We start from the raw sequence: 46,330 nt of genomic DNA, 5'->3' as shown, positions 1-46,330 counted from the left end.
CCCGCCCGGCGCGAAGGCCCGCCGCCGGCCCGCAAGCGCTCCTCGCGCGCCCGCATGGCGGACATGACGCCGGCGGGCTGGCCCGAGCTGGCCGCGCGCCTGCCGGTCACCGGCCTGGCCGCGGAACTGGCGCGCCAAAGCGAATGGGCCGGCGTGCAGGGCGATGCGATCGTCCTGCGCGTGGCCGTCAAGACGCTGGCCGAAAGCGAAAGCCGCGTCCGCCTCCAGACCGTGCTGTGCGAGCATTTCGGCCAGGGCATACGATTGGACGTGGAAGTCGGCGTGACCGGCGACGCCACGGCGCACGCCGTGGCCCAGGCCGAACGCGCCGCCCGCCAGCAGGCGGCCGAAGACGCGGTCGCCGTCGATCCCTTCGTGCAGGCGCTGGTGGCCGATTTCGGCGGACAGGTCGTCCCGGGCTCCATCCGCCACGTCGATCCCCCGGCCGCCGCCTGAGGCGGCGGCAATCTCTCATTCCCCTCGTTCAAGGAAGCACCGATCATGATGAAAGGACAACTGGCCGGCCTGATGCGCCAGGCGCAGCAGATGCAGGAAAACATGAAGAAGGCGCAGGACGCGCTGGCCGAGATCCAGGTCGAAGGCGCCTCGGGCGGCGGCCTGGTCAAGGTCACCATGACCTGCCGCCACGACGTCAAGCGCGTCGCGATCGACCCGTCCCTGCTGGGCGACGACAAGGACATGCTGGAAGACCTGGTCGCCGCCGCGTTCAACGACGCGCTGCGCAAGGCCGAGGCCACCTCCCAGGAAAAGATGGCGTCCGTCACCGCCGGCATGCCGCTGCCCCCGGGCATGAAACTGCCGTTCTGAAGCCGGCCGCATCCACAGGCTCTGGCCCGCAATGGATCCCTTACTGCCCGAACCCGAACCGCTGGTATCGCTGATCGAGGCGCTGCGGCGCCTGCCCGGCGTGGGCGTGCGTTCCGCGAGGCGCATGGCCTATCACCTGTTGCAGCATGATCCGCAAGGCGCGGACATGCTGGGGCGGGCGCTGGCGGGCGCGGTGCGGGACCTGAAGCATTGCGCGCGCTGCAACAGCTTTTCGGAAGAAGAGGTCTGCGGCACGTGCAGCAATCCCAAGCGCGACCGCTCGCTGCTGTGCATCGTCGAAACCCCGGCCGACCAGAACATGATCGAGTCCAGCCACGGCTACCGCGGCCTGTACTACGTGCTGATGGGACGGGTGGCGCCGCTGGAGGGCATCGGCCCGCGCGAGCTGGATTTCGACCGCGTGATCAAGCGCGCCACGGACGGCGAGGTGCAGGAGGTCATCCTGGCCACCAACTTCACCGCGGAAGGCGAGACCACCGCGCATTTCCTGGGCGAGGCCCTGGGAGAACGCGGCCTGCGCGTCACGCGGCTGGCGCGCGGCGTGCCCGCCGGCAGCGAGCTTGAATACGTGGACGCCGGCACCATCGCCTGGGCGCTGATGGAACGCAAGACAACCTAAAGGAAAAAGCCACCTCCTGCCCGCTGGCGCGGGCAGCGAGGCGCCAATACCAAATCGTGAGCCTTCGGCAACGCATCGAAGGCCGCCAGAAAAAACCGCGAGGAGACAAACGATGTCAGCGCTGACCGGCCTGAAGGTCCTGGAACTCGGCACGCTAATCGCCGGCCCGTTCGCCGCGCGCATCTTCGGCGAATTCGGCGCCGACGTCATCAAGGTGGAGACGCCCCACGGGCCGGACGGCACGGGCGGCGGCGATCCCATCCGCAGTTGGCGCCATCTGCACGAAGGCAATTCCCTGTGGTGGACCGTGCAGGCGCGCAACAAGCGCTCCATCGCGCTCAACCTGAAAGACCCCCGCGCGCGGGAGATCGCCCGCCAGTTGGCGCTGGACGCCGACGTGGTGGTCGAGAACTACCGGCCCGGCGTGCTGGAGAAATGGGGGCTGGGCTACGAACAACTGCGCGCCGTCAATCCGGCGCTCATCATGGTGCGCCTGTCCGGCTACGGGCAGACGGGCCCCATGAAGGACCAGCCGGGCTTCGGCGCGATCGGCGAATCCATGGGCGGCCTGCGCTACGTGTCGGGCCATCCGGACCGGCCGCCGCTGCGGGTCGGCATCTCCATCGGCGATTCGATCGCCGCGCTGCACGGCGTCATCGGCGCCATGATGGCCCTGCGCCACCGCGACGCCACGGGCGGGCGCTGGAACGGCAAGCAGGGCGCCGATTGCCGGGCGGGGCAGGGGCAGATGGTGGACGTGGCCCTGTACGAGGCTGTGTTCAACATGATGGAGAGCCTGGTGCCCGAATACGACGTGGCCGGCGTCGTGCGCGAGCGCACGGGCGGCGCGCTGCCCGGCATCGTGCCGTCGAACACCTACACCACCCGCGACGGCCAGAACATCGTCATCGCCGGCAACGGCGACGCGATCTTCAACCGGCTGATGCGGGCGATCGGCCGGGACGACCTGGCCTCGGATCCCGGGCTGGCGCGCAACGACGGCCGCGCCCGGCGCGTCGATGAGATCGACGGCGCGATCCAGCAATGGTGCGGCGGGCGCGGCATCGAAGAGGCGCTGGGCATCCTCAAGGGCGCGGACGTGCCCGTCGGCAAGATCTACAGCGTGGCCGACATGTTCGGCGATCCGCAGTTCCTGGCGCGCCGCATGATCGAACAGCACCGCTTCGCCGACGGCAGTCCGGTCAAGCTGCCGGCGGTCGTGCCCAAACTGTCCGAAACCCCGGGAGAGACGCGCTGGGTGGGCCCGGTATTAGGGGAACATACCGAGGAAGTCCTGAAATCGCTGGGGTATGATTCAGCGGCTATCGACGAACTGGCGAAGACCGGCGCTATCGGTAGACCCGACAACTAGGAGACAACCACATGTCAGTCACTCGCCGTGATCTGCTCAAGATGGCCGGCGCCGCCGGCGTCATGGGCATGGCGCCCGCCATCGTGCGCGCCCAGAAACTGGAAAAGACCAAGGTCCAGATCGCAGTCGGCGGCAAACCGCTGATCTACTATCTCCCCCTGTCCATCGCGGAAGCCCGCGGCTATTTCAAGGACGAAGGGCTGGACGTCAGCATCGCGGACTTCGCGGGCGGCTCCAAGGCCTTGCAGGCCGTGGTGGGCGGCAGCGCCGACATCGTCTCCGGCGCGTTCGAACACACGCTGTCCATGCAGTCCAAGGGGCAGGCCTACCGCGCCTTCGTGCTGCAGGGCCGCGCGCCGATGATCGGCGTGGGCGTCTCCAAGAAGAACCTGCCCAACTACAAGGGCGCGGCCGACCTGAAGGGCAAGAAGATCGGCGTGACCGCGCCGGGCTCGTCCACCAACATGGTGGTCAGCTTCTTCCTGGCCAAGCACGGCCTGAAGGCCTCGGACGTGTCCATCATCGGCGTGGGCGCCGGCGCCGGCGCGGTGACGGCCCTGCGCAGCGGCCAGATCGACGCCATCTCCAACACCGACCCCGTGGTGTCGATGCTGGAGATGCCGGGCGACATCCAGATCATCGTGGATACGCGCACCCTCAAGGACACCCAGGAAATCTTCGGCGGCAACATGCCGGCGGGCTGCCTGTACGCGCCCCAGGCCTTCCTCGACGCCAATCCCAATACCGCCCAGGCGCTGGCCAACGCGCTGGTGCGCGCCGACAAATGGATCCAGAAGGCCGGCCCGGACGAGATCGCCAAGGTCGTGCCCGAGACCTACCTGCTGGGCGACCCGGCGGTCTACAAGGCCGCCATCGGCAAGAGCCTGGAAGGCCTGTCGCCCGACGGCCTGATCCCCGAGGACGGCGCCGCCACCGCGCTCAAGGCGCTGGCCGCCTACCAGGCGGACTTCGACGGTTCGAAGATCGACCCGTCCAAGGTCTGGACCAACGATTTCGCGCGCCGCGCCAACGAGAAATACCCCAATGGCTGAAGCCGCGCTTTCGCTGGAAAACATCAGTTGCACCTTTGTCTCGCGTGATGACCGTAGTCAGCGGTACACCGCGGTAACCGACACTTCCCTGGCCATCGCGCCGGGGGAGTTCGTGTCGGTGGTGGGGCCCACGGGCTGCGGCAAGTCCACGCTGCTCAACGTCAGCGCCGGCCTGCTGGCGCCATCGTCGGGCCAGGTGAAAGTGTTCGGCCAGCCCTTGGCCGGCATCAACTCGCGGGCGGGCTACATGTTCCAGGGCGAGGCGCTGCTTCCCTGGCGCAGCGCGCTGGACAACGTGGTGGCGGGCCTGGATTTCGCGGGCGTGCCGCGGCCCGAGGCGCAGGAGCGCGGCCGCGAATGGATGCGCCGGGTCGGCCTGGGCGGCTTCGAAGGCCGCTATCCCCACCAGATGTCGGGCGGCATGCGCAAGCGCGCCATGCTTGCGCAGACCCTGATCCGCGATCCCGACATCATCCTGATGGACGAACCGTTCTCCGCGCTGGACATCCAGACGCGCCAGCTCATGGAGAATGAGGTCCTGGACCTGTGGATGGCCAAGCGCAAGGCCGTGCTCTTCATCACGCACGACCTGGACGAAGCCATCGCCATGAGCGACCGCGTGGTGGTGCTGTCGGCGGGGCCGGGCACGCACCCCATCGGCGAATTCGCGATCGACCTGCCGCGTCCGCGCGACGTGGCCGAAGTGCGCGCCGATCCGCGGTTCGTCGAACTGCACGCCGCCATCTGGGGCGTGCTGCGCGAAGAAGTCCTGAAGGGCTATGCCCAACAAAAGCGAGCCTGAGCCATGCCCAAACTGATCAAACCCGGTTCGGCCAGCCTGCGCTTCTGGCAGTTGCTGCTGCTCGTCGTCATTCTCCTGGTGTGGCATTTCGCGTCGCGCGATCCGAAGGTGGCGTTCTTCTTCGGCGAGCCGCTGAAGGTGTGGGGCCGAATCTGGGCCTGGTTCGTCACCAACGCGGACATCTACACCCACCTGGGCGTGACCCTGACCGAAACCGTGCTGGCCTTTTTCATCGGCACCATCGCCGGCCTCGCCTTCGGCCTGTGGTTGGGGCTCTCGCGGAACGCCAGCGCCATCCTGGATCCCTACATCACTGCCGCCAACTCCATGCCCCGCGTCATCCTGGCGCCCATCTTCGGCATGTGGTTCGGCCTGGGCATCTGGTCCAAGGTGGCGCTGGCGGTGACGCTGGTGTTCTTCATCGTCTTCTTCAACGTCTACCAGGGCGTGCGCGAAGTCAGCCCGACCCTGCTGGACAACGCCAGGATGCTGGGCGCGCGGCAGCGCCAACTGCTGCGGCACGTGTACCTGCCGTCGGCGACCAGTTGGGTGTTCTCCAGCCTGCACACCTCCGTGGGCCTGGCCTTCGTGGGCGCGGTGGTGGGCGAGTACCTGGGGTCGGCGAGCGGCGTGGGCTACCTGATCCTCCAGGCCGAAGGCACGTTCGACGTGAACACCGTGTTCGCGGGCATCATCGTGCTGACGGCCTTCGCGCTGGTCCTGGACGCCATCGTCGGTGCGGGCGAAAAACGCCTGATGAAATGGCAGCCTCGGTCCGGCGAAACCGAAAAGCTCTAGCAAGCCCCCATCACCCCTACGGAGTTTCCATGGCCCGCCTGCCTTATGCCGACCTGACCCATCCGGAAGCACAGCCTCTGGTCGACCGCATCGTCGCCGAGCGCGGCAGCGTTCTGCACCTCTACCAGATGCTGCTGCACAGCCCCGCCGTCGCGGGCGGCTGGCTCAACTACCTGACGTCGATCCGCCAGCTCAGCACCTTGCCCGGCGACCTGCGCGAATTGGTGATCATGCGCGTGGCCGTCATCAACGGCGCGCCCTACGAGGCCGACCAGCACGCCCCGATCGCCCTCAAGGAAGGCGTGTCGCAGGCGCAACTGGACGCGCTGGCCGACTGGGAAAGCTCAAGCCTCTTCGGCGAACGCGACAAGGCGGTGCTGGCCTACACCGACGCCATGACGCGCCACGTGCAGGTGCCGGAACCGGTGTTCCAGGCGGCCCGGGCCGCGATGGGCTCGGACAAGCTGATGGTCGAGCTGACCGCGACGGTCGCGGCCTACAACATGGTGTCGCGCTTCCTCGAAGCGCTGCAGGTGCATTCGCACGACCACCGGTAGGCCCGCTTTCGCGGGCATCCGGCGGCCGGCGCACGGCCCGTTTCCGCGTCAGGCGCGCTGCGCCTCGATCAGCGAATCCAGCTTGACCGCGTCCGCCACGAACAGGCGGATGCCCTCCGACAGCTTTTCGCTGGCCATCGCATCGTCGTTGAGCAGGGTGCGGAAGGTGACTTCGTCCGCGCCGATGCGGGCGATCCCGGCCGGAACGTCGCCGGCGCGCAATTGCGCCGGGGCGTCGCCCGGGGTGCCGGCCAGCTTGGTCAGCAGGTCCGGGCTGATCGTCAGCAGGTCGCAGCCGGACAGCGCCAGGATCTGGCCCACGTTGCGGAAGCTCGCGCCCATGATCTCGGTCGCGATGCCGAAATGCTTGTAATAGTGGTAGATCCGGGTGACGGACTGCACGCCGGGATCCTGGGCGCCCGAGCGCTCTTCCTCCACCCACGACGCGCCGGCGGATTTCTTGTGCCAGTCGTAGATGCGGCCGACGAAAGGCGAGATGAGCTGCACGTGCGCGTCCGCGCAGGCCACGGCCTGGGGCAGGGAGAACAGCAGGGTCAGGTTGCAGCGCACCCCTTCGGACTGGAGCGCGCGGGCGGCCTGGATCCCTTCCCAGGTCGAGGCGATCTTGATCAGCACGCGCTCGCGCGGCACGCCGGCGGCCTCGTACAGGGCGATCAGGCTGCGCGCCCGTTCGATGGTGGCGCGCGTGTCGAACGAGAGGCGGGCGTCGACCTCGGTGGAAACGCGGCCGGGCACGATGTCCAGGATGGCGCGGCCGAAGGCGACCAGCAGGCGGTCCATCAGTTCGGGCGTCGAGGCCCCGCGGTGGTCGCGGGCGGTTTTTTCCAGCAGCGGGCGGTACGCGTCCTGCTGGACCGCCTTGAGAATAAGGGACGGATTGGTGGTGGCGTCGGTGGGACGCAACGCCTTCATGGCTTCGAAATCCCCCGTGTCGGCGACGACGGTGGTGTGGTTGCGCAAGGCGTCAAGTTGACTGGACATGGACGATACGGCTCGCAGCTAGCTAAGGTTGAAGGTGCCCTAAGCGTATCACCGACCCCGGACGCGCAAAACAGGCCAAAATGCCGATTCCGGCCTTATTTGGCGCGGTTCCGGGGGAAAAACGGCCGCTCAAGGTATAATCCGAAGGTTTGATTATCGATTCTAAAACCGGGGTTTACTGTGCTGCCGCAACTTTTTCCCGAGGGGATCAACCGCTTCCCTCCTGCAATTCTGGCTCTGGCGGACGGTACCATTTTTCGAGGCGTGTCGATCGGTGCGCCTGGGCATACCGTTGCCGAAGTGGTGTTCAACACCGCGATGACCGGGTACCAGGAAATTCTCACCGATCCCAGCTACAGCGGCCAGATCGTCACGTTGACCTATCCGCACATCGGCAATACCGGCGTGAACGCCGAGGACGTGGAAGCCAACCGCGTCTATGCCGCCGGCCTGGTGGTCCGCGACTGTCCCGCCCGCGTGTCGAACTTCCGTTCCACGCAATCGTTGCCTGAGTACCTCTCCGAGCAGGGCATCGTCGCCATTTCCGGCATCGACACCCGCAAGCTCACCCGCATCCTGCGCGAGAAAGGCGCCCAGGGCGCCTGCATCTTCGTCGGCGCCGACGCCGAACGCGCCGTCGAACTGGCCCAGGGCTTCGCCGGCATGGCCGGCCAGGACCTGGCCCGCGTGGTGTCGGTCAAGGCCAGCGCCGAATGGACCGAAGGCACCTGGCAACTGGGCGAAGGCTTTTCCAAGCCGGACCAGTCCAGGTTCCACGTCGTCGCCTACGACTTCGGCACCAAGACCAACATCCTGCGCCTGCTGGCCGACCGCGGCTGCCGCGTCACCCTGGTGCCGGCCCAGACCAGCGCCGAGGAAGTGTTCAAGCTGAATCCGGACGGCGTGTTCCTGTCCAACGGCCCCGGCGACCCCGAGCCCTGCGACTACGCCATCGACGCCACGCGCGCCTTCCTGGACAAGAAGCTGCCGGTGTTCGGCATCTGCCTGGGCCACCAGATCATGGGCCTGGCGCTGGGCGGCAAGACGCTCAAGATGAAGACCGGCCACCACGGCGCGAACCACCCCGTGCAGGACCTTCAGTCCAAGCGCGTGTTCATCACCAGCCAGAACCACGGCTTCGCGGTCGACGCGGCCAGCCTGCCGGCCAACACGCGCGTGGCGCACGTTTCGCTGTTCGACGGCACGCTGCAGGGCTTCGAGCTCACCGACCGTCCGGCCTTCTGCTTCCAGGGCCACCCCGAAGCCAGCCCCGGTCCGCACGACATCCTGGAGCTGTTCGACAAGTTCATCAGCCTGATGTCCGGCCAAAAGTAAAGATTGCATCATGCCCAAGCGTACAGACCTAAAAAGCATACTCATCATCGGCGCCGGCCCCATCATCATCGGGCAGGCCTGCGAATTCGACTATTCCGGCGCGCAGGCGTGCAAGGCGCTCAAGGCCGAGGGCTACCGCACCATCCTGGTGAACAGCAATCCGGCGACGATCATGACGGACCCGGAAACGGCCGACGTCACCTACATCGAACCCATCACCTGGCAAGCCGTCGAAAAGATCATCGAGCGTGAAAAGCCCGATGCGCTGCTGCCCACCATGGGCGGCCAGACCGCGCTGAACTGCGCGCTGGACCTGGCGCACCACGGCGTGCTGAAGAAGCACAACGTGGAACTGATCGGCGCCAACGAGCACGCCATCGAAAAGGCCGAAGACCGCCAGAAGTTCAAGCAGGCCATGACCGACATCGGCCTGGAATCGGCCAAGTCGGGCGTCGCCCACAGCATGGACGAAGCCTGGGAAGTGCAGCGCCGCATCGCGGCCGAAGTCGGCACCTCCGGCTTCCCCGCCGTGATCCGCCCCAGCTTCACCATGGGCGGCTCGGGCGGCGGCATCGCCTACAACCCCGAAGAATTCGAAACCATCTGCCGCCGCGGCCTGGAAGCCTCGCCCACCAGCGAACTCCTGATCGAGGAGTCGCTGCTGGGCTGGAAGGAATTCGAGATGGAAGTGGTCCGCGACAAGGCGGACAACTGCATCATCGTCTGCTCCATCGAGAACCTGGACCCGATGGGCGTGCACACGGGCGACTCGATCACCGTGGCGCCGGCCCAGACGCTGACCGACAAGGAATACCAGATCATGCGCAACGCATCGATCGCGGTATTGCGCGAGATCGGCGTGGACACGGGCGGCTCGAACGTGCAGTTCGCGGTCAACCCCAAGAACGGCCGCATGATCGTCATCGAGATGAACCCGCGCGTGTCGCGTTCGTCGGCGCTGGCGTCCAAGGCCACCGGCTTTCCCATCGCCAAGGTCGCCGCGCGCCTGGCCGTGGGCTACACGCTGGACGAACTCAAGAACGAAATCACCGGCGGCGCCACGCCGGCCTCGTTCGAACCGTCGATCGACTACGTCGTCACCAAGGTGCCGCGTTTCGCCTTCGAGAAATTCCCCACCGCCGACGCGCGCCTGACCACCCAGATGAAGTCCGTGGGCGAAGTCATGGCGATCGGCCGCACCTTCCAGGAATCGTTCCAGAAGGCGCTGCGCGGCCTGGAAGTCGGCGTCGACGGCCTGAACCAGAAGACCACCGACCGCGAAAAGCTGCAGGTCGAGCTGGGCGAGCCCGGCCCCGAACGCATCTGGTACGTGGGCGACGCCTTCGCGCAGGGTTTCTCGCTGGACGAAGTGCACGACATCACGCACATCGACCCGTGGTTCCTGTCGCAGATCAAGGAAATCGTCGACATCGAACTGGCCCTGGAACAGAAGACGCTGGCCGACCTCGACTACGCCACGCTGTGGGAACTCAAGCGCCGCGGCTTCTCCGACCGCCGCCTGGCCTTCCTGCTGGATTCCTCGGAATCCGAGGTGCGCAAGCTGCGCCACCAGTTGAACGTGCGCCCCGTGTACAAGCGCGTGGACACCTGCGCCGCCGAATTCGCCACCCGCACCGCCTACATGTACTCCACGTACGAGGAAGAGTGCGAAGCCGCGCCCACCGACCGCAAGAAGATCGTGGTGCTGGGCGGCGGTCCGAACCGGATCGGCCAGGGCATCGAATTCGACTACTGCTGCGTGCATGCCGCGCTGGCGCTGCGCGACGACGGGTACGAGACCATCATGGTCAACTGCAACCCGGAAACCGTGTCCACCGACTACGACACCTCCGACCGCCTGTACTTCGAGCCGCTCACGCTCGAAGACGTGCTGGAGATCGTCCACAAGGAAAACCCGGTCGGCATGATCGTCCAGTACGGCGGCCAGACGCCGCTGAAGCTGGCGCGCGCCCTGGAAGCGAACGGCGTGCCCATCATCGGCACCAGCCCCGAATCCATCGACGTGGCCGAAGACCGCGAGCGCTTCCAGAAGCTGCTCAACAAGCTAGGCCTGCGCCAGCCGCCCAACCGCACGGCCCGCACCGAAGCCGAGGCCCTGGCCCACGCCGCCGAAATCGGCTACCCGCTGGTTGTGCGCCCCAGCTACGTGCTGGGCGGCCGCGCCATGGAAATCGTGCACGAACAGCAGGACCTCGAACGCTACATGCGCGAGGCCGTGAAGGTCAGCAATGACTCGCCCGTGCTGCTGGACCGCTTCCTGAACAACGCCACCGAAGTGGACGTGGACTGCCTGGCCGACGGCGAAACCGTCTTCATCGGCGGCGTCATGGAACACATCGAACAGGCCGGCGTGCACTCGGGCGACTCGGCTTGCAGCCTGCCGCCTTACTCGCTGTCGGCGGACGTAATCGCCGAGATCAAGCGCCAGACCACCATGATGGCCAAGGCCCTGAACGTCAGCGGCCTGATGAACGTGCAGTTCGCGATCCAGGGCGGCGACGTCTACGTGCTGGAAGTGAATCCGCGCGCCTCGCGCACGGTGCCCTACGTGTCCAAGGCCACCGGCCTGCAACTGGCCAAGATCGCCGCGCGCGCCATGGCCGGGCGCACGCTCGCCGACCAGGGCATCACGAAGGAAGTCGTGCCGCCTTACTTCTCGGTCAAGGAAGCCGTGTTCCCGTTCGTGAAGTTCCCGGGCGTGGACACCATCCTGGGTCCGGAAATGAAGTCGACCGGCGAAGTGATGGGCGTGGGCATGAGCTTCGGCGAAGCCTTCGTCAAGTCGCAGCTCGGCGCTGGCGTGCGCCTGCCGGAATCCGGCACGGTGTTCATCAGCGTGAAGAACCAGGACAAGCCCCTCGCCGTGGAAGTCGCTCGCGGCCTGCACGTGCTGGGCTTCAAGCTGGTCGCCACGCGCGGCACGGCGGCCGAGATCGAGGCCGCCGGCATTCCCGTGCAACTGGTGAACAAGGTCACCGAAGGCCGTCCGCACATCGTCGACATGGTGAAGAACGGCGAGATCGCGCTGGTCATCAACACCGTCGAAGAGCGCCGCAACGCCATCGCCGACTCGCGCACCATCCGCACCCAGGCGCTGGCCGCCCGCGTGACCTTCTTCACGACGATCGCCGGCGCCCGCGCCGCGGTCGAAGGCATGCAGTACCTGCGCCAAGGGCTGGGCTTGCAGGTTTACCCGCTGCAGGAGCTTCACGCTTCCTTGCACGGATAAGCCGGCAACCAGCATCAGGGTAGGGCACGCGAGAGCGTGCCCTAATTCTTTGCAACGCGAACAAGGGCTTCAGGCATCTATGGACAGAGTATTCATCACAGGGGCGAGCAGCGGGCTGGGCCGCGCGCTGGCGCGGCAGTACGCCGCGTCGGGCGCCACCCTGGGGCTGCTGGGCCGCCGCGAAGACGCGCTGCGCGAACTGGCCGCCAGCCTGCCCGGCGAGCATCGCTGCTACGCCGTGGACGTCCGGGACCGCCAGGCCCTGCATGCCGCCGCCGAGGATTTCATCGCCTTTTGCGGCGGGCGGGTCGACGTTGTCGTCGCCAGCGCCGGCATCAGCGCGGGCACGCTCACGGACCATGGCGAGGACTACGACGTCTTCAAGGCCATCGTGGACACCAACCTGCTGGCGACCGTCGCCACCTTCGAGCCCTTCATCGCGCCCATGCGGGCGGCGGGGGCGGGCCGGCTGGTGGGCATCGCCAGCGTGGCCGGCGTGCGCGGCCTGCCCGGCGCGGGCGCCTACAGCGCGTCCAAGTCCGCCGTGGTGACCTACTGCGAAAGCCTGCGCCTGGAACTGGCGGCGCAAGGCATCCGCGTGGTGACGATCGCGCCCGGCTACATCAAGACCGCCATGACGGCCCACAACCCGTATTCCATGCCTTTCCTGATGGAAGCGGACGCCTTTGCGCAGCGCGCGCGCGCCGCCATCGGCCGCGGCGCGTCCTATGTGGTGATCCCATGGCAGATGGGCGTGGTGGCCAAGCTGATGCGGCTGCTGCCCAACGCCGTCTACGACCGCCTGGCGCGCAACGCGCCGCGCAAACCGCGCCGGGTCTAGTGTCTGACACTCTTACCGCGCCGGACCCAGTGTCTGACACCCACGCGATACCCCGGCGTAGCCAAGGACACTTCCTCGGGTGTCAGACACAAGGCCATCTTCTCGGGCGTGAGACACCTGCTTCAAGGCAGTGTCAGACACCCATACGGGCAGGACGTCAAACTGGGGCTGCCCCACCCGGGTGTCTGACACCCACGAGATACCCCGGCGTAGCCAAGGACACTTCCTCGGGTGTCAGACACAAGGCCGTCTTCTCGGGCGTGGGACACCTGCTTCAAGGCAGTGTCAGACACCCATACGGGCAGGACGTCAAACTGGGGCTGCCCCGCCCGGGTGTCTGACACCCACGAGATACCCCGGCATAGCCAAGGACACTTCCTCGGGTGTCAGACACAAGGCCATCTTCTCGGGCGTGAGACACCTGCTTCAAAGGCAGTGTCAGACACCCATACGGGCAGGACGTCAAACTGGGGCTGCCCCGCCCGGGTGTCTGACACCCACGAAATACCCCGGCGCAGCCAAGGACACTTCCTCGGGTGTCAGACACAAGGCCCTCTTCTTGGGCGTGAGACACCTGCTTCAAGGCAGTGTCAGACACCCATACGGGCAGGACGTCAAACTGGGACTGCCCCGCCCGGGTGTCTGACACCCACGAGATACCCCGGCATAGCCAAGGACACTTCCTCGGGTGTCAGACACAAGGCCATCTTCTCGGGCGTGAGACTCCTGCTTCAAGGCAGTGTCAGACACCCATATGGGCAGGACGTCAAACTGGAGCTGCTCTGCCCGGGTGTCTGACACCCACGAGATACCCCGGCGTAGCCAAGGACACCTCCTCGGGTGTCAGACACCTCGCACCGTCACGGCACCACGTCATCCCCGACTTCATCGGCCACGTGGCCCACGTCGCCCCAGTCCAGCACCTGCCATTTGCGGCCCAGGACGCCGACCCGGTTGATGCTGACGTTCAGCAGCGCCGCGTCGCGCGGGGCGTTCAGCGGCACGCCGGAAGCATGGCGCCAGATAATGTCCAGCACGCCGCCGTGGGTGAACATCAGGATGCGTTCATCATCGTGGCGGCCGGCGATATCGTCCACGGTGGAAATCACCCGGGACTGGAACTGGCCCAGCGTTTCGCCGCCGTCCAGCGGCCGCAGCGGATCGCGGCTTTTCCAGGCGGCCGCGGCTTCGGGCGCCAGCACGTCGATGCGGTCGTGGTCCAGCCCTTCCAGCACGCCGAAACCGCGTTCGCGGATGCCGGGCTCCACGCGCACGCGCAGCCCCAGTTGTTCGGACACGGGCGTGGCGGTGGCGTGGGCGCGCTGCAGGTCGCTGCTGTAGATGGCGTGGATGGGCGTGTGGCGCGCTTCCTCGCGCATGCGCGCCGCCAGCAGGCCGGCCTGGTTGCGGCCGAATTCGTTCAGGGGGATGTCTTGCCAGCCTTGGAGGCGCCGCTGGCGGTTCCAGTCGGTTTCGCCATGGCGGATGAACCAGATTTCAGTCATACGATCGTGATGCGGGGTGGAGGCCTGCCACCGGCAGGCCCTAGAGCTGGGCCGGCGCGATGGGCGCGCGCGGCTTCCAGATGGTTTGAATGATCGAGCTTAACGCGACCAGCGCGGGCTCGCTAGCGCGTTCGTACGGCTGGATGAAAGCCAGCACCGCGTCGACCCGCGCCTGGCCCCAGACGATGAAGTCGTTGGACGCCGCGCCCGCCAGCGCGTTTTCTTCGCGCAGCAGCGCGCAGCCGGCGCCGGCGCGCACCAGCGTGTCCAGGTTGGCCTGGTCGTCGTTCTGCATCACGACGCGCGGCGACAGGCCGTGGCGCTCGAACATATCGCGCAGCAGCAGGTGGGTGTGGCTGCCGGAGGGGCCGTCCAGCCACGGCAACTGCGCCACCTCCTTCCAGCCGCCGCGCTTGAGCACGGCGGCGTGTTCCTTGGGCAGGGCGATGCGGTAGCGCACGCTGCGCAGGGGCTGCCACAGCACGCCGCGAGGCGGGTTGGAGGCGATGGTCAGCGCGGCCGGCAGGCGGCCCGTGCTGACCTGTTCCGCCAGGGTGGCGGCGGGCAGCGTCTGGGTCTTCAATTCGACCAGCGGCAGACGCTGCGTCACCGCCGAGGCCAGCTCGCCCAGGCGCAGGAAATCGGGTTTTTCGCTGGGCACGCCCAGTTCCACCGCGCCGTGCAGGCTGCCTTGCAGTTGCTGGGCCTCGGACTTGAACTGCGCGCCCAGCACCAGCAGCGATTCCGCCGTGGGCAGCAGCACTTCGCCGGCCTTGGCCAGCGCCAGCCGGCCGCCGCTGCGGTCGAACAGCGCCACGCCCAGGCTTTGCTCCAGCGCCTTGATCTGCGCCGTCACGGCGGGCTGGGTCAGGGACAGCGCCTCGGCCGCCTTCGTCAGGTTGCCCAGCCGGGCGACCGTGACGAAGGCGCGGATCTGATAGATTTCCATGGCCCCGAGTTTAGGCCGCGAGCAGCCGCACTTGGGTGGGTTCCAGCCCGATAGACACCGGGGCGCCGACAGGGAAGGGCGACAGGCCGGCAAGATGCGATTGGTCGGCCGTCAGGCGCTGTTCGCCGATCTGCACCTGGTAGCGCGTGAATTCGCCCAGGAATTCACTGCTTTCGACGATGCCCGGCAGCCAGACGTAGCGCGCGTCCCCCAGGCCGTCCGCCATTTCGATCTGCACCGTGTGCGGACGGAAACTGGCCGCCAGCCGCGACGCCGACGGCGCGTCGCCGGACAGGGGCAGGTGCAGGTCGCCCACGCCTTCCACCGCCAGCACCACGCTGCCGCTGGTGCGCTCGCGCACTTCGCCCTCCAGCACGTTCATCGTGCCGACGAAGTTGGCCACGAAGCGGTTCACCGGGTAGTCGAACAGGGTGCTGGGCGCGCCGATCTGCTGCACCACGCCATGGTCCAGCACCGCCATCCGGTCGGCGGTGGTCATGGCCTCTTCCTGGTCGTGCGTGACGAAGATGGTGGTGATGCCCAGCCGGCGCTGCAGGCTGAGCAGGTCCTGGCGCATCTGAACGCGCAGTTTTTTGTCCAGGTTGGACAGGGGTTCGTCCAGCAGCAGCACCTGCGGCTCGATGACGATGGTGCGGGCCAGCGCCACGCGCTGCTGCTGGCCGCCCGAAAGCTGGTTGGGGCGGCGCTTGGCGTACTGGGACAGGCCCACCAGGTCCAGGGCCGCCTCGACCTTGGCGCGGATCTCGGCGCGCGGCAGCCTGCGCTCCACCAGGCCGAAGGCCACGTTGTCCCAGACCGTCATGTGAGGCCACAGCGCGTAGTTCTGGAACACCATGCCGATGTTGCGGTCCCAGGGCGGCGTGCCGCTGATGTCCTTGCCGTCGACCAGCAACTGCCCCGCGCTATGGCGGTTGAAGCCGGCGATCAGGCGCAGCAGCGTGGACTTGCCCGAACCCGAGGGCCCCAGCAGGGCGAAGAACTCGCCCGGCTCGATGTTGATGTTTACGTCCTTCAGCACTTCGGTCTTGCCGTAGGACAGCCGGATATTGCGGCATTCGACGCTGACCTTCTTCATTCCGTTTCCCCTTCGTGGCGCGCCGGCCGCTGGCGCGTCTGGGCGCGTTCCACCAGCAGGTGCGAGATATACGTGCCGATGGCGACCGCGGCCACCGCCAGGACGCCGAGCGCGGCGCCGGGCCCGCGGCCCGCGGCGCTTTGCATGTACAGGTAGATGCCGTAGCTCATGGGCGCCTGGCTGTCCTTCGTGACCAGCATGATCGTGGCCGACAGTTCGACGGCGGCCGTCACGAAGCTCGTGACGAAGCCCGCCAGCATGCCGCCGGCCATCAGCGGCACGACCACGCGGCGTATCGTGCTCATGCGCGTCGCGCCCAGCGACTGCGCGGCTTCTTCCAGCGATATGTTTATCTGCTGCAGCGACGCCACGCAAGAACGCAGGGCGTAGGGCAGCCGGCGGACCGAGTACGCGATCATGATGATGATCCACGAGGAGGTCAGCAGCGTGCCGGTGCCGGGCAGTTCGATGCCGCGGAAGGTGCGCAGGAAGCCGATCGCCAGCACGATGCCCGGTATCGCGAGCGCGGCGGACGCCAGGAAGTCCAGCCACTGGCGCGCCGGCAGCCGGGTGCGCAGCATCAGGTACGCGATGGCGGTGCCCAGGATCACGTCCACGCCCGCGGCCAGGCCGCAATAGAGCAGGGTATTGGCGATCATGCCCTGGGATTCGGAGAACACCGCGGAATAGTGCGCCAGCGTGTATCCGTCGGGCAGCGGCGCGAAGCTCCAGACGCTGGCCAGGGACAGCAGCAGCACGCCCATGTGCGGCGACAGCACCAGCATCAGGACCAGGATGATCCAGCCATAGGCCAGCACGCTTTCCGCGGGGCGCAGCTTGCGCTTGTGGATCGAATTGCCGCCTTTTTGCAGGGTGGAGTAGTCGCGCCCCTTGAGCACGCGCGCCGACAGCCACAGCGCCAGGATCGAGAACGCGACCATGATGACGCTGATAACATAGCCCAGCGGATCTTCCAGGCCCACCTGCGTGATGCGCAGATAGGCCTGCGGGGCCAGCATGTTGGTGGTGCCCAGCACCAGCGGCGTGCCCAGGTCGTCGAAGACCTTGACGAACACCAGCGACGCGCCCGCCACATAGCCGGGCAGCGCCAGCGGGAAAATCACGCGCCGGAACAGGCGGAAGCCGCGCGATCCCAGGTTGAACGCCGCTTCCTCCATCGCGCCGTCGATGTTGCGCAGCGCCACGACCAGGTTCATCAGGATGAACGGAAAATAGTGCAGCGCCTCCACGAAGATCACGCCGTTCAGGCCTTCCATGAAGGGCAGCGTGAAGCCGAACCAATCCTGCAGCAGCAGGTTGACGCTGCCGGAACGGCCGAAGATCAGTTGCATGGCGACCGCGCCGACGAAGGGCGGCATGATCAGCGGCAGCACGCCCAGCGTCTGGATCAGGAGCGCGCCGCGGAAATCGAAGCGCACCGTGAAGTACGCCAGCGGCACCGCGATGAGCGACGCCAGCAGCGCCGACCAGCCCGCCACGTACAGGCTGTTGAAGAACGCCTCCTGCATCAGCGGTTGGTTGAAGAAGGCGCCGAAGTGGCCCATCGTGAAACTGCCGTCGGCGTTCACGAAGGCGGTATAGAACACCGTGCCGACCGGAATGGCCAGGAACAGCAGCAGAAAGCCGAACACCAGGAGCGCCGTCAGCACAGGGCCGGCGGGCAGGCGCGAATGGCCCGAATAATTCATCGAGAATCCCGAAATCGTTGCAAGTCGCGGCGGCGGGCGGATCCGGTCCGCCGCCGCCGTACGCAGGGCTTGCCGTTCAGAGCGCCGCGGCCTGTTTGGCCAGCTTCACGGCTTCTTCATAGTTGGCGCGGGCGCGCCCGTTCCACTCGCCTTCCAGTTGCGTGATCTGCTGGTTCACGGCGGCGTCCTTCTTGTTGCCGGCGAAGATGGCCAGAAAGGCCGGGTCCGCGGCTTTCTTGCCGTCGACCATCGGCGCCCAGGCCAGCTTGCGGGCCTGGTCCAGCAGTTCCGCGGGCTTGCCGCTCCTGGCCTTGTCGCCCAGCTTGGCTTCCGCGTCGTAGATGGCCTTGGTGGCCGCCTGCAGTTCCTTCAGCCGGAACGTGACGGTCTGGTCGTACAGCGACTGCACCACGTAGTAGCGCGTCTGCGAGAGATCCGCATTGAACTGCACCTTGCTGCGCTTGGCGATTTCGGCCGGGTCCGGATAGCCGGGCGGGATCTTGCCGGCAAGCGCGGAGTAGGGCAGCACGGGAAGGCGCGAGATCTTCGGCTCCAGCAGCAGTTCCTGGCCCGCCTGGCTGAGCGTGAAGGCGATGAACTTCTTGCCTTCTTCGGTGTTCTTCGCGCCGTCGATCAGCGCGATGTTGGCGGGCACGATGGCGGTTTCGGACGGGTAGACGAAATCGACCGGGAACTTGGAATACTTGCTGGACAGGCCGAAGAAGTCGATGACGGGGCCGGCCCCGAACTGGCCGTTGTTCACGCCGTCCGGCACGCCGAACGAACGCTCGGTGACGGCGCTGCTGTTGCCCGACATGCGCAGCAGCGTGCGCCAGCCCTCGTCCCAGCCTTCGCCTTGCAGAATGGTCTCGACGGTCAGGTGCATGGTGCCCGAGCGCGACGGCGACGTGATGCCGACGTGGCCGAACCATTGCGGCGCCAGCAGGTCCTTCCATTCGACCGGCGCGGGAAGCTTGTGCGCGGCGATGTAGCGCGTGTTGTAGATGATGCCGTAGCCCGCCAGCGCCTGCCCCAGGTACATGCCGCCCGGATCGTTGATGGGATAGTTGCCGATCTTGTCCGGCACGTCCTTGTTTGCCACGTCGGACGACTTGGCCAGCAGCTTGTCGCGGCCCAGCACTTCGAACGCGTCGGGCGCGCTGGCCCAGAACACTTCGGGTCGCTGGCCGGCGGGCGTTTCGCGCACATAGGCGATGCCCGACACGGTGTTCTTGTTCAGGATTTCCAGCGTGATGCCGGGATTGGCCTTTTCGAACGCGGTCTTGTAGGCCTGGGTCAGGTCCTTGGGGAACGACGTGATCACCGTCACCGTGCCGGCCAGGGCCGGCGCGGCGCAAACGGCCAGCAGCGCCCCTGCGAGGGCTGTGCGCATTGCGTGCATGGTTGTCTCCGTGGTTTTAGATTTGTCCGGAGACAGTAATGTCTGGTCCGCGATGCGTCCAATCAGAAATTTTGATGCGGCCCATCAGCGGGGCCGGCCCCGCGCGCTACGCCGTGGTGGACACGCCGCCCTGCTGCGCCCGGGCCTGCTGCGCCATTACCTGCGCGATCTGCCCCTGGATCTGCGCCGCCTGGGCATTGAGCGCCTGCAACTGCTGGGCCTTCATTTCGGCGGACATGCCGCTGGCCCTGACCTTGGCGATCTGGTCCATGACCCGCTTCAACTGCTTCTGCAATTCCTTGATCTGGCGGGTGAATTCATCGTCGTTGTCGGTTTCTTCGGCCGCCTGCGTGCCGCCGATCTTCATGCCGCCGGGATTGTTGACCCGCAGCCCGCCGTCCTGGGAGGTCACCGACGCTTGCGAGGACTGCGAGCTTTTGGCCTCTTTGTTGGCCTGGATCTTCTCGGCCCACAGGTCGGCCAGGTTGCTGATCCGGGAGGTGCCGCTGAGAGAATCGATCGCCATGGTTGCTCCTGTTTCCTGTAGGAATTTCGGGGTTTCTACCAATACGGCATTCCGGCGGAGAACTTAAATATTGCCGGCCCTTCGCGGCCCCCTTTACACTGGCGCCCGCTCGCAGTCTGAATCCTCCATTCGAATTACTCCCCGGGGAATCCATGTCCAATTCCTATTTTCCGCGCTGGCGCCTGGCTGACGACGCCGAGCCCGGCGTCATCATCGCGCCCGATGAAAGGCTGTCCTGGCCCAAGAACGTGGCCATGGGCGCCCAGCACGTCGTGGCCATGTTCGGGTCCACCGTGCTGGCGCCGCTGCTCATGGGCTTCGATCCCAACGTCGCCATCCTGATGTCGGGCATCGGCACGCTGATCTTCTTCCTGTTCGTCGGGGGGCGGGTCCCCAGCTACCTGGGGTCCAGCTTCGCCTTCATCGGCGGGGTGATCGCGGTGACCGGCTATGCCGGCGGGGGCGCGAACGCCAATATCGGCGTGGCGCTGGGCGCCATCATCGCCTGCGGCCTGGCCTATACGTTGATCGGCGTGGCCGTCTGGTTCGCCAACGCGCGGGCCGGCGGCGGCGCGAACTGGATCGACACGCTCATGCCCCCGGTGGTCACGGGCGCGGTGGTCGCCGTGATCGGCCTGAACCTGGCGCCCATCGCCGCCAAGGGCGCCATGGGGGCATCGGGCTTCGATAGCGCGATGGCGATCGTCACGATCCTCTGCGTGGGCGGCATCGCGGTATTCACCAAGGGCATGGTGCAGCGCCTGCTGATCCTGGTGGGCATGATCCTGGCCTGCGTGGTGTACGGCATCTTCGCCAACGGCCTGGGCCTGGGCAAGCCGATCGACTTCGCCGCCGTGTCCGCGGCGGCCTGGTTCGGCCTGCCGCAGTTCGCCGCGCCGGTGTTCAAGGCCGAGGCCATGGGTCTGATCGTGCCCGTCGCGATCATCCTGGTGGCCGAGAACCTGGGCCACGTGAAGGCGGTCAGCGCCATGACCGGCCAGGACCTGGACCGCTACCTGGGCCGCGCCTTCGTGGGAGACGGCGTCGCCACCATGCTGTCCGGCGCCGTGGGCGGCACCGGCGTCACCACCTACGCCGAGAACATCGGCGTGATGGCCGTCACGCGCATCTACTCCACGCTGGTGTTCGTGGTGGCCGCCGTGATCGCCATCGTCCTGGGCTTCTCGCCCAAGTTCGGCGCCTTGATCCAGACGATACCCGGGCCCGTGCTGGGCGGCATGTCGGTCGTGGTGTTCGGCCTGATCGCCATCGCCGGCGCCCGCATCTGGGTGGTCAACCAGGTGGATTTCAGCGACAACCGCAACCTTATCGTGGCCGCGGTCACGCTGGTGCTGGGGGCGGGCGACTTTACCGTCAGGCTGGGCACCTTCACGCTGGGCGGCATCGGCACCGCCACCTTCGGCGCCATCATCCTGTACGCCTTGCTGCGCCGCAGGAAGTAAGCCACCCGCCCCCAGCGCCAGCGTGACCGCGGCCAACTGGTTGGCCTGGGCGGCGTTTTCCGCGTTCTGTTTGACGGTGACCGCCAGTTCTTCCATGGTGGACGCGGTTTCTTCAAGGGCCGCGGCCTGCTCTTCGGTGCAGACCGGCAGGTTGGCGTAGCCGGCCGCGATCTCCGCCGCGCCGACGTTGATTTCCTCCACGCCGCGGCGCACGGAAGTCACGGTGCGGGTCAGCCCTTCCTGCATGCGCTTGAGCGCGGCTAAGAGGGTGCCGATCTCGTTGTCCGAACGGCTTTCCACGCGGCCGGGCAGATCGCCCGCCGCAATGCGAAAAATGAATGTATTAATTTGTTATTAATTCAACAATTTGTTTTTATACTGGTGCCGGCGATTTTCTCCAGCCGTTTTCGCCTCGTTTCCGGCACTCGCCGAAATAAAGGTTATTCCCGAGTAGTTTTTGCGCAACAAACTGCGGGCGGAAAACTCGCGGCCTGCGCGATTGCCGCCGCATCTTGCGCGAAAGCAAGGACAGTTGGCGAAAATGGCTGGTTTTAGTGGGTTACAGCGGCGAAAACCGCCGAAAACGACGTTTTCTCCGGCGGCTTGCAATTCCCGTGGACTTTGCCCACAATATGACCTTGATTGCCCCGGTTCCGACCCGAGCCGGGGTTTTGTTTTGGTCGTCCGCGCCGCACCGTCATTATTGAAGTATCCGGCGGCATGCGCGCGCGAGCCTAGCGACCTTCACCGAGAACGCTCCGTCGGGGGCGTTTTCTACTTTTGTTTGGGAAACGACATGTCTGCCATTCCTTTGACCGTGCGCGGGGCCGAGCGCTTGCAAGAAGAGCTCCAGCGGCTGAAAACCGTGGAACGTCCCGCCGTGATTAACGCCATCGCCGAGGCGCGCGCGCAGGGCGATCTGTCGGAAAACGCCGAGTACGATGCTGCTCGCGAGCGCCAAGGCTTCATCGAGGGCCGGATTGCTGAGCTTGAAGGCACGCTTTCCAATGCCCACCTGATCGACCCCTCCGCCCTCGAGGCCGAAGGCCGCGCCGTGTTTGGCGCAACCGTCGAGATCGAGGACCTGGATTCGGGCGATCGCGTGACGTACCAGATCGTCGGCGACGTTGAAGCCGACATCAAGTCGAATCTGATTTCCGTGTCGAGCCCGGTGGCCCGCGCGTTGATCGGCAAGAGCGAAGGCGACGTCGTCGAGGTCAAGGCCCCGGCTGGCGTTCGCGAGTATGAAGTTTTGGGCGTGCGTTACATCTGACGCCGAAGTATTAGCTGGAAACTGTCAAAACACCCTAGTCCGAGCCGTGCATTCGCATGGATTCCGCGGTTTAATGCGGACAGCTATGGTGGGCCGGGCGCGTAAAGCGCCCGTTTTTGTGCCTGCGGCTATTTTTTTGCAGACCGGCGGCTGGTGCCGCTGCGGGCTCCGGCCCGCAGGCTGAGCGCGCTGCCGGCGCGGCGAGGGATGCCGTGGTCGCTACCGGAAGCTTTCTTGGTGCTGGGGCGCATGGGCTTGCCGTTCTTGTTGAGCTGGTCCGCGGGCACGAAGCGCGTCTTGGGCTTGGGCTCTTCGGTTTCGCTGCGGCGCGGGCGCTTGGCGAGGGTCTTGCCTTCGGCGGCCAGCTTCTTGGGCGTATGGGGCTCGGAGGCGCGGCGCTTGGCCGGGCGTTCGGGGTCCTGGGCGGCCAGCGAGGCGGGCTTGACGTTGCCGGCCAGCGGGCGGAACAGGATCAGGATCTTGCCCAGGTGGTGTACCGGCGCGCAGGACAGCGAGTCGCAGATGGCCGACAACATGGCCTCGCGGGCTTCGCGGTCGCCGCCGCCGGCGCGCACCTTGATAAGGCCGTGGGACGTCAGCGCGAGGTCGATTTCCTTGAGCACGGCGTCGGTCAGGCCATTGTCGCCGATCAGGACGACGGGGCGCAGAGGGTGAGCGGCGGACCGAAGGTCGCTGCGCTCACGAGAGGTAAGTTCTAATATAGGCATGCGTGGAATTGTACGGTAATGGCCAAGAATAAATTCTCCAAAGACTGGATTCACCAGCACATCAATGATCCCTATGTGAAGCTGGCGCAACAGAAGGGCTACCGGGCCCGCGCCGCCTTCAAGCTGATCGAGATCCTGGAAGCCGAGAAGCTGATGCGCCGGGGCGACCTGGTCGTGGACCTGGGCTCGGCGCCCGGCAGTTGGTCCCAGGTGGCGCGCGAGCGCCTGTCGGGTCCGGGCGGCGTCGTGGACGGCCGCATCATCGCGCTGGACCTGCTGCCCATGGAGCCGGTGGCGGGCGTCGAATTCATCCAGGGCGACTTCCGCGAAGATGAAGTTTTGAAACAATTGGAAGACATGGTCGGATCCCGCGCGGTGGACCTTGTTATTTCGGACATGGCCCCCAACTTGTCAGGCGTGGGTAGCGCCGATTCGGCGCGCATCCAGCATGTGTGCGAACTGGCGATGGAATTCGCCTGCGCCCATTTGAAGCCCAACGGGGCGCTGATCGTCAAGGCCTTCCACGGCAGCGGCTTTTCGCAGATCGTGCAGTCCTACAAGCAGCGCTTCAAGCGGGTGGTCGAACGCAAGCCGAAGGCGTCTCGGGACAAATCCTCCGAAACCTTTTTGGTTGCGCGCGATCTGAAGTAGCCCGGGCCCGCCGGGGCATGCCGCCCCAGGGCCAAGAAGAACCTATCGCCTGCCGAGACAACGACCAGAAAACTTACGTATCAGACGAAACTTAAACGTGCCCAGGGATCCCAGGACGCAATCTGGCCTGACAGGGTAGAATGGGCTATTGACATACTTGTGACTGTGCCATATGCGGGTGCGCGGTTGCCGGTCGGAATCGAAAGCAGGAGATCGACCTTGAACAATTCATTTTCGAAAGTCGCTGTCTGGATGGTGATAGCCCTCGTGCTGTTCACCGTCTTCAAACAGTTCGACGGACGCGCTCAGACACAGGATGGCGTGACCTATACGCAGTTCATGGACGACGCCAAGGCGGGACGCATCCGCAAGGTCGACGTCCAGGGCGACGTGCTTTACGTCACGCCCGACGCGGGCCGCGCCTATACGCTGACTTCCCCGGGCGACCTCTGGATGGTCTCCGATCTGCTGAAGTACGGCGTCCAGGTCTCCGGCAAGCCGCGCGAAGAACAATCGCTCTTGATGAGCATCTTCGTATCGTGGTTCCCCATGCTGCTGCTGATCGGCGTGTGGGTGTTCTTCATGCGGCAGATGCAGGGCGGCGGCAGGGGCGGCGCATTCAGCTTCGGCAAATCGCGCGCCCGCATGCTCGACGAGAACACCAACCAGATCACGTTCACCGACGTCGCCGGCTGCGACGAAGCCAAGGAAGACGTCCAGGAACTGGTCGATTTCCTGCGCGACCCCAGCAAGTTCCAGAAACTGGGCGGCCGTATTCCGCGCGGCGTGCTGATGGTCGGCTCCCCCGGTACCGGCAAGACGCTGCTGGCCAAGGCCATCGCGGGCGAAGCCAAGGTCCCGTTCTTCAGCATCTCCGGCTCGGACTTCGTTGAAATGTTCGTCGGCGTGGGCGCGGCCCGCGTGCGCGACATGTTCGAGAACGCCAAGAAGCACGCGCCCTGCATCATCTTCATCGACGAAATCGACGCGGTGGGCCGCCAGCGCGGCGCCGGCCTGGGCGGCGGCAACGACGAACGCGAACAGACGCTGAACCAGATGCTGGTGGAAATGGACGGCTTCGAATCCGGCCAGGGCGTGATCGTGATCGCCGCGACCAACCGTCCGGACGTGTTGGACCCGGCGCTGCTGCGCCCGGGCCGCTTCGACCGCCAGGTCGTGGTGCCGCTGCCCGACATCCGCGGCCGCGAGCAGATCCTGAAGGTTCACATGCGCAAGGTTCCGCTGTCGCCCAACGTCGACGCGACCATCCTGGCGCGCGGCTGCCCCGGTTTCTCGGGCGCCGACCTGGCCAACCTGGTCAACGAAGCTGCCCTGTTCGCCGCCCGCCGCAATGGCCGCACGGTGGATATGTCCGACTTCGAAAAAGCCAAGGACAAGATCATCATGGGCGCCGAGCGCCGCTCCATCGTGATGCCCGAAGAGGAACGCAAGAACACCGCGTACCACGAGTCCGGCCACGCGATCGTTGCCCGCATGCTGCCCAAGACCGACCCGGTCCACAAGGTCACCATCATTCCGCGCGGCCGCGCGCTGGGCGTGACGATGCAGTTGCCCGAGACCGACCGCTACAGCATGGACAAGGGCCGCCTGCTGTCCACCATCGCCGTGCTGTTCGGCGGCCGCATCGCCGAAGAACTGTTCATGGACCAGATGACGACGGGCGCCTCGAACGACTTCGAACGCGCCACCGCCATCGCCCGCGACATCGTCACGCGCTACGGCATGACCGACGAACTGGGTCCCATGGTCTACGCCGAGAACGAAGGCGAAGTGTTCCTGGGCCGCAGCGTCACCAAGACCACGCACATGTCCGAAGCCACCATGCAGAAGGTGGACACCGAGATCCGCCGCATCATCGACGAGCAGTACGGCGTCGCGCGCAAGATCCTGGAAGACAACCGCGACAAGGTCGAGGCGATGACCGCCGCGCTGCTGGAATGGGAAACCATCGACGCCGACCAGATCAACGACATCGTCGAGGGCCGCCCGCCGCGTCCCCCGAAGACGCCTCAGGGTCCGTCGGACACGTCCGATACGCCGCCCACGGGCCTGGCGGCAGGTGGCAATACGGCTGCCGCTGTTTGAGGCTGCTTATCCTGAGTTATGGCAAATAACTTTCTTTGCGGGCGCTTCGAGTTCGATCTCGAGCGCCCGCTTGTCATGGGTATCGTCAATGTCACGCCGGATTCGTTTTCCGATGGCGGCGAGCACGACGATACGGATTCCGCGGTGGCGCACGCGCGCCGCCTGATCGAAGAGGGCGCCCAGATCCTGGACCTGGGCGGCGAGTCCACGCGGCCCGGCGCCGATCCGGTGTCCGTGGCGGACGAACTGGCGCGGCTGCTGCCGGTGATCGAGGCCTTGCGCGATTGCGGCGTGCCGCTGTCCATCGACACCTTCAAGCCCGAGGTCATGCGTGCCGCGCTGGATGCCGGCGCGGACATGATCAACGACATCTACGGCTTTCGCCAGCCCGGCGCCGTCGAGGCCGTGGCGCAATCGCGCTGCGGGCTGTGCGTGATGCACATGAAGGGCGAGCCGCGCACCATGCAGGCGGCTCCACCCGAATACACCGACCTGATCGGCGAAATCGGGCTTTTCCTGGGGGCTCGCGCGCACAAGCTGCGCGCGGCCTGGGTCGATCCTCGCCGCATCGTGCTGGATCCGGGCTTCGGATTCGGCAAGACCGGCGACCAGAACTTCCAATTGCTGCGCCGGCTGTCCGGCCTGCGCAGCATCGGCTATCCATTGCTGATCGGCCTGTCGCGCAAAACCATGATCGGCCAGGCCACCGGCCGGCCGGTCGGCGACAGGTTGCCCGGCAGCATCGCTGCGGCGCTTGCCTGCGTGGCGCGTGGTGCCTCCATCGTGCGTGTGCACGATGTCGCGGCCACGGTCGACGCGCTCAAGGTATGGCACGCGGCAGAACAAGGAGCAATCACTTCATGATTCGACGCAAGTATTTCGGCACCGACGGCGTGCGCGGCGAGGTTGGCGGTCCGGTGATCAATGCCGAGTTCGCCCTGCGCCTGGGCTACGCGGCCGGCCGCGTGCTGGCGCGCGAGCACGCCGTGCGCGGCGGCCGCCCGCAGGTCGTGATCGGCAAGGACACGCGGATTTCGGGCTATATGCTGGAATCCGCCCTGGAGGCCGGCCTGTCGGCCGCGGGCATCGACGTGCTGCTGGCCGGCCCGATCCCGACCCCCGCGGTTGCTTACCTGACGCGCGCCCTGCGCCTCGTGGCGGGCATCGTCATCAGCGCTTCGCACAACCCGTACCATGACAACGGCATCAAGTTCTTCTCGGCGCAGGGCATGAAATTGCCCGACGAGATCGAGGCCGCCATCGAGGCCGCGCTGGACGAGCCGCTGGGCTGCGTGGGCTCGGAAGCCCTGGGCCGCGCCCGCCGCATGGCCGACGCGCAGGGCCGCTATATCGAATTCTGCAAGAGCACCTTCCCCAACGACCTGGACCTGAACGGGATGACGATCGTGGTGGACGCCGCCCACGGCGCCGCCTACAACATCGCGCCCCACGTCTTCCGCGAATTGGGGGCCGAAGTGCACGCCATCGGGGTGCACCCCGACGGCTTCAACATCAACAAGGGCGTGGGCGCGCTGCACCCCGAACTGCTGGCCAAGGAAGTGAGCGCGCGCGGCGCCCAGTTGGGCATCGCGCTCGACGGCGACGCGGACCGCCTGCAGATGGTGGACGGCGACGGCCGCATCTACAACGGCGACGAACTCATGTACGCCATCGTCCGCGAACGCATGCAGCGCGGCAAGGTGGACGGCGTGGTGGGCACGCTGATGACCAATTTCGGGTTCGAGCGCGAAATGAAGCGCCTGGGCGTGGGATTCGAGCGCGCCGACGTGGGCGACCGCTACGTGCTGGAACAGATGCAGGCGCGCGGCTGGCTGTATGGCGGCGAAAGCTCCGGCCACCTGCTGTGCCTGGACTGCCACTCGACCGGCGACGGCATCGTGGCCGCGCTGCAGGTGCTGACCGCCCTGCGCCGCAACTCGGTGGGGCTGTCGGCATGGGTGAGCGACCTGCGCATGTATCCCCAGAAGATGATCAACGTTCCGCTGACGCCGGGCCAGGACTGGAAGACGCACGCCGGCCTGACGGCGGCGCGCAAGGCCGTCGAAACGGAGCTGGACGGCCGCGGCCGCATTCTCATCCGGGCTTCCGGCACCGAACCGAAGCTGCGCCTGATGGTGGAAGCCGAGGACGAGGCGCTGGCCGTGTCGTGCGCGGAGAAGCTTGCGGCCAGCATGGGGTAGATGCCCGGCTGTCCGATTCCTGGCAAAGGCCACCCCTCGCGCGACGGGTGGCCTTTGTTTGTAAATGGCCTGTACTCGTTTGTAAAGTTTTGTCGAATTCGGTGGAATGTTGACTTATCTGCCCCGAACTAAACTTCATAGTCACGTAACATATTGGTCAAGTCTTTGACATACAGGGCGTCCACACTGGCTGGACTCTCTAGGAGCTTCGCCCAATGCTGGAATTAGCACGCATCAATCCGAGCCGTAATGCCGGCGAACCCTGGACCGGCGGCGCCGCCAAGGTGCTGGTGGTGGGCTTGGCGCGCACGGCGGAAGAAATCGAGCAGATTCAACGCCTGCGCTACGAAGTCTTCACCGAGGACATGGGCGCGGTGTTCCCCGATGCCCAGGACGGCGTCGAACGCGATCGTTTCGATCCGTTCTGCGAACACCTGATGGTTCGCGAGCTGGACACGGGCCGAGTCGTGGGGACGTATCGCATCCTGACCCCGGAAAAGGCGCGGGAGGCGGGCGGGTACTACTCGGAGTCCGAGTTCGACCTTTCCGGGCTGGGCCCGATCCGGGACGAACTGGTCGAAGTCGGCCGCTCCTGCACGCACGCCGACTACCGGGGCGGCAGCGTCATCATGTTGCTCTGGTCCGGCCTGGCTGAATACCTGCGCCGCGGCGGCTACGAATACGTGCTGGGCTGCGCCAGCGTCAGCCTGCGCGACGACGGCGTCACGGCCGCCGAGGTGTGGCGCACCATTTCCAAGAGTTTGCCGCAGGGCGGCGAACCCCGCGTGACGCCGCTGCACCGCTATCCCGTCGAAAAACTCAACAGTACCTTGCCGGCTCGCGTGCCGCCGCTGATCAAGGGCTACCTGAAACTGGGCGCCAAGGTCTGTGGCGAGCCCGCCTGGGATCCGGACTTCAATGCGGCGGACTTCCCGGTGCTGCTGAAGATGGAGCGCATGGACGAACGCTACCGCCGCCATTTCGGTCTGGACCAGCCGGCCGTCTCCACCCCCCAGCGCTGACCGCCATGCGCCGCCTGCTCCGCCGCATGAAGATCAGGCTGATACGGCGGGCGACGCGGCCGCTGCGCATGGAACTCAAGCGGCTGGACCGCGGGACGGACCTGTCGCCGTTCTAGCTCCCCTCAGAATTCCAGCAGTTCGAACGAAAACCCCACCTTGTTCCATTCGGCTTCTTCGGCGCGCAGCGTGAAGTCGCTCAAGGGGTGCTGGGCCAGCCAGTCGCGGTTGACGCGCACGACGATGGAGTTGTCGCGCACCGATGCCGTCAGCGGCAGCGGTTCGATCTCGTTGCGGCGGCGGAACAGAAGCACCGCCAGGCGCAGGCTGAGGATGGCCTTCCATTGGGGACGGGAGCGCACCAGCGGCTCCAGTTTGGTCAGCTTGCCCTGGTGGCCGAGCGCCAGCAGCGCCAGCAGTTGCTGGTCGGCGCGCGAGAAGCCCGGCATGTCGGCGTTTTCCAGCACGTAGGCCGTGTGCTTGTGATACGCATTGTGGGCGATGGACAGGCCCACTTCGTGCAGGTCCGCCGCCCAGCCCAGGGCGGGGCGCAGCTCGGCGCGTTCCGGGCCGTCGGGGAACATTGCGTCGAACAGGGTCAGCGCGGCGTGGCGCACGCGGCGAGCCTGGTTGGGGTCGACGTGGTAGCGCTTCATGAACTGGCGCACCGATTCGTCCCGCTTATCGTGTTCGTCGTCGCGGCCCAGGAGGTCGTACAGCACCCCCAGGCGCAGGGCGCCGTCGCCGGTGTGCATGACCTCGATGCCCAGTTCGTCGAAGAGGGCGCTCATGATGGCCAGCCCGCCCGGCAGCACGTCCGCGCGTTCGATCTTGATGCCCGGCAGTTCGGAGGGAATGACGCGGCCCGAGCGCACGATGCGGTCTTTCAGCTTGCTCAGCCCGGCGCGCGTGATGCCGCGGTCCGAGAAGCGGCTTTCGGTCAGGATGGCGAACAGCGCCTTGGCGGTGCCCGAGGATCCGTAGGCCTCTTTCCAGCCCATCTTCCGGTACTGCTTGGCGATGACTTCGATCTCGCGGCGGGCGGCCAGCTCGGCCTGCTTCATCTGGTGCGCGTCCACGATGCCGTCCGAGAAGAACTGGCGGCTGTAGCTGACGCAGCCCATATAGAGCGAGGACATCAGCGAGGGTTCGTGCCCCTTGCCGATGATGACCTCGGTGGAGCCGCCGCCGATGTCGATGACCAGCCGCTTGTTGGGAGAGGGGGGCAGGGTGTGGACCACCCCCGAGAAGATCAGGCGGGCCTCTTCGCGGCCGGCGATGACTTCGATGGGAAAGCCCAGGGCGGCTTCGGCGCGGGGGAGGAAATCCCGGGTGTTGCGCGCCACGCGGAAGGTGTTGGTGGCGACGGCGCGCACGCGGTTGGGGTGGAAGCTGCGCAGGCGGTCGCCGAAACGTTCCAGCACGGCGATGGCCCGGTCGATGGCGTCGTCGCCAAGCCGCTTTTCGGTATCCAGGCCGGCCGCGAGCCGGACGGTTTCCTTGAGGCGGTCGATCTGGTAGATCTGCGGCGTACCGTCCTGCTGAACGATGCGTCCGATGGAGAGGCGGAAGCTGTTGGACCCGAGGTCCACCGCGGCCAGAAGTTGATCCATGCGGCTCGTGAATAGTGGCTGTGAGGTGGCCTGATTATAGAGACCCCATGTGACAGCGCCCCGAATCGCGGGTTTTTTCTTATGGAACAGGGGCTTGGGAGGATATATCCGGCCGCCATGCGTCCCGGTTTTGGCGTACGCTACGATTTTGCCGCCGTGTCATGGAACCGTCACTTTTTTGCAGTAAAACTCCACGCTCTCCCTACGTATGGAACCCGGTATGCCCTCACGCCCTCCCGCCGAGCCCTTGCTCATGAACCGCGAGTTGTCGCTGCTGAAATTCAACGAACGCGTGCTGGCGATGGCGGAGGATCCGAAGACGCCCCTGCTCGAACGATTGCGCTACGTGTGCATCGTCAGTTCCAACCTGGACGAGTTCTTCGAGATCCGGATTTCCAGCCTGAAAGAGCAGCAGCGCCAGTCGCCGAACCTGGTGGGGCCGGATGGCATGACGCCGGACCAGGCGTTCGAGAACGTGCAGCAGGCCGTCCATGAACTGGTCGGCCGGCAGTACAACCTGCTCAACGACGAGATCCTGCCCGCGATGCACGCCGAGGGCATCACCCTGCACCACGCGTCCGAATGGAATCCGCAGCAGCAGGAATGGGCGCGCGACGTGTTCAACCGCGACGTGATGCCGCTGCTGACCCCCATCGGGCTGGACCCGGCGCATCCGTTTCCGCGCGTCTACAACAAAAGCCTGAACTTCATCGTGTCGCTGTCGGGGGCCGACGCCTTCGGCCGCCAGGCCTCCATTGCCGTGGTGCAGGCGCCGCGGGCCCTGCCGCGCCTGATCAAGATGCCGCAGGAGCTGTCCGGCCACCCCGAGGGCTACATCCTGCTGACCTCGCTGCTGCGCGCCTTCGTCGGCGAGCTGTTCCCCGGGCTGGAGATGCTGGGCTGCTACCAATGGCGGGTCACGCGCAACAGCGACCTGTTCGTGGACGAGGAAGAAGTCACCAACCTGCGCCACGCGCTGCAGGGCGAACTGTCGCAGCGCAACTTCGGCGCCGCCGTCCGCCTGGAGATCGACAAGCTGACGCCGGTCGAACTGGAAACCTTCCTGCAGCGCGAGTTCTCGCTGAAGCCCGAGGACACCTACCGGGTGCCCGGTCCGGTGAACCTGTCGCGCCTGATGCAACTGTGCAATTCGGCTTCGCGGCCGGACCTGCTGTTTCCCGACTACCGGGCGCCCGTGCCGGCGCCGTTCGACAAGGTGGGCGACAAGCCGGCCGAACTGTTCGAGGCCGTGGCCCAGCAGGACCGGCTGCTGCACCATCCCTACCAGTCGTTCCAGCCCGTCATCGATTTCCTGACCGCCGCCGCGCTGGATCCGGACGTGATGGCCATCAAGCAGACCATCTACCGCACCGGCGAGGATTCCGAGCTGATGAAGATCCTGCTGGCCGCGGCGCGCGCCGGCAAGGAAGTCACGGTGGTGGTGGAACTGATGGCCCGCTTCGACGAACAGACCAACATCAATTGGGCCTCCAAGCTGGAAGAAGTGGGCGCCCACGTGGTGTACGGCGTGGTGGCCCACAAGACGCATGCCAAGATGGCCGTGGTGCTGCGCCGCGAGAAAGGCCGCCTGCGCCGCTACGCCCACCTGGGCACCGGCAACTACCATCCGCGCACGGCGCGCCTGTACACCGACTTCGGGCTGCTGACCGCCGACCCCAGGCTGTGCGAGGACATGGACAAGGTCTTCGCGCAATTGACCGGGCTGGGCGCTCGCCGTTCGCTCAAGGCGCTGATGCAGTCGCCCTTCACCATGCACGACGGCATGGTGGCGCTGATCCGCGCCGAGGCCCGGGCGGCCAAGGCGGGCAAGCGTTCCCGGATCATGGCCAAGATGAACTCCCTGCTGGAAGAGCAGATCATCGAAGAGCTCTACAAGGCGGGGCAGGCCGGCGTGAAGATCGACCTGATCGTGCGCGGCGTGTGCGCCTTGCGCGCCGGCGTGCCGGGCCTGTCCGAGAATATCCGGGTGCGCTCCATCGTGGGCCGCTTCCTGGAACATTCCCGGGTCTTCTACTTCTATGCCGACGGCGAGGAAACCGTCTACCTTTCGTCGGCCGACTGGATGGACCGCAATTTCTTCCGCCGCGTGGAAATCGCCTTCCCGATCTACGACAAGACCCTGAAAAAACGGGTGATCGACGAGGCCTTCACCTACGCCCTGCGCGACAACCAACTGGCCTGGCAGCAGCAACCCGACGGCGACTACGCCCGCGTCAAGAGCCGCCGCGAACCCTTCAACGTCCACCAGTACCTGATGCAGAAGCTGGGCGTGTAACACCCGCCGCCCGAAAGGGGCGGCGTTTCCGCGCAACGCCCCGGGGATCCGTCCCCGGCTCCTCATTTCCGGCGCCCCGGCCTAGTCGCAACCGGCATTCGAGGCAAAGCGCCCTCAATCCAGGCCACGCGGATCCGCTCTGCGGTCCGCCACCGACGCCCCGACCTTCTCGCAACCGCCATTCGAGGCAAAGTGCCCCCAATCCAGGCCGCGCGGATCCGGCTCCGCCGGTCCGCCACCGGCGCCCCCCTGGGGGGGAAGGCGCGCAGCGCCTGCGGGGGGGATCATGACTGTCACTATCCTGTCATTTTGGGCTTCTAAGATGCGAGGGTCGCTGAAAGACAGGCAGTACCAAAGCCTGCCAAGCCTCCTCCAACGAGCACAGAAGGAACCCAGATGTTCAAACGTGTCTTCAAACAAGTTTCCGTGGGCGTCGCGCTGAGCGCCGCCGTCTTCGCCGTCCAGGCCGCCGACGTGACCGGCGCCGGCGCATCGTTCCCGTACCCGATCTACGCCAAGTGGGCATCGGACTACAAGGCGGCCACCAACAACGCCGTGAACTACCAATCCATCGGTTCGGGCGGTGGCCAGCAGCAGATCATCGCCAAGACCGTGGACTTCGGCGCCTCGGACGATCCCATGAAGGCGGCCGACCTCGAAAAGAACGGCCTGCTGCAGTTCCCCGCCGTGATCGGCGGCACCGTTGCCGTGGTCAACATCGACGGCGTGGAGCCGGGCAAGCTGAAGCTGTCGGGCGCGGTCCTGGCCGACATCTTCCTGGGCAAGGTCAAGAAGTGGGACGACGCCGCCATCAAGGCGCTGAACCCCGACCTCAAGCTGCCGTCGGCCGACATCATCGTCGTGCACCGTTCGGACGGCTCGGGCACCACCTTCGGCTGGACGAACTACCTGTCCAAGGTGTCGCCTGACTGGAAGGCGCAAGTCGGCGAAGGCAAGGCCGTCAAGTGGCCCACCGGCCAGGGCGGCAAGGGCAACGAAGGCGTCGCCGCCTACGTCGGCCAGTTGAAGAACTCGATCGGCTACGTCGAATACGCCTACGCCAAGCAGAACAAGCTGGCCTGGACGCAACTGCAGAACAAGGAAGGCAAGTTCGTCCAGCCCGAGCAGAAGGCATTCGCCGCCGCGGCCGCCAACGCCGACTGGAAGAGCGCGCCGGGCATGGGCGTGGTCCTGACCGACGAGCCGGGCGCCGATTCGTGGCCCGTCACCGCCGCCACCTTCATCCTGATCCACAAGTCGCAGGACAAGCCGGCCCAGGGCAAGGCCGTGCTGGAGTTCTTCGACTGGGCGTTCAAGAACGGCGCCAAGTCCGCCGAGACGATGGACTACGTGCCGCTGCCTGAAGCCGTGACCAAGGAAATCCGCGCCGCCTGGGGCGAGGTCAAGGCCGCCGACGGCAAGGCCGTCTGGTAGGATGGGTGTAGCGCGGCAAAGACTCGGCAAGAATGCCGGCTCGGAGCGCGCGCAACCCATCACGACCGCCCTGGCCTTCCCCTCAAGGAAGCCAGGGCCGGCCCGCCCCAAATCCCCGATGTTTCTCCCTCAGGTTTCCCAAGGAAAGTCCATCCATGAGCGCGGTAATGGATAATAGTGTGCCGCTTCCGCCCAGCGTGGCGGATTCCGTGACTACCGGCACGCCTTCGCCTATGAAGCAAAACAACAACGCGCTGATGGATGCGCTATTCAAGAATCTGACGCGCCTGTTCGCCTTCCTGGTGTTCATCCTGCTGGCGGCGATCCTGGTGTCCCTGATCTACGGCAGTCGCGAATCGCTGGCCAAGTACGGCCTGTCGTTCCTGTGGCTCAACGACTGGGACCCCGTCAACCAGAACTACGGCGCCGTCGTGCCTATCATCGGCACGCTCCTGACCTCGGCCATCGCGTTGATCATCGCCGTGCCGGTGTCGTTCGGCATCGCCATCTTCCTGACCGAACTGTCGCCGGCCTGGCTGCGCCGTCCGCTGGGCACCGCGATCGAAATGCTGGCGGCCATCCCGTCCATCATCTACGGCATGTGGGGCCTGTTCGTCTTCGTCCCCGTGTTCCAGCAATACGTGCAGCCCTTCCTGATCGCCACGCTGGGCAGCCTGCCCGTGATCGGCGGCATCTTCGCGGGGCCGCCCTTCGGCATCGGCATCTTCACGGCCGGCCTGATCCTCTCGATCATGATCATCCCGTTCATCGCCGCGGTCATGCGCGACGTGTTCGAACTGGTGCCCACGATGCTGAAGGAATCGGCCTACGGACTGGGCAGCACGACCTGGGAAGTGATGTGGCGCGTGGTCCTGCCGTTCACGAAGTCCGGCGTCATCGGCGGCATCATGCTCGGCCTGGGGCGCGCCCTGGGCGAGACCATGGCCGTCACCTTCGTCATCGGCAACGCCTTCAAGTGGTCGGGCTCGCTGTTCTCGCCGGGCAACTCGATCGCCTCGGCGCTGGCCAACGAATTCAACGAGGCGGGCGGCATCCAGAAATCGGCGCTGCTGGAACTGGGCCTGATCCTGTTCCTGATCACGACGATCGTGCTGGCCCTGGCCAAGATGCTGCTGGTTCGCCTTTCGGCCGGTGAAGGCAAGAAAACCTGACGCGCCGCGAGCACAAGGAAAAGATCATGGCTGTATCCGTACTCAACATGCAGAACGGCATCTACCGCCGGCGCCGCGTGGTCAACCGCATCATGCTGACCGTGTCGCTGGGGACGCTGACGTTCGGGCTGTTCTGGCTGTTCTGGATCATTCTGACGTTGTTGACCAAGGGCGCTCCGGCGCTGTCCCTCGCGCTGTTCACCGAGATCACGCCGCCGCCCGGGCAGGCCGGCGGTCTGATCAACGCCATCTTCGGCAGCGTGGTGATGGCCGGCGTGGGCACGCTGATCGGCACGCCCGTGGGCATCCTGGCCGGCACCTACCTGGCCGAGTACGGCCAGCGCGGCTGGCTGGCGCCCGCCACGCGCTTCCTGAACGACGTGCTGCTGTCGGCTCCGTCGATCATCATCGGCCTCTTCATCTACGCCGTGTACGTGGCGCAGGTGGGCCATTACTCCGGCTGGGCCGGCGCTCTGGCGCTGTCCATCCTGGTGATCCCGGTGGTGGTCCGCACCACGGACAACATGCTGCTGCTGGTGCCCAACAGCCTGCGCGAAGCCGCGGCGGCGCTGGGCTGCCCCAAGTGGCGCATGATCACCCTGGTGTGCTATCGCGCCGCCAAGACCGGCATCATCACCGGCGTGCTGCTGGCCATCGCCCGCATCTCGGGCGAGACCGCGCCGCTGCTGTTCACGGCGCTGTCCAACCAGTTCATGTCCTTCAACATGAACGCGCCGATGGCCAACCTGCCGGTCGTGATTTACCAATACGCCGCCAGCCCCTTCAAGGACTGGAACAACCTGGCCTGGGCCGGGGCCACGCTGATTACGCTGCTGGTGCTGGGCATCAACATCATCGCCCGCAACATGTTCCGCAAATAAAGATCGCTATGCCGGCGCGCGGGGCGCGCCGGCGCCAAGGGAAACCCAATGGAAAACACCGCCACCGCCGTCAAGAACAAGATCGAGGTCAAGGACCTGAACTTCTACTACGGCAAGTTCCATGCGATCCGCAATGTGAACATGTCGATCCAGGAAAAGAAGGTCACCGCCTTCATCGGCCCGTCGGGCTGCGGCAAGTCCACGCTGCTGCGCACGTTCAACCGCATGTTCGAGCTGTATCCCGGCCAGCGCGCCGAGGGCGAGATCATCCTGGACGGCGAAAACCTGCTGACGGCCAAGACCGATATTTCGCTGATCCGCGCCAAGGTCGGCATGGTGTTCCAGAAGCCCACGCCGTTCCCCATGAGCATCTACGACAACATCGCCTTCGGCGTGCGACTGTTCGAGCGCCTGTCCAAGGGCGAGATGGACGAGCGCGTGGAATGGGCGCTGAGCAAGGCCGCGCTGTGGAACGAAGTGAAGGACAAGCTGCACCAGAGCGGCAACAGCCTGTCGGGCGGCCAGCAGCAGCGCCTGTGCATCGCGCGCGGCGTGGCCATCAAGCCCGAGGTGCTGTTGCTGGACGAGCCGTGCTCGGCGCTGGACCCGATTTCCACCGCCAAGATCGAAGAACTGATCGCCGAACTGAAAAACGACTACACCGTCGTCATCGTGACGCACAACATGCAGCAGGCGGCCCGCTGCTCGGACTACACCGCCTATATGTACCTGGGCGAACTGATGGAATTCGGCCAGACGGACCAGATCTTCGTGAAGCCGTCGCGCAAGGAAACGGAAGACTACATCACCGGCCGTTTCGGCTGAGCGGCGCGCCGTTTTCGATTCAAGGCCGCTGCAGGGCCTGCGCGCCGCCGCCGCGCGCAGGTCTGGCCGGCCAGTATCTGGTATAGTTGCCACCCTTCGGGGCGTAGCGCAGCCTGGTAGCGCATCTGCTTTGGGAGCAGAGGGTCGTGAGTTCGAATCCCACCGCCCCGACCAATAAAATCAAGGCCTTACAGAGATTGCTCTGTAAGGCCTTTTGCTTGTCGCAGATTTTGCCCCACCTTTTGCCCCACTGAAGGCTTTGAAGGCGTTATGACGGAGATGAGACGTGCGTGATCAGAACTCGATGAATCGGCATCCGTACACCTTGGATGAATTGCTGGAAATCACGGTGGGAAATCTCTACGCAGCTTACAAGAGCGTAAAGAGGAGTGAAGTCCCTTGGGAACGCTTTGTAGAACAGGTCTTGGGGCCAGTCGCGAAGTATGACTTGGGGGAGACCGATAGGCCGCTGGATATCTTGCTGCAGTACCTAAGTGACGAGGATAGAGCGAAAGGCCCCGAGTTCGTTTCGCGTTCGTCAATTGGCCCGATTGCTCTGTCGGCGACGTACTTCTTCCGCGCCGATCGTGCCCGGAAGGAGGGACATGCAGATCATGCCTGGTCCTATTTGGCCGATGCTCGGTACTGGTGCGGGGTTGCTCTTTCTCAGAAGGGAGTTGATGCTGCGTTTCAGCTAGTGCAGGGGGACTTGTCGCGGTCTGGAGGGAAGGGTAGGGCGGCAAGCTTTGGGCCGATCAAGCAGTACGCTTTCGGATTGGTGGAGAGCGAAAAGCCTAGCGGTGGCTGGCAGTCACGTAGTCAAGCCGTTAAAAAAATTAAAGACAAAGTACTTGCTTATGCCAAAACCCAAGGCAAGAGCATGAGCGGGGACCAGGCAATGAAGACAATTGATGGTTGGCTGGGTTCGATGCCCGAGAAAGATCAGTATTTCCCAAAAAAGAAAGAGCGAGCCTGAAATGCCAAATAGGGGTGCCCCGTCTGCCGGCACGCATCTGTCGTCAGCCGGTTGACGGCGTAGCTGCTGGGACGTGATTCCAGGATGCTCTCATCCATACCGGTATGTTCCGGCGTTATGGAGAAAGCTAAATGGCTCAATTGCAGAATTTCACCCTTTTGCGCCGCACTGAAGTGGAATCGATGCTGAAACTCAGCCGCTCGTCCATCTACGCGAAAATCAACACTAAGGGCAAAGGCTACGACCCCGCGTTTCCGGTACCGATTTGCGTATCAGGCAGTGCAGACGCGAAGCGCACGACTGTGCGTTGGATTCGCTCTGAAATTGAGGCATACGTCGCGTCACGTCGGCGCACTCGCGAGCTGTAAGGAGCGGGGCATGTCTAAGGTAATCGACAATGCTTCACCCTCGGACGGGGTCCTGCTGGTTCGTGCCGACAAGGTTGACTCCGTAGCATCAGAGTGGCACATGAAAGGCTGGCTTCCCGAAGGGGAGTTGGTCATTCTTGGCGGTGATGGGGGGGCGGGGAAGACGCTGATCGCAATGGATTGGATCGCCACCCTGAGTAATGCTGGAACAAAGCGTGGCATTTTCCCCGACGGGTCACAAGCCCAGCGTGGTAGTTCGCTGATTTGGTCATGCGAAGATGATTGGCAGCGCACCTTGAAGCCTCGCCTCGACGCAGCCGAAGCTAATCATCGGCGGATATTCTTCGTCGGCGATGTTATCGAACTCAGTAGCCGTCGCAGCTTCGACTTTAAGAGAGATCTTCCTGGTCTGGTAGAACAAATCGAGAAGATTGGTGATGTCAAGATGCTGGTGATCGACACGGTGATGGAGGTCGTTTCGGGAGCCGGCACGAATGCCAAGGCTGTCCGTCAAGACCTGATAAAACTTGTCGAGATCGCGCATAAGTACCGCATCACCATCATCGGAATCGCGCATCTGGTCAAAGAAGCGAAGAAGGGTGACTTGGTCAAGAGTCTCGCCGGAAGTCAGGCTTTCAGCAACTTGGCTCGGCATGTGCTGATCGCCATGCGCGTGAACGTTCCTGAACAGGATGAGGATTCTCCTTCAATGGGGGTTCTGATACGCGCCAAGACCAACATTGGCAAATCGGGCGGAGGGCGGCGTTACGAAATTCATCCTGCGCGCGTGGATAGCGTCGATGGCCGTGAGATTGACACGACTAAGCTCATCTGGCACCAAAAGCTGCTTCCTGGATCTCCGGCGGACATCCGCCGGTGGGCTGAAGGCGATAAGGCCGAAATGGCAGATAGTCCTAAAAACAGGGCTCAACAATTTCTGAAGGAGGTGTTGGCTGATGGACCGTTGCCGGTCAGGGAACTTCAGGAGTTGGCGGAAGAGGATGGAATTTCGACAAAAATGCTGCGAAATGCCAGGGAGAGGCTGGGCGTGATCTCTACCCGGATACATGATAGCGAAGGGGCGGCGTGGAATGAATGGTCCCTGCCGGGGGCTGCATCGCATGTCGATCCGTCGCGCCTGTATGACTCAGATGAAAGGCATGCAAGGCATTCGAGGCAAGCAGGGCAAGCAGGGCAAGCACATGGTCAGCCACAGGAATTAGACCTTGGAGATCGTGAAGCAACGGCAAAGGCATTCGGACGTGCTTTGGCACACTTGGAGTCAAGGCGGCTATGAGTCAAAATGTTCCGCTCGCGGCGACATAAAAGCCCATAATGAAAACTGACAATCCCCGGCGCGACGACGGAGGCGCGGCGGGGTTTTTTACTGTTGATCTGCCATCTCTACTCTGTGGGTTAATGCTTCTTATGTAATGAAGTAGGTGGTCGAAATGTTGTGGTTCTATTGTGTTTGAAAAATAAAAAAATATAGGCATGACTGATCTGTTGGAATCTACAACGAGATCGATCATGAACAATGAAGAAAACTATCAAGTCGAGATTAGTCGCGATGATGAGGCTAGAAGTCGAAAGGCAACGCAGGCTAGGATGCGTAGAAACAGGAGGCGAGGACTAGATTTCGAGGAGGAAATGTTCGGTCGTAGCGCACGCTATTTGGTGCTATTTCTGACGTTGAACTATCGGAAATCCTATCGTGAGGATGTCAGTTTTCTGACCATACAGCGGCACCGCGACCGATTTGTCCGCAACATGGAAACCAATTCCCTGCTTAGGCGAATACGTGGATGCATATGGCATTTGGAAGAGGGTGATCGCGGGGGCGGCCTTCACCTGCACTTTTTGATCTTCTATTCAGCGGAGCGCAAGGCAGATGTGCTGGTAGCGCGGGATATCGGCGAATACTGGGCAGGGGTTGTCACCAAGGGTTGGGGCGATTACTGGAATTCGAATGCTCACAAGGATCACTTTGAGTATCGGTGGGGAGTGGGCCTTGGGCAAGTTAATCGGAAAGACGAAGTCATGCGCAGAGCATTGCGTACGTTCATCGCCGAATACATGGCCAAATGTGATCAGGTGCCGAGAGATCGAGGTGAGGATGACAAGCTTTTTGGCATTCGGATCTTCCCCCGTAGAAGCGACTAGGCGGTTGCAGGCTCTGAGGAGATGATTCCTGCTGAGCCTGCATGGATACACTTCCTCTATGGACGTTAATCAGTACAGCGATTTGGGAGGTAGTCCACACTCTCCGCGCCACTCGTTGTATACGTCATTTGAAACCGGGTAGCCTTCGTCGTTCGCAGCTTTAATCTTTGCTTTCAAGCATGCTTCGCCGTTGCCGCTGCTGGACGACGCAGGGGACTTGGCCGGCGGATTTGATCTTTGGGCTGCCTGTGCCCCGAACGAATAGACGTATGTACCCAAGTTGGTATCAATGGAAATTTCTTTCACGTTGCACGCGGGAGCTGAGATTCCGTAGGATTGGCCGAACTTGAAGGTGGTCGGCACGGAAAGCATCTGGTTGATACGTGGGTCGCAGTTTCCGCGATTGACGCTATAGCCCGTCACTGTGACTTGGTTCACCACTGTTTCAAGAAGAATTCTTGGTATGCGCTGCGATGTGCCCAAGGAGACTTCGAAAGGTGCCTCGCCCGCGAACGTAGAACTGATCGAGCCTGCAAGGGCGATTGCGATGATGATTTTCTTGTAGTTCATGACTTTCCTGTGCCGTAAAAAAAGTCGGCCTACACAGGTAGGCCGAGGTTAGAGGGAAATTGAGTTAGGGCTTTCGCTTTTCTGATTCGATCCGCTCTTTGACGATGGGGGAGATCTCGGTGGCGATCTTGCCGACTCCGATGGCGGTGTTGGCAACGACCGCCCCAAGAAGCTTTGCGCCATTGACGATCCTGTCGCCGGCGCTTGATGACCACTTCAAGTCATCAAGACGATCCTTGAGGCTGAAGAACTTCATTTGTTTGTTGGAACGATTGGGGGGTATAGATCAGTCATCCGTTTCGTCGGACTTGCCCGTGCCGCCACATTCGGAACATGTCACGCGATTGGAACCTCCGCAGCTCGGGCAGCCGCTGGGGTGACGATCCGTGCCGTACTCCAAGGGGCATTCAGTATGGCCTTTGCCGCCGCACTCTCCACATTTTGCTGCCATATTTTCCTCGTTAATCAATAGGTTAGAGGGGGCTGTGCCCCAAGTTCAGGCTGTTCTTACTTTTCAGAAACCACTCAGTTTCCAGTTGTAGAGTATAGTCAACAAAAATTGATGTGTGTATAGCGTCGTGAATCAGTCTACGAATGGGCATCCTGCCCAGTCATGGCTACCAGACGCCCCGCACCTCCAGCTCCTTCGCTCTCCCAAGCCCTGGGAAAGCGGGTTAAGCAATGCCGCCATGCGGCCGATAAGTCTCAGGAAACTTTGGCTTTCGAAGCCCACGTTGATCGGACCTACATCTCCGCAATTGAACGGGGAGTCGCGAACCCCTCTATCGAGACATTGGGGAATATCTGCTTCGCCCTAGGGGTGACGCTCGCCGAATTATTTGGCCCACTTGACGAAGTGTCCTTGGCTCCCACGGGAGATCGTCGGGCGAACGCTGCGTCACCGCCCGAGATCAAACGCCAGCGCTTACGTTGACACTGTTTCGGCGCGCTGCCTTAGCTTTTCGGACAGAGTGCTGTGTCGAGAATCAGTGTTCTTCCTTGGTGTAGCCTGCGGACCTTTGTTCAAAAGTTCGGGAAAGAATTCCTCAGCGAGGGCAGGTGCGTCCTCTTCCGATTCTTCGTACGCTCCATTGGCGTATCCAAAGCGCGCCGCATTGTCCAATGCCTGTTGATCGAAGCCCATCTTCGCTCGTTCTTCGGCTAGGCGTCGTGCTTCCTGGATGGCGGCTCCCAGACTCGCGCCGTTGCCGATCACCAGATCGATGTAGTAGATGGCGGCCCGATAGCTTTGCGTGGTGGACTTGCCGCGTAGCCGCAATTCAAGGGGCAGGGTAGCGAGATTTCCGCTCGAAACTGCATGGAGATAACGCATGCGTGCAGCCAACGTCCGGATGGAGTTGTAGGAAGTGGTGCGCAGGACGAACGTGCCCAATTCGTCTTGATCTCCTATGACGACGTGCAACCGACCATAGGGTTTGCATCCTCCATGGTGAAAGTCGCAGCGACCAGGTGCAGGGCAAGGCAACATCTGAACCCCATCCTCGGTCTTGCGACGGCAAGTTTCGCCGTTGCCCATGCACATCAGTTGCCCGTCCTCTCGGTCAAAGCAGGAATAGTTGGCTCGCAAGTTCAGATCGGGATCATTGAAGGGGAGGCGGATAGAGACAGTACGCAGCTTGTCGCCTCCATGGAGTTTGCGCTGCACTTCGTCTTGGGGATGCCGTAGCCAGCCGTCACGCGTTTGCACCTGGGTCGTGATAGTGAACTGATCATCTTTCTCGGGGAGTCGTTTGCCATTCTTTTCGACAATACGGCCAATGGAAATCCGCCCAACCACGGGCGGGGTGATCGCCAGGCCCTTGAGCATGGTGTTCTCCTGTGAAAGTTGGGGTGGATCAATCGCGGATCAGAAACCGGCGCGTGCCGGGTTTGGTGGTGGCATACTCGACGGCCAGATCGGGATGGTTCAGCAACAAGAGATCTATGTTGATCGTCGTGCTGTCCAGGCTGCGCCGAAACAGCACGCGGCCCGTCTCGAATCGGGCCTCGGAGGCGTCGCCCATCGCCCGCTGGATGACCTGCTTGAGCTTTTCGGCCTGTGCCTCCTTGGTCTTGATGTCGGCGCGCAGGCTGACCAGATCGGCGAACCTGGCCGACAGGTCGCGGTCGTCGCTGAAATCCACGGCAGGGGCGTTGCCGGGGTAAAGCACGCGCAAAGCTCGATCCGCCGATTCGGAGCCGTCCGCGGGCGGCGGGGTGTCGGTCGTGACGTATTCCCAGAACCGCGCTTCCAGCGTGATGAGACGGGAGATCAGTTCGTCATCGCGCCGGATAAGATGGATTTCCAGCTTTTGGCCGCAGAGCAGCACGGCCACGTGCGCGGCCTGTTTGCCGGTGACGGCAAGCTGATGCTGTACCTGGAGCTGCACGTATTCGGGCACGCCGTCTTGCCATAGCTTGGCACCGAACTCGCCCGCCGTCTTGCATTCCAGCAGTTGTACGAGCGGTGTGCCGGTCACTTCCCGGTCGAGGTTGGCGAGCAGGAAGGGAAATTGCGGATGTTGCAGGACGGCGTTGACCTTGCGCACGCGGTTGCCCGTCTGCTGCGTGTAGGCCGCCGCCACGATGGGTTCCAGGTACGTGCCCCAATACGTCGGGTGGGCCGTGTCCTTCGGGTCGATCTTGGGCAGGCCGGCATCGCGTCCCGTCTTCTCCATCCAGAGTTCGAGCGGGGATTTGTAGGGAGACAGGCCCACGGCTGCAGCGGCATCGGAGCCGCCAATGCCTTGCTTGCGCACTTCCAGCCAGTCGGTGCGATCGATCTTGCGGGTGTCGATCAGGCGCAGAGCGGGCCGATTTTCACACTTTCGTTTCGGTAAAGCCATGATGGAAAACTCCAAAAATGAAGAAACCCGCCAGCGCATGGGCGCTGCCGGGTTCATGGGGATGTGAGGTAATGCCTGCTGAGCTGATTCACGCCACCAGCTTCAATGCCTCGTTCAAAGCCTTCTGTTTGAGGGCAGCGCCCGCGCCAAACCAGGCCGCATCTAGCCGATGATCGCTGGAACGGGCGCGGCGGTGGTGGTCGACGTACTCCGTGACGCTGTTGAGCAGGCCCCAAGCCGTCCTGGACGCCGAGGCCATTTCCGAACCTTTGCCACGACCGACGTAGAGTCCCTGCACGGCCTTCATGGCGCGGTCGTTGATTGCTGTAGGAATGCCGTCAGCCTGCGGATTGACCGGATAGGTCAGCACACGCTTGAGGAACGCCTCCACGGCATCGTTCTTCACCTTGCATTCGGCCAGCGCTTTCATGCGGGCTATGAAAGCATCCCAGCAGGAGACCGCGATGCCTAGCTGACGCTTAACCGCCTGCGGGTCGAACTGGCTGCGGTGAGGCACCTTGACCACGCCATCGCCGTCGCGCAAGGCAATGGCAAGGGTGTTGTTGCAGACCACGCGAACGGAAGTGAATTGCGCCGTGGTCGCCAGCGTGCCATCGCAGGCGGTGGCCAGCAGCAGATAGCCATTCACCCGGTCGCGGCCTTTGAGGCAAGCGCTTTGGCCGGTCCTGGCCAGCGCCCACAGCTTGCGGCCTTCTTTCAGCACGCCAGCGGTTTCAAGCTCGAACCCGCCCGCCTCGGTGAGGTCGCGGTAGAACTCCAGGACGTCATGCGGCTGTACGACCTGGAAGCGCTTGGACACGACCGACAGCGGGGCCTTGGTGTCCGAGCGGTACAGCACTTTTTGTTCGGGGAAGGCATGGATGGAGCCCATGCCGTCATCGTTGGCGACGTAGCGAACATCCGCCGATTCGATGTGCCAGGCCATCCCGGCCTGCTGCGCCCAGACTTCTAGCGGCGAATTAGGGGAAAGCTGATTGCCCTGGCCGTGCCAGGGCTGTTGGCCAAGGTAGGCCATGGTATGTACGAGGTGCATGGTGTGCTCCTTGAAATGAGGTACATCGACGCAAAATGCCTACAGCCCGGTAGGGGCTGTAGGCATCTATGTGAATAGGAAAAACAGAAGGCGGCGGGTCAGCCTTGGGACAGCTTCTTGTGGCCGAAGGTATGGCTGCAGTCTTTGCACTCGAAGTTGTCGAGCACGGTGTCGTCAATGACTTCGCCAACCGCACCGCCGGCGGTCGAGCCGGCGACGGCGCCAATCAGTACGCCGATCAACGCGCCGGCAATGCCGCCAAGGAACGCACCGGGCGGACCGGCGAACGCGCCGACGACGGTGCCGGTTTCTGCGCCAGCCATCGCTGCGGCGGCAGCGCTGCCCGCGCCAGCGACACCGCCGACGACGCTGCCCGTGGTGCGTGCGTAGTCATGGGTGATGACGCGGGTGGAGTAGCAGCGGGGGCAGGAGGGAGGGAAATGTGCGGCGGAAAAGGGTTTGGACATATCGACCTCATGAGATAAGGCACACGGGTGCGTGCTCAGGGAGGTGATATGTGAGTGAAAATTTCTAGAGTGGAGGAGTTTGGGGAGTATCCCGACGGGTAGCCCGGAAAGGATATGCGTAACTGAATTTTGGGGGCGGACCGCTCTCCGATAGCCCTGGAGAGCCCTTCTCGGCGTACAGGCTCTTACCTATCAGGCCCTCAGAACTGGATTGAGGTTGACCCAAGGTAAGAGTCGGTTACACTCTTGGGGCATAATTCGGAGGGTTTATGGCACGCAGCGATTTTAAATTGATACCCGGCGTAGCTGTAGAGGACATCTTGCTGGACGTTCATAATGCGCGAATTCGGGCCGGCTCGGATCAGAACGACTGCATTCGCCGCATTCTGCGAAAGCGAGACCAATTTTTGGCAATCTGCGAAAGTATTGCCAAGGATGGGCTTACGACGATGCCTATACTAGCCTCTCCCAATGGCGACGGGACATACACGGTAAAAGATGGGAACCGTCGTACGACGGCTCTCAAGCTCCTGAATAAACCGGCGATGTGTCCAGATGTC

Annotated in this window: 44 protein-coding genes, 1 tRNA gene and 1 pseudogene (1 of these 46 only partly in view); 30 read left to right on the top strand and 16 right to left on the bottom strand. The window is 64.2% G+C overall.

Features of this window, described 5'->3' with window-relative positions:
- The 8 genes from AVE30378_RS15385 to AVE30378_RS15350 all read left to right on the top strand — a co-directional run.
- Positions 1–456: DNA polymerase III subunit gamma/tau C-terminal domain-containing protein (locus tag AVE30378_RS15385; protein WP_341868032.1), on the top strand; the 456-nt coding region annotated here is incomplete at its 5' end.
- Positions 457–501: 45 nt separating this feature from the next.
- Positions 502–828, top strand: coding sequence for a YbaB/EbfC family nucleoid-associated protein (locus AVE30378_RS15380; RefSeq protein ID WP_042794716.1), 327 nt, complete (start codon positions 502–504; stop codon positions 826–828).
- Between the two features lie 31 nt (positions 829–859).
- On the top strand, positions 860–1,468 hold the full coding sequence (recR, locus tag AVE30378_RS15375) for a recombination mediator RecR (protein ID WP_129241740.1): 609 nt from the start codon (positions 860–862) through the stop codon (positions 1,466–1,468).
- Between the two features lie 112 nt (positions 1,469–1,580).
- Entirely contained in the window at positions 1,581–2,840 is a 1,260-nt protein-coding gene (locus AVE30378_RS15370; RefSeq protein ID WP_129241739.1) for a CaiB/BaiF CoA transferase family protein, read from the top strand.
- A gap of 11 nt (positions 2,841–2,851) precedes the next feature.
- Positions 2,852–3,892, top strand: a complete 1,041-nt coding sequence (locus AVE30378_RS15365) for an ABC transporter substrate-binding protein (protein WP_129241738.1) — start codon at positions 2,852–2,854, stop codon at positions 3,890–3,892.
- Positions 3,885–4,694 (top strand): ABC transporter ATP-binding protein, encoded by an 810-nt coding sequence (locus AVE30378_RS15360; protein ID WP_129241737.1) that lies wholly within the window; start codon positions 3,885–3,887, stop codon positions 4,692–4,694. The genes AVE30378_RS15365 and AVE30378_RS15360 overlap by 8 nt, the downstream gene beginning before the upstream one ends.
- A gap of 3 nt (positions 4,695–4,697) precedes the next feature.
- Positions 4,698–5,492, top strand: coding sequence for an ABC transporter permease (locus AVE30378_RS15355; protein ID WP_129241736.1), 795 nt, complete (start codon positions 4,698–4,700; stop codon positions 5,490–5,492).
- 29 nt (positions 5,493–5,521) lie between these two features.
- On the top strand, positions 5,522–6,049 hold the full coding sequence (locus AVE30378_RS15350) for a carboxymuconolactone decarboxylase family protein (RefSeq protein ID WP_129241735.1): 528 nt from the start codon (positions 5,522–5,524) through the stop codon (positions 6,047–6,049).
- A 48-nt stretch (positions 6,050–6,097) separates the two neighbouring features.
- Here AVE30378_RS15350 and tal read toward each other — a convergent pair whose 3' ends face one another.
- A complete protein-coding gene (tal, locus tag AVE30378_RS15345; protein ID WP_129241734.1) occupies positions 6,098–7,051 on the bottom strand; it encodes a transaldolase in 954 nt (317 codons plus the stop codon).
- A 180-nt stretch (positions 7,052–7,231) separates the two neighbouring features.
- On the opposite strand from tal, the gene carA reads away from it, so the two are divergent.
- The 3 genes from carA (at position 7,232) to AVE30378_RS15330 (ending at position 12,477) form a co-directional block, all read left to right on the top strand.
- Positions 7,232–8,386 (top strand): glutamine-hydrolyzing carbamoyl-phosphate synthase small subunit, encoded by a 1,155-nt coding sequence (gene carA / locus AVE30378_RS15340; RefSeq protein WP_165360196.1) that lies wholly within the window; start codon positions 7,232–7,234, stop codon positions 8,384–8,386.
- A 10-nt stretch (positions 8,387–8,396) separates the two neighbouring features.
- On the top strand, positions 8,397–11,636 hold the full coding sequence (gene carB, locus AVE30378_RS15335; RefSeq protein ID WP_129241733.1) for a carbamoyl-phosphate synthase large subunit: 3,240 nt from the start codon (positions 8,397–8,399) through the stop codon (positions 11,634–11,636).
- Between the two features lie 79 nt (positions 11,637–11,715).
- On the top strand, positions 11,716–12,477 hold the full coding sequence (locus AVE30378_RS15330) for an SDR family oxidoreductase (RefSeq protein WP_129241732.1): 762 nt from the start codon (positions 11,716–11,718) through the stop codon (positions 12,475–12,477).
- An 860-nt stretch (positions 12,478–13,337) separates the two neighbouring features.
- Here AVE30378_RS15330 and AVE30378_RS15325 read toward each other — a convergent pair.
- The 6 genes from AVE30378_RS15325 to AVE30378_RS15300 form a co-directional block, all read right to left on the bottom strand.
- The gene (locus AVE30378_RS15325; protein ID WP_129241731.1) at positions 13,338–13,982 is read right to left on the bottom strand and encodes a histidine phosphatase family protein; all 645 of its coding nucleotides are present in this window, start codon (positions 13,980–13,982) and stop codon (positions 13,338–13,340) included.
- 40 nt (positions 13,983–14,022) lie between these two features.
- Positions 14,023–14,931, bottom strand: a complete 909-nt coding sequence (locus AVE30378_RS15320; protein ID WP_129241730.1) for a LysR family transcriptional regulator — start codon at positions 14,929–14,931, stop codon at positions 14,023–14,025.
- 10 nt (positions 14,932–14,941) lie between these two features.
- The gene (locus AVE30378_RS15315; RefSeq protein ID WP_129241729.1) at positions 14,942–16,027 is read right to left on the bottom strand and encodes an ABC transporter ATP-binding protein; all 1,086 of its coding nucleotides are present in this window, start codon (positions 16,025–16,027) and stop codon (positions 14,942–14,944) included.
- Positions 16,024–17,736, bottom strand: coding sequence for an ABC transporter permease (locus tag AVE30378_RS15310; protein WP_129241728.1), 1,713 nt, complete (start codon positions 17,734–17,736; stop codon positions 16,024–16,026). Before AVE30378_RS15310 ends, AVE30378_RS15315 begins: the two co-directional genes overlap by 4 nt.
- A 76-nt stretch (positions 17,737–17,812) precedes the next feature.
- Positions 17,813–19,138, bottom strand: a complete 1,326-nt coding sequence (locus AVE30378_RS15305) for an ABC transporter substrate-binding protein (RefSeq protein ID WP_129241727.1) — start codon at positions 19,136–19,138, stop codon at positions 17,813–17,815.
- Positions 19,139–19,244: 106 nt separating this feature from the next.
- Positions 19,245–19,664 (bottom strand): FlxA-like family protein, encoded by a 420-nt coding sequence (locus tag AVE30378_RS15300; RefSeq protein WP_129241726.1) that lies wholly within the window; start codon positions 19,662–19,664, stop codon positions 19,245–19,247.
- Positions 19,665–19,816: 152 nt separating this feature from the next.
- Here AVE30378_RS15300 and AVE30378_RS15295 point away from each other — a divergent pair, with 152 nt between their 5' ends.
- On the top strand, positions 19,817–21,127 hold the full coding sequence (locus AVE30378_RS15295; protein ID WP_129241725.1) for a solute carrier family 23 protein: 1,311 nt from the start codon (positions 19,817–19,819) through the stop codon (positions 21,125–21,127).
- Here the strand turns inward: AVE30378_RS15295 and AVE30378_RS32855 are convergent.
- Positions 21,110–21,457 (bottom strand): annotated as a pseudogene (locus AVE30378_RS32855) (HAMP domain-containing protein); the annotation flags it as partial. The gene AVE30378_RS15295 and the pseudogene AVE30378_RS32855 sit on opposite strands and share 18 nt — an antisense overlap.
- A gap of 466 nt (positions 21,458–21,923) precedes the next feature.
- On the opposite strand from AVE30378_RS32855, the gene greA reads away from it, so the two are divergent.
- On the top strand, positions 21,924–22,400 hold the full coding sequence (gene greA, locus AVE30378_RS15285; RefSeq protein WP_129241724.1) for a transcription elongation factor GreA: 477 nt from the start codon (positions 21,924–21,926) through the stop codon (positions 22,398–22,400).
- A 128-nt stretch (positions 22,401–22,528) separates the two neighbouring features.
- On the opposite strand, the gene AVE30378_RS15280 is transcribed toward greA, so the two are convergent.
- On the bottom strand, positions 22,529–23,128 hold the full coding sequence (locus AVE30378_RS15280; RefSeq protein ID WP_129241723.1) for a YhbY family RNA-binding protein: 600 nt from the start codon (positions 23,126–23,128) through the stop codon (positions 22,529–22,531).
- Between the two features lie 18 nt (positions 23,129–23,146).
- Between AVE30378_RS15280 and AVE30378_RS15275 the strand changes: the two genes are divergently transcribed.
- The 5 genes from AVE30378_RS15275 to AVE30378_RS15255 all read left to right on the top strand — a co-directional run bounded on the left by AVE30378_RS15275 (position 23,147) and on the right by AVE30378_RS15255 (position 29,108).
- Positions 23,147–23,779 (top strand): RlmE family RNA methyltransferase, encoded by a 633-nt coding sequence (locus AVE30378_RS15275; RefSeq protein WP_129241722.1) that lies wholly within the window; start codon positions 23,147–23,149, stop codon positions 23,777–23,779.
- A gap of 219 nt (positions 23,780–23,998) precedes the next feature.
- Complete coding sequence (ftsH, locus tag AVE30378_RS15270) at positions 23,999–25,885, top strand: ATP-dependent zinc metalloprotease FtsH (protein ID WP_129241721.1); 1,887 nt, start codon at positions 23,999–24,001, stop codon at positions 25,883–25,885.
- An 18-nt stretch (positions 25,886–25,903) separates the two neighbouring features.
- Positions 25,904–26,749, top strand: coding sequence for a dihydropteroate synthase (gene folP / locus AVE30378_RS15265; protein ID WP_129241720.1), 846 nt, complete (start codon positions 25,904–25,906; stop codon positions 26,747–26,749).
- Complete coding sequence (glmM, locus tag AVE30378_RS15260) at positions 26,746–28,086, top strand: phosphoglucosamine mutase (protein ID WP_129241719.1); 1,341 nt, start codon at positions 26,746–26,748, stop codon at positions 28,084–28,086. The genes folP and glmM overlap by 4 nt, the downstream gene beginning before the upstream one ends.
- Before the next feature lie 215 nt (positions 28,087–28,301).
- A complete protein-coding gene (locus AVE30378_RS15255) occupies positions 28,302–29,108 on the top strand; it encodes a GNAT family N-acetyltransferase (RefSeq protein WP_129241718.1) in 807 nt (268 codons plus the stop codon).
- 122 nt (positions 29,109–29,230) lie between these two features.
- Here the strand turns inward: AVE30378_RS15255 and ppx are convergent, their stop codons facing one another.
- Entirely contained in the window at positions 29,231–30,718 is a 1,488-nt protein-coding gene (gene ppx / locus AVE30378_RS15250; RefSeq protein WP_129241717.1) for an exopolyphosphatase, read from the bottom strand.
- Between the two features lie 220 nt (positions 30,719–30,938).
- On the opposite strand from ppx, the gene ppk1 reads away from it, so the two are divergent.
- The 10 genes from ppk1 (at position 30,939) to AVE30378_RS15200 (ending at position 40,833) form a co-directional block, all read left to right on the top strand.
- Positions 30,939–33,014 (top strand): polyphosphate kinase 1, encoded by a 2,076-nt coding sequence (ppk1, locus tag AVE30378_RS15245; protein WP_129241716.1) that lies wholly within the window; start codon positions 30,939–30,941, stop codon positions 33,012–33,014.
- A 396-nt stretch (positions 33,015–33,410) separates the two neighbouring features.
- Positions 33,411–34,448 carry a phosphate ABC transporter substrate-binding protein PstS gene (gene pstS / locus AVE30378_RS15240; RefSeq protein ID WP_129241715.1) on the top strand — a complete coding sequence of 346 codons (1,038 nt, stop codon included), beginning with the start codon at positions 33,411–33,413 and terminating at the stop codon, positions 34,446–34,448.
- Between the two features lie 155 nt (positions 34,449–34,603).
- Positions 34,604–35,620: a phosphate ABC transporter permease subunit PstC gene (gene pstC / locus AVE30378_RS15235; protein ID WP_129241714.1), complete on the top strand. Its 1,017-nt coding sequence runs from the start codon at positions 34,604–34,606 to the stop codon at positions 35,618–35,620.
- 26 nt (positions 35,621–35,646) lie between these two features.
- Positions 35,647–36,501, top strand: a complete 855-nt coding sequence (gene pstA / locus AVE30378_RS15230) for a phosphate ABC transporter permease PstA (protein WP_129241713.1) — start codon at positions 35,647–35,649, stop codon at positions 36,499–36,501.
- 48 nt (positions 36,502–36,549) lie between these two features.
- Positions 36,550–37,326 (top strand): phosphate ABC transporter ATP-binding protein PstB, encoded by a 777-nt coding sequence (gene pstB / locus AVE30378_RS15225; protein ID WP_129241712.1) that lies wholly within the window; start codon positions 36,550–36,552, stop codon positions 37,324–37,326.
- Positions 37,327–37,423: 97 nt separating this feature from the next.
- Positions 37,424–37,500, top strand: a tRNA-Pro gene (locus AVE30378_RS15220).
- Between the two features lie 112 nt (positions 37,501–37,612).
- On the top strand, positions 37,613–38,302 hold the full coding sequence (locus tag AVE30378_RS15215) for a hypothetical protein (RefSeq protein WP_129241711.1): 690 nt from the start codon (positions 37,613–37,615) through the stop codon (positions 38,300–38,302).
- Positions 38,303–38,433: 131 nt separating this feature from the next.
- A complete protein-coding gene (locus AVE30378_RS15210) occupies positions 38,434–38,670 on the top strand; it encodes a helix-turn-helix transcriptional regulator (RefSeq protein ID WP_129241710.1) in 237 nt (78 codons plus the stop codon).
- Positions 38,671–38,680: 10 nt separating this feature from the next.
- A complete protein-coding gene (locus AVE30378_RS15205) occupies positions 38,681–39,967 on the top strand; it encodes an AAA family ATPase (protein WP_129241709.1) in 1,287 nt (428 codons plus the stop codon).
- Positions 39,968–40,200: 233 nt separating this feature from the next.
- Positions 40,201–40,833 carry a hypothetical protein gene (locus AVE30378_RS15200; protein WP_129241708.1) on the top strand — a complete coding sequence of 211 codons (633 nt, stop codon included), beginning with the start codon at positions 40,201–40,203 and terminating at the stop codon, positions 40,831–40,833.
- 69 nt (positions 40,834–40,902) lie between these two features.
- Here AVE30378_RS15200 and AVE30378_RS15195 read toward each other — a convergent pair whose 3' ends face one another.
- Together AVE30378_RS15195 and AVE30378_RS15190 are read right to left on the bottom strand one after the other, a co-directional pair.
- Positions 40,903–41,403 (bottom strand): hypothetical protein, encoded by a 501-nt coding sequence (locus AVE30378_RS15195; protein ID WP_129241707.1) that lies wholly within the window; start codon positions 41,401–41,403, stop codon positions 40,903–40,905.
- Positions 41,404–41,467: 64 nt separating this feature from the next.
- Positions 41,468–41,659, bottom strand: coding sequence for a hypothetical protein (locus AVE30378_RS15190; protein ID WP_129241706.1), 192 nt, complete (start codon positions 41,657–41,659; stop codon positions 41,468–41,470).
- A gap of 357 nt (positions 41,660–42,016) precedes the next feature.
- Here AVE30378_RS15190 and AVE30378_RS15185 point away from each other — a divergent pair, with 357 nt between their 5' ends.
- Complete coding sequence (locus AVE30378_RS15185) at positions 42,017–42,337, top strand: helix-turn-helix domain-containing protein (protein ID WP_129241705.1); 321 nt, start codon at positions 42,017–42,019, stop codon at positions 42,335–42,337.
- Here the strand turns inward: AVE30378_RS15185 and AVE30378_RS15180 are convergent.
- The 4 genes from AVE30378_RS15180 to AVE30378_RS15165 form a co-directional block, all read right to left on the bottom strand.
- Complete coding sequence (locus tag AVE30378_RS15180; protein WP_129241704.1) at positions 42,329–43,231, bottom strand: recombination directionality factor; 903 nt, start codon at positions 43,229–43,231, stop codon at positions 42,329–42,331. The genes AVE30378_RS15185 and AVE30378_RS15180 overlap by 9 nt on opposite strands.
- A 28-nt stretch (positions 43,232–43,259) precedes the next feature.
- A complete protein-coding gene (locus AVE30378_RS15175) occupies positions 43,260–44,249 on the bottom strand; it encodes a YqaJ viral recombinase family nuclease (protein ID WP_129241749.1) in 990 nt (329 codons plus the stop codon).
- 88 nt (positions 44,250–44,337) lie between these two features.
- Positions 44,338–45,303 (bottom strand): DUF932 domain-containing protein, encoded by a 966-nt coding sequence (locus AVE30378_RS15170; RefSeq protein WP_129241703.1) that lies wholly within the window; start codon positions 45,301–45,303, stop codon positions 44,338–44,340.
- A gap of 98 nt (positions 45,304–45,401) precedes the next feature.
- Positions 45,402–45,770, bottom strand: a complete 369-nt coding sequence (locus AVE30378_RS15165; protein WP_129241702.1) for a hypothetical protein — start codon at positions 45,768–45,770, stop codon at positions 45,402–45,404.
- 269 nt (positions 45,771–46,039) lie between these two features.
- Between AVE30378_RS15165 and AVE30378_RS32850 the strand changes: the two genes are divergently transcribed.
- Positions 46,040–46,330, top strand: partial view of a ParB N-terminal domain-containing protein gene (locus AVE30378_RS32850; protein WP_129241701.1) — the start only. The gene runs 1,110 nt beyond the window's last position; the window shows 291 of its 1,401 coding nt (coding positions 1–291); it begins with the start codon at positions 46,040–46,042; its stop codon lies beyond the right edge, outside the window.

Origin of the sequence: Achromobacter veterisilvae, assembly GCF_900496975.1 — a bacterium.
GTDB lineage: Bacteria > Pseudomonadota > Gammaproteobacteria > Burkholderiales > Burkholderiaceae_B > Achromobacter > Achromobacter veterisilvae.
The sequence above is the reverse complement of the archived record's forward strand: the minus strand, read 5'-3'. Positions and strand labels throughout refer to the sequence as shown.

Excerpts from the sequence above, each read along its gene's own strand:
- AVE30378_RS15305 (WP_129241727.1), bottom strand. The coding sequence starts at position 19,138 with ATGCACGCAATGCGCACAGCCCTCGCAGGGGCGCTGCTGGCCGTTTGC.
- AVE30378_RS15190 (WP_129241706.1), bottom strand. The coding sequence starts at position 41,659 with ATGAAGTTCTTCAGCCTCAAGGATCGTCTTGATGACTTGAAGTGGTCA.
- pstA (WP_129241713.1), top strand. The coding sequence starts at position 35,647 with ATGGCTGTATCCGTACTCAACATGCAGAACGGCATCTACCGCCGGCGC.
- ppk1 (WP_129241716.1), top strand. The coding sequence starts at position 30,939 with ATGCCCTCACGCCCTCCCGCCGAGCCCTTGCTCATGAACCGCGAGTTG.
- AVE30378_RS15350 (WP_129241735.1), top strand. The coding sequence starts at position 5,522 with ATGGCCCGCCTGCCTTATGCCGACCTGACCCATCCGGAAGCACAGCCT.
- glmM (WP_129241719.1), top strand. The coding sequence starts at position 26,746 with ATGATTCGACGCAAGTATTTCGGCACCGACGGCGTGCGCGGCGAGGTT.
- AVE30378_RS15380 (WP_042794716.1), top strand. The coding sequence starts at position 502 with ATGATGAAAGGACAACTGGCCGGCCTGATGCGCCAGGCGCAGCAGATG.
- AVE30378_RS15170 (WP_129241703.1), bottom strand. The coding sequence starts at position 45,303 with ATGCACCTCGTACATACCATGGCCTACCTTGGCCAACAGCCCTGGCAC.
- AVE30378_RS15355 (WP_129241736.1), top strand. The coding sequence starts at position 4,698 with ATGCCCAAACTGATCAAACCCGGTTCGGCCAGCCTGCGCTTCTGGCAG.
- pstS (WP_129241715.1), top strand. The coding sequence starts at position 33,411 with ATGTTCAAACGTGTCTTCAAACAAGTTTCCGTGGGCGTCGCGCTGAGC.
- AVE30378_RS15320 (WP_129241730.1), bottom strand. The coding sequence starts at position 14,931 with ATGGAAATCTATCAGATCCGCGCCTTCGTCACGGTCGCCCGGCTGGGC.
- recR (WP_129241740.1), top strand. The coding sequence starts at position 860 with ATGGATCCCTTACTGCCCGAACCCGAACCGCTGGTATCGCTGATCGAG.
- AVE30378_RS15255 (WP_129241718.1), top strand. The coding sequence starts at position 28,302 with ATGCTGGAATTAGCACGCATCAATCCGAGCCGTAATGCCGGCGAACCC.
- AVE30378_RS15370 (WP_129241739.1), top strand. The coding sequence starts at position 1,581 with ATGTCAGCGCTGACCGGCCTGAAGGTCCTGGAACTCGGCACGCTAATC.
- AVE30378_RS15200 (WP_129241708.1), top strand. The coding sequence starts at position 40,201 with ATGAACAATGAAGAAAACTATCAAGTCGAGATTAGTCGCGATGATGAG.
- AVE30378_RS15315 (WP_129241729.1), bottom strand. The coding sequence starts at position 16,027 with ATGAAGAAGGTCAGCGTCGAATGCCGCAATATCCGGCTGTCCTACGGC.
- AVE30378_RS15330 (WP_129241732.1), top strand. The coding sequence starts at position 11,716 with ATGGACAGAGTATTCATCACAGGGGCGAGCAGCGGGCTGGGCCGCGCG.
- greA (WP_129241724.1), top strand. The coding sequence starts at position 21,924 with ATGTCTGCCATTCCTTTGACCGTGCGCGGGGCCGAGCGCTTGCAAGAA.
- carB (WP_129241733.1), top strand. The coding sequence starts at position 8,397 with ATGCCCAAGCGTACAGACCTAAAAAGCATACTCATCATCGGCGCCGGC.
- AVE30378_RS15175 (WP_129241749.1), bottom strand. The coding sequence starts at position 44,249 with ATGGCTTTACCGAAACGAAAGTGTGAAAATCGGCCCGCTCTGCGCCTG.
- pstC (WP_129241714.1), top strand. The coding sequence starts at position 34,604 with ATGAGCGCGGTAATGGATAATAGTGTGCCGCTTCCGCCCAGCGTGGCG.
- AVE30378_RS15165 (WP_129241702.1), bottom strand. The coding sequence starts at position 45,770 with ATGTCCAAACCCTTTTCCGCCGCACATTTCCCTCCCTCCTGCCCCCGC.
- AVE30378_RS15360 (WP_129241737.1), top strand. The coding sequence starts at position 3,885 with ATGGCTGAAGCCGCGCTTTCGCTGGAAAACATCAGTTGCACCTTTGTC.
- AVE30378_RS15275 (WP_129241722.1), top strand. The coding sequence starts at position 23,147 with ATGGCCAAGAATAAATTCTCCAAAGACTGGATTCACCAGCACATCAAT.
- pstB (WP_129241712.1), top strand. The coding sequence starts at position 36,550 with ATGGAAAACACCGCCACCGCCGTCAAGAACAAGATCGAGGTCAAGGAC.
- AVE30378_RS15210 (WP_129241710.1), top strand. The coding sequence starts at position 38,434 with ATGGCTCAATTGCAGAATTTCACCCTTTTGCGCCGCACTGAAGTGGAA.
- AVE30378_RS15195 (WP_129241707.1), bottom strand. The coding sequence starts at position 41,403 with ATGAACTACAAGAAAATCATCATCGCAATCGCCCTTGCAGGCTCGATC.
- AVE30378_RS15300 (WP_129241726.1), bottom strand. The coding sequence starts at position 19,664 with ATGGCGATCGATTCTCTCAGCGGCACCTCCCGGATCAGCAACCTGGCC.
- tal (WP_129241734.1), bottom strand. The coding sequence starts at position 7,051 with ATGTCCAGTCAACTTGACGCCTTGCGCAACCACACCACCGTCGTCGCC.
- AVE30378_RS15365 (WP_129241738.1), top strand. The coding sequence starts at position 2,852 with ATGTCAGTCACTCGCCGTGATCTGCTCAAGATGGCCGGCGCCGCCGGC.
- AVE30378_RS15180 (WP_129241704.1), bottom strand. The coding sequence starts at position 43,231 with ATGCTCAAGGGCCTGGCGATCACCCCGCCCGTGGTTGGGCGGATTTCC.
- folP (WP_129241720.1), top strand. The coding sequence starts at position 25,904 with ATGGCAAATAACTTTCTTTGCGGGCGCTTCGAGTTCGATCTCGAGCGC.
- AVE30378_RS15205 (WP_129241709.1), top strand. The coding sequence starts at position 38,681 with ATGTCTAAGGTAATCGACAATGCTTCACCCTCGGACGGGGTCCTGCTG.
- AVE30378_RS15295 (WP_129241725.1), top strand. The coding sequence starts at position 19,817 with ATGTCCAATTCCTATTTTCCGCGCTGGCGCCTGGCTGACGACGCCGAG.
- ppx (WP_129241717.1), bottom strand. The coding sequence starts at position 30,718 with ATGGATCAACTTCTGGCCGCGGTGGACCTCGGGTCCAACAGCTTCCGC.
- AVE30378_RS15185 (WP_129241705.1), top strand. The coding sequence starts at position 42,017 with ATGGCTACCAGACGCCCCGCACCTCCAGCTCCTTCGCTCTCCCAAGCC.
- AVE30378_RS15310 (WP_129241728.1), bottom strand. The coding sequence starts at position 17,736 with ATGAATTATTCGGGCCATTCGCGCCTGCCCGCCGGCCCTGTGCTGACG.
- AVE30378_RS15280 (WP_129241723.1), bottom strand. The coding sequence starts at position 23,128 with ATGCCTATATTAGAACTTACCTCTCGTGAGCGCAGCGACCTTCGGTCC.
- AVE30378_RS15325 (WP_129241731.1), bottom strand. The coding sequence starts at position 13,982 with ATGACTGAAATCTGGTTCATCCGCCATGGCGAAACCGACTGGAACCGC.